Source organism: Vicinamibacterales bacterium (assembly GCA_036496585.1).
GTDB lineage: Bacteria > Acidobacteriota > Vicinamibacteria > Vicinamibacterales > 2-12-FULL-66-21 > JAICSD01.
Genome location: DASXLB010000006.1, coordinates 1 through 57,671, shown reverse-complemented (window position 1 = coordinate 57,671; position 57,671 = coordinate 1). Strand labels below are relative to the sequence as shown.

The 57,671-nt window shown below is 68.2% G+C and carries 47 protein-coding genes (1 of these 47 running past the window's edge); 28 read left to right on the top strand and 19 right to left on the bottom strand.

What is annotated here, in order from left to right; translation table 11 throughout:
• Nucleotides 1-2,591, bottom strand: partial view of a DNA mismatch repair protein MutS gene (gene mutS / locus VGI12_02300; GenBank protein ID HEY2431475.1) — the 5' portion only. Its footprint begins 73 nt before the window's first position; the window shows 2,591 of its 2,664 coding nt (coding positions 1-2,591); the start codon lies at nt 2,589-2,591; the stop codon falls past the left edge of the window.
• Nucleotides 2,592-2,624: 33 nt separating this feature from the next.
• On the opposite strand from mutS, the gene tsaB reads away from it, so the two are divergent.
• From tsaB to pssA, 5 genes are all read left to right on the top strand, one after another.
• Entirely contained in the window at nt 2,625-3,323 is a 699-nt protein-coding gene (tsaB, locus tag VGI12_02295) for a tRNA (adenosine(37)-N6)-threonylcarbamoyltransferase complex dimerization subunit type 1 TsaB (GenBank protein ID HEY2431474.1), read from the top strand.
• Nucleotides 3,295-3,780, top strand: coding sequence for a ribosomal protein S18-alanine N-acetyltransferase (rimI, locus tag VGI12_02290; protein HEY2431473.1), 486 nt, complete (start codon nt 3,295-3,297; stop codon nt 3,778-3,780). The genes tsaB and rimI overlap by 29 nt, the downstream gene beginning before the upstream one ends.
• Before the next feature lie 48 nt (nt 3,781-3,828).
• The gene (locus VGI12_02285; GenBank protein ID HEY2431472.1) at nt 3,829-4,077 is read left to right on the top strand and encodes a YdcH family protein; all 249 of its coding nucleotides are present in this window, start codon (nt 3,829-3,831) and stop codon (nt 4,075-4,077) included.
• A 62-nt stretch (nt 4,078-4,139) separates the two neighbouring features.
• Nucleotides 4,140-4,781: a phosphatidylserine decarboxylase gene (locus tag VGI12_02280; GenBank protein HEY2431471.1), complete on the top strand. Its 642-nt coding sequence runs from the start codon at nt 4,140-4,142 to the stop codon at nt 4,779-4,781.
• Nucleotides 4,781-5,572, top strand: coding sequence for a CDP-diacylglycerol--serine O-phosphatidyltransferase (gene pssA, locus VGI12_02275; GenBank protein ID HEY2431470.1), 792 nt, complete (start codon nt 4,781-4,783; stop codon nt 5,570-5,572). Before VGI12_02280 ends, pssA begins: the two co-directional genes overlap by 1 nt.
• 12 nt (nt 5,573-5,584) lie before the next feature.
• Here pssA and VGI12_02270 read toward each other — a convergent pair whose 3' ends face one another.
• The gene (locus VGI12_02270; protein HEY2431469.1) at nt 5,585-9,580 is read right to left on the bottom strand and encodes an ATP-binding protein; all 3,996 of its coding nucleotides are present in this window, start codon (nt 9,578-9,580) and stop codon (nt 5,585-5,587) included.
• 24 nt (nt 9,581-9,604) lie between these two features.
• Between VGI12_02270 and VGI12_02265 the strand changes: the two genes are divergently transcribed.
• Both VGI12_02265 and VGI12_02260 read left to right on the top strand, forming a co-directional pair.
• Nucleotides 9,605-10,582, top strand: a complete 978-nt coding sequence (locus tag VGI12_02265; protein HEY2431468.1) for a hypothetical protein — start codon at nt 9,605-9,607, stop codon at nt 10,580-10,582.
• A 19-nt stretch (nt 10,583-10,601) separates the two neighbouring features.
• On the top strand, nt 10,602-11,861 hold the full coding sequence (locus VGI12_02260) for a PLP-dependent aminotransferase family protein (GenBank protein HEY2431467.1): 1,260 nt from the start codon (nt 10,602-10,604) through the stop codon (nt 11,859-11,861).
• Here the strand turns inward: VGI12_02260 and VGI12_02255 are convergent.
• Nucleotides 11,779-13,131 carry a PQQ-binding-like beta-propeller repeat protein gene (locus tag VGI12_02255; protein HEY2431466.1) on the bottom strand — a complete coding sequence of 451 codons (1,353 nt, stop codon included), beginning with the start codon at nt 13,129-13,131 and terminating at the stop codon, nt 11,779-11,781. The genes VGI12_02260 and VGI12_02255 overlap by 83 nt on opposite strands.
• Before the next feature lie 112 nt (nt 13,132-13,243).
• Here VGI12_02255 and guaA point away from each other — a divergent pair, with 112 nt between their 5' ends.
• The 15 genes from guaA to VGI12_02180 all read left to right on the top strand — a co-directional run bounded on the left by guaA (nt 13,244) and on the right by VGI12_02180 (nt 32,167).
• The gene (gene guaA, locus VGI12_02250; protein ID HEY2431465.1) at nt 13,244-14,791 is read left to right on the top strand and encodes a glutamine-hydrolyzing GMP synthase; all 1,548 of its coding nucleotides are present in this window, start codon (nt 13,244-13,246) and stop codon (nt 14,789-14,791) included.
• A gap of 22 nt (nt 14,792-14,813) precedes the next feature.
• On the top strand, nt 14,814-18,386 hold the full coding sequence (dnaE, locus tag VGI12_02245; GenBank protein HEY2431464.1) for a DNA polymerase III subunit alpha: 3,573 nt from the start codon (nt 14,814-14,816) through the stop codon (nt 18,384-18,386).
• 135 nt (nt 18,387-18,521) lie between these two features.
• Entirely contained in the window at nt 18,522-19,526 is a 1,005-nt protein-coding gene (locus VGI12_02240; GenBank protein ID HEY2431463.1) for an acetyl-CoA carboxylase carboxyltransferase subunit alpha, read from the top strand.
• Nucleotides 19,523-21,247, top strand: coding sequence for a single-stranded-DNA-specific exonuclease RecJ (gene recJ, locus VGI12_02235; GenBank protein HEY2431462.1), 1,725 nt, complete (start codon nt 19,523-19,525; stop codon nt 21,245-21,247). Before VGI12_02240 ends, recJ begins: the two co-directional genes overlap by 4 nt.
• 44 nt (nt 21,248-21,291) lie before the next feature.
• Nucleotides 21,292-23,517 carry a hypothetical protein gene (locus VGI12_02230; GenBank protein ID HEY2431461.1) on the top strand — a complete coding sequence of 742 codons (2,226 nt, stop codon included), beginning with the start codon at nt 21,292-21,294 and terminating at the stop codon, nt 23,515-23,517.
• Between the two features lie 24 nt (nt 23,518-23,541).
• Complete coding sequence (lptB, locus tag VGI12_02225) at nt 23,542-24,267, top strand: LPS export ABC transporter ATP-binding protein (GenBank protein ID HEY2431460.1); 726 nt, start codon at nt 23,542-23,544, stop codon at nt 24,265-24,267.
• A 37-nt stretch (nt 24,268-24,304) separates the two neighbouring features.
• Nucleotides 24,305-25,765 (top strand): RNA polymerase factor sigma-54, encoded by a 1,461-nt coding sequence (gene rpoN / locus VGI12_02220; GenBank protein ID HEY2431459.1) that lies wholly within the window; start codon nt 24,305-24,307, stop codon nt 25,763-25,765.
• A gap of 26 nt (nt 25,766-25,791) precedes the next feature.
• On the top strand, nt 25,792-26,322 hold the full coding sequence (locus VGI12_02215) for an HPF/RaiA family ribosome-associated protein (GenBank protein ID HEY2431458.1): 531 nt from the start codon (nt 25,792-25,794) through the stop codon (nt 26,320-26,322).
• Between the two features lie 42 nt (nt 26,323-26,364).
• A complete protein-coding gene (hprK, locus tag VGI12_02210) occupies nt 26,365-27,339 on the top strand; it encodes an HPr(Ser) kinase/phosphatase (GenBank protein HEY2431457.1) in 975 nt (324 codons plus the stop codon).
• Nucleotides 27,340-27,355: 16 nt separating this feature from the next.
• Complete coding sequence (gene rapZ, locus VGI12_02205; protein HEY2431456.1) at nt 27,356-28,270, top strand: RNase adapter RapZ; 915 nt, start codon at nt 27,356-27,358, stop codon at nt 28,268-28,270.
• 426 nt (nt 28,271-28,696) lie between these two features.
• Nucleotides 28,697-29,128 (top strand): PTS sugar transporter subunit IIA, encoded by a 432-nt coding sequence (locus VGI12_02200; GenBank protein ID HEY2431455.1) that lies wholly within the window; start codon nt 28,697-28,699, stop codon nt 29,126-29,128.
• The gene (locus VGI12_02195; protein HEY2431454.1) at nt 29,128-29,424 is read left to right on the top strand and encodes an HPr family phosphocarrier protein; all 297 of its coding nucleotides are present in this window, start codon (nt 29,128-29,130) and stop codon (nt 29,422-29,424) included. The genes VGI12_02200 and VGI12_02195 overlap by 1 nt, the downstream gene beginning before the upstream one ends.
• A complete protein-coding gene (gene ptsP, locus VGI12_02190) occupies nt 29,421-31,148 on the top strand; it encodes a phosphoenolpyruvate--protein phosphotransferase (GenBank protein ID HEY2431453.1) in 1,728 nt (575 codons plus the stop codon). The genes VGI12_02195 and ptsP overlap by 4 nt, the downstream gene beginning before the upstream one ends.
• Nucleotides 31,149-31,255: 107 nt before the next feature.
• The gene (locus VGI12_02185; GenBank protein ID HEY2431452.1) at nt 31,256-31,639 is read left to right on the top strand and encodes a hypothetical protein; all 384 of its coding nucleotides are present in this window, start codon (nt 31,256-31,258) and stop codon (nt 31,637-31,639) included.
• Nucleotides 31,640-31,699: 60 nt separating this feature from the next.
• The gene (locus VGI12_02180; protein ID HEY2431451.1) at nt 31,700-32,167 is read left to right on the top strand and encodes a single-stranded DNA-binding protein; all 468 of its coding nucleotides are present in this window, start codon (nt 31,700-31,702) and stop codon (nt 32,165-32,167) included.
• Between the two features lie 99 nt (nt 32,168-32,266).
• Here the strand turns inward: VGI12_02180 and VGI12_02175 are convergent, their stop codons facing one another.
• From VGI12_02175 to VGI12_02150, 6 genes are all read right to left on the bottom strand, one after another.
• Nucleotides 32,267-33,121 (bottom strand): tetratricopeptide repeat protein, encoded by an 855-nt coding sequence (locus tag VGI12_02175; GenBank protein ID HEY2431450.1) that lies wholly within the window; start codon nt 33,119-33,121, stop codon nt 32,267-32,269.
• A gap of 2 nt (nt 33,122-33,123) precedes the next feature.
• Nucleotides 33,124-33,702, bottom strand: a complete 579-nt coding sequence (pal, locus tag VGI12_02170) for a peptidoglycan-associated lipoprotein Pal (GenBank protein HEY2431449.1) — start codon at nt 33,700-33,702, stop codon at nt 33,124-33,126.
• A 98-nt stretch (nt 33,703-33,800) separates the two neighbouring features.
• A complete protein-coding gene (locus VGI12_02165; protein ID HEY2431448.1) occupies nt 33,801-35,180 on the bottom strand; it encodes a DPP IV N-terminal domain-containing protein in 1,380 nt (459 codons plus the stop codon).
• A gap of 18 nt (nt 35,181-35,198) precedes the next feature.
• Complete coding sequence (locus tag VGI12_02160) at nt 35,199-35,984, bottom strand: TonB C-terminal domain-containing protein (GenBank protein HEY2431447.1); 786 nt, start codon at nt 35,982-35,984, stop codon at nt 35,199-35,201.
• 63 nt (nt 35,985-36,047) lie between these two features.
• Nucleotides 36,048-36,527, bottom strand: coding sequence for an ExbD/TolR family protein (locus VGI12_02155; GenBank protein HEY2431446.1), 480 nt, complete (start codon nt 36,525-36,527; stop codon nt 36,048-36,050).
• A 33-nt stretch (nt 36,528-36,560) separates the two neighbouring features.
• Entirely contained in the window at nt 36,561-37,325 is a 765-nt protein-coding gene (locus VGI12_02150; GenBank protein HEY2431445.1) for a MotA/TolQ/ExbB proton channel family protein, read from the bottom strand.
• A 135-nt stretch (nt 37,326-37,460) separates the two neighbouring features.
• On the opposite strand from VGI12_02150, the gene recN reads away from it, so the two are divergent.
• The 6 genes from recN (at nt 37,461) to VGI12_02120 (ending at nt 45,893) form a co-directional block, all read left to right on the top strand.
• Nucleotides 37,461-39,131, top strand: coding sequence for a DNA repair protein RecN (gene recN / locus VGI12_02145; protein HEY2431444.1), 1,671 nt, complete (start codon nt 37,461-37,463; stop codon nt 39,129-39,131).
• Nucleotides 39,128-40,504, top strand: coding sequence for a tRNA (N6-isopentenyl adenosine(37)-C2)-methylthiotransferase MiaB (gene miaB / locus VGI12_02140; protein ID HEY2431443.1), 1,377 nt, complete (start codon nt 39,128-39,130; stop codon nt 40,502-40,504). Before recN ends, miaB begins: the two co-directional genes overlap by 4 nt.
• Before the next feature lies 1 nt (nt 40,505).
• The gene (locus tag VGI12_02135; protein ID HEY2431442.1) at nt 40,506-40,979 is read left to right on the top strand and encodes a bifunctional nuclease family protein; all 474 of its coding nucleotides are present in this window, start codon (nt 40,506-40,508) and stop codon (nt 40,977-40,979) included.
• A 469-nt stretch (nt 40,980-41,448) separates the two neighbouring features.
• Nucleotides 41,449-42,234, top strand: coding sequence for a ParA family protein (locus VGI12_02130; protein HEY2431441.1), 786 nt, complete (start codon nt 41,449-41,451; stop codon nt 42,232-42,234).
• A gap of 18 nt (nt 42,235-42,252) precedes the next feature.
• Nucleotides 42,253-43,080, top strand: coding sequence for a ParB/RepB/Spo0J family partition protein (locus VGI12_02125; GenBank protein HEY2431440.1), 828 nt, complete (start codon nt 42,253-42,255; stop codon nt 43,078-43,080).
• A 419-nt stretch (nt 43,081-43,499) separates the two neighbouring features.
• Nucleotides 43,500-45,893 (top strand): LptF/LptG family permease, encoded by a 2,394-nt coding sequence (locus VGI12_02120; protein HEY2431439.1) that lies wholly within the window; start codon nt 43,500-43,502, stop codon nt 45,891-45,893.
• Here the strand turns inward: VGI12_02120 and VGI12_02115 are convergent.
• The 10 genes from VGI12_02115 to VGI12_02070 form a co-directional block, all read right to left on the bottom strand.
• A complete protein-coding gene (locus VGI12_02115; protein HEY2431438.1) occupies nt 45,866-46,285 on the bottom strand; it encodes a GntR family transcriptional regulator in 420 nt (139 codons plus the stop codon). The genes VGI12_02120 and VGI12_02115 overlap by 28 nt on opposite strands.
• 57 nt (nt 46,286-46,342) lie before the next feature.
• Nucleotides 46,343-47,983, bottom strand: coding sequence for a hypothetical protein (locus VGI12_02110; protein HEY2431437.1), 1,641 nt, complete (start codon nt 47,981-47,983; stop codon nt 46,343-46,345).
• Between the two features lie 78 nt (nt 47,984-48,061).
• Nucleotides 48,062-49,210 carry a methionine adenosyltransferase gene (metK, locus tag VGI12_02105; protein ID HEY2431436.1) on the bottom strand — a complete coding sequence of 383 codons (1,149 nt, stop codon included), beginning with the start codon at nt 49,208-49,210 and terminating at the stop codon, nt 48,062-48,064.
• Between the two features lie 89 nt (nt 49,211-49,299).
• Entirely contained in the window at nt 49,300-50,178 is an 879-nt protein-coding gene (gene xerD, locus VGI12_02100; protein ID HEY2431435.1) for a site-specific tyrosine recombinase XerD, read from the bottom strand.
• Nucleotides 50,175-51,854, bottom strand: a complete 1,680-nt coding sequence (locus VGI12_02095; protein ID HEY2431434.1) for a hypothetical protein — start codon at nt 51,852-51,854, stop codon at nt 50,175-50,177. Before VGI12_02095 ends, xerD begins: the two co-directional genes overlap by 4 nt.
• Nucleotides 51,851-53,878: a hypothetical protein gene (locus tag VGI12_02090; GenBank protein ID HEY2431433.1), complete on the bottom strand. Its 2,028-nt coding sequence runs from the start codon at nt 53,876-53,878 to the stop codon at nt 51,851-51,853. The genes VGI12_02095 and VGI12_02090 overlap by 4 nt, the downstream gene beginning before the upstream one ends.
• Nucleotides 53,862-55,085, bottom strand: a complete 1,224-nt coding sequence (locus tag VGI12_02085; protein HEY2431432.1) for a BatA domain-containing protein — start codon at nt 55,083-55,085, stop codon at nt 53,862-53,864. The genes VGI12_02090 and VGI12_02085 overlap by 17 nt, the downstream gene beginning before the upstream one ends.
• On the bottom strand, nt 55,082-55,972 hold the full coding sequence (locus VGI12_02080; protein HEY2431431.1) for a DUF58 domain-containing protein: 891 nt from the start codon (nt 55,970-55,972) through the stop codon (nt 55,082-55,084). Before VGI12_02080 ends, VGI12_02085 begins: the two co-directional genes overlap by 4 nt.
• 18 nt (nt 55,973-55,990) lie before the next feature.
• Entirely contained in the window at nt 55,991-57,016 is a 1,026-nt protein-coding gene (locus VGI12_02075) for a MoxR family ATPase (GenBank protein HEY2431430.1), read from the bottom strand.
• Between the two features lie 66 nt (nt 57,017-57,082).
• Nucleotides 57,083-57,640 carry a tetratricopeptide repeat protein gene (locus VGI12_02070; GenBank protein ID HEY2431429.1) on the bottom strand — a complete coding sequence of 186 codons (558 nt, stop codon included), beginning with the start codon at nt 57,638-57,640 and terminating at the stop codon, nt 57,083-57,085.
• Between the last annotated feature and the right edge of the window lie 31 nt (nt 57,641-57,671).

Here is a 57,671-nt window from a genome sequence, read left to right as displayed (position 1 = left end):
ACATCGAGGTCGCGCAGACGACGGCGGATCGGATCGTCGGCGCCGCCGGGCGCGGCGAAGAGTCCGAGCTGCCGCTGCGAGACGGTCGGCGAGCCGCTGAGCGACGGCCGGCCGCCGCGCGACAGCTCGTCGCGTTCGAGGCCGGCGAGAATCTCGCGCGCCCGCGCCACCACGGGCGGCGGCAGACCGGCGAGCCGCGCCACCTGGATCCCGTAGCTGCGGTCGGCGCGGCCGGGCACGACTTTTCGCAGCAGCACGAGGTCGTCCTTCCACTCCCGCACCACGACGTGGAAATTGACGACCGACGGCAGCGCGTCGGCGAGATCGGTCAGCTCGTGGTAGTGCGTGGCGAAGATGGTCTTCGGCCGCGCGCGCGGATTCGTGGCGAGATGCTCAGCCACCGCCCAGGCGAGGCTCAGGCCGTCGAAGGTCGCGGTGCCGCGGCCGATCTCGTCGAGGATGACCAGGCTGCGCGAGGTCGCCGAGTGCAGGATGTTGGCCGTCTCCTGCATTTCGACCATGAACGTCGACTGGCCGCGCGCCAGGTTGTCGGAGGCGCCGACGCGGGCGAACAGGCGGTCGACGATCGGCAGCTTGGCGGTGCGCGCCGGCACGAACGAGCCCGCCTGCGCCATGAGACAGAGCAACGCGCACTGCCGCAGGTAAGTCGACTTACCGCCCATGTTGGGACCGGTGAGCACGACGAGCTGCTGCGAGACGCCGTCGAGCGCGACGTCGTTGGGGACGAACGCGTCGGCGACGTGCCGTTCGACCACCGGATGACGCGCGTCCGCGGCGATGAGCTCGTCGCCGGCGTGCATCAGCGGCTTGGTGTAGTTGTGGAGCGACGCCGTCTCGGCCAGCGCCGCGAGCACGTCGAGCGCGGCGAGCCCGCGCGCCGTGTCCTGGACGCGCGGCGCCTCGGCGGCGACGCGCCCGCGCAGCGCCTCGAAGATCTCGACCTCGCGCTCGGCGATCCGCTCGTCGGCGCCGAGCACCTTCTCTTCGTATTCCTTCAGCGCCGGCGTGATGAAGCGCTCACCGCCGGCGATGGTCTGCTTGCGATGGTAATCGGCCGGTACGCTGCCGAGGTTCGATTTCGAGATCTCGATGTAATAGCCGAAGACGCGGTTGAACCGGATCTTGAGCGATGCGATGCCGGTGCGCGCGCGCTCGGCCGCCTCCATCTCGGCGATCCGCTGCTTGCCGCCGCGGCTGATGCCGCGCAGTTCGTCGAGCTCCGGGTCGACGGCGTCGCGGATCACGCCGCCGTCGCGCGCCACCGCCGGCGGCTCGTCGACGAGGGCGTGCTCGATCGCGTCGCGCACGTCGGTGAGATCGTCGAGTCCGGCGACCAGGCTCCTGACGAGCGGCGCCTGGAACTCGACCAACTGCAGGCGGGCGCGGGGCAGCGCCGCGATCGACTGTTTCAGCGACACCAGGTCGCGCGGCCCGGCGGTGCCGAGCGCGGCGCGCGCGACCAGGCGCTCGAGGTCATGGATCCCCTTCAGCGTCTCGCGCAGCTTGGCGCGCGCGGTGGCGCGAAAGGCAAAGTCCTCTACGGCGTCGAGCCGATCCTGGATCCGCTCGAGCGCGACCAGCGGCCGGATCAGCCAGGCGCGCAGCAGCCGCCCGCCCATCGGCGTGATCGTGCGATCGATGCCGTGCAGCAGCGATCCCGTCCGCCCGCCGTCGGCCGACTCGATCACCTCGAGGTTGCGGAGCGTGATCGGATCGATGAGCAGACAGTCGGCGCCGGTGCGGTAACTGACATCGCGGACGTGCGCCAGATCCGCCTTCTGCGTCTCGCGGAGGTACTGCACCAGCCCGCCGGCCGCCGAGACCGCTGAGGGGCGATCGTCGAGGCCGTAGCCCTGCAGCGACTGCGCGCCGAGCTGTGCCAGCAGCGTCCGCCGCGCCGTCGCGTACTCGAACGTCCACGGCTCGGCCGTCGTCACCCGCGCCTCGATCTGCGCATCCGCCAGCAGCGCCGCCGCGGCGTCGAAGCCGACCGGCACCAGCACCTCGCGCGGACGCAGCACCGCCAGCTCGTCACGCAGCGCCGACCGCCCCTCGTCCCCGGCGTACTCCGCGGTGCTGAACTCGCCGGTCGAGAGATCGAGCAGCGCCGCGCCGAACCCGGGGCCCGGATGCGCGGGCACGAGCGCCAGCAGGAAGGCGGGCTCACGCGCGTCGAGATAGCCGTCGTCGGTGAACGTGCCGGGTGAGACGACCCGCACGACCTCGCGGCGGACGAGGCCCTTTGCCTTCTTCGGATCCTCGACCTGTTCGACGACCGCAACGCGAAAGCCCTTGCGCACCAGCCGCGCGATGTAACCGTCGGCGGCGTGGAACGGCACGCCGCACATCGGGATCGCGCCGCCGCTCGCGTCCTTCGATCGCGACGTCAGCGTCAACTCGAGCGCGCGGGACGCGGTCAGCGCGTCCTCGTAGAACATCTCGTAGAAGTCGCCCATCCGGAAGAAGACGAGCGCATCACTGTACTGACGCTTGGCGTCGAAGTACTGCCGCATCGCCGGCGTTGCGCCGACCGGTTCGCTGGACGTACTGGAAGGGGTCGGAGAGGACATCGGCGGGACTGCGGCGAGTATAACATTGCGGAATTGACGATCCTCTCGCTCGACACATCGTCAGCATCGGGCAGCGCGGCGATCCTGCGCGACGGCGCGATCCTGGTCGAACGCCGCGGCGACGCCGCGCGCACGCACGGCGAACGCCTGCCGCGCGAGCTGATGGATCTGCTCGACGCCGCCGGCCTTCGGCTCGACGAGATCGATCGGTTCGCGGTCGCGATCGGACCAGGATCGTTCACCGGGCTCCGCATCGGCATCGCCACCGTGCAGGGGCTCGCCCTCGCGGCCGGCAAGCTCGTCACGCCGGTCTCGACCTTCGATGCGCTGCGGATCTCGGCCGGCCTTTCCGACACCGCGATCGCCGTGTGGATCGATGCGCATCGCGGCGAGGTGTTCGCGATGCTGTACGGCGCGGACGGCCGCGTCCAGCACGAGCCGACCTCGCTGCCGCCCGACGCCACCCTCGATGCGTGGGCGCTGGCGCTGGCGCCGCTCTCCTCCGTGCGCTTCGCGGGGGACGGCGCCGTGAAATACCGCGACGCGATCGAGCGCCGGATCGGCGGCGCTGCCACGATCGCGCCGGCGGTCCCGCCGCTGGCGGCCGTGATCGCGTCGATCGCCGACGCCGCACCCGACCGTGGCGTGCGCCCCCACGCCGTGGCGCCCCTCTATGTCCGCCGCTCGGATGCCGAGCTGGCACGTGACCGGCGCCGCCGGGGCGGCGCTTGAGATGCGGCTCGATCGTCTCCGGGCGCCCGCTGCCGACGCCGACCTCGACGCCGTCGTCGCGCTCGAGCAGGAGTCGTTCACGAATCCCTGGTCGCGAGAGACCCTCGTCTGGGAATTGACCCATTCGGACGTCACACGCGTCTATCTTCTTAGGGACGCACAAGATCGGGCGATTGCCTTTTGCATCGCCTGGGTCATCTTCGATGAACTGCACCTCAACACGCTGGCTGTCAGCCCGGCCCACCGGCGGCGCGGCCTGGGGACCTTCATGCTCCGCGCGGTCATGGCGGAGGCCGCGGGGGAGGGGGCCCGCCGCGCCACACTCGAGGTGCGCGAGTCCAACGTCGCCGCGCTCCAACTCTACGGACGGCTGGGATTTTCGGTGTCGGCTCGCCGACGCGGGTACTACGCGAATCCGCCCGAAGACGCCTTGATTCTGTGGCTGGAGGAGTGGTAGGGTGCGGTTATGAATGCCCTCGCGTAGTTCATTTTCCAGGAGGCGGAAATGACGACAGAGTTCGACGAGATGAAGAAACAGTTGCTGGACAGCAACGACGAGTTCCGCCAACTCGCCTCACAGCACCACGACCTGGACGAACAGATTCACAATCTCGCCACCCGCCAGTACCTCTCAGAGCCCGAACAACTCGAAGAAGTCACCCTCAAGAAGCGCAAGCTCCAGCTGAAGGATCAGATGGAAAGCATGCTGCGCCATCTCCGGCTGCCTGAGCCGATGCACGCATCGCCGCGCTAAGCCATATACAATCGAGCCAGCACAGGCCGGTCTATCGGAGGCCGGCCTTTTCTTTTGAACAGATGAAAATCGACAAGGCTGCCGCTCCCTTCGTAGCCGGTGCGCTGGTGCCGGCCGCCGTCCTCGCCGGCTCGAAACGCTACGGGTGGGCCGCCGGGTTCGCCGCGCTCGGCGCGTTCTTCGCGTATTTCTTCCGCGATCCCGAACGCGTGGTGCCGCAAGACGAAGGGCTGGTTGTCTCGCCGGCGGACGGCAAGGTCATGATCGCCGGACCGTCGGACGGCCGCTGGAGTCCGCCCGGCGAGTGGCAGCAGATCACGATCTTCCTGTCGCCGATGGACGTCCACATCAACCGCACCCCGGTCGACGGCGTCGTCTCGAGCGTTGCCTACCGGCCCGGCACGTTCCTGCCGGCGTACAAGGAAGACGCCAGCGGCAACGAGCTCAACGAGATCTGGCTCGATCATCACGGCGAGCCGGTCGTCGTGCGGCAGATCGTCGGCGTCCTGGCCCGCCGTATCGTGTGCCGGGTCGCCGAGGGGCAGCGGCTGCAGCGCGGTGAGCGCATCGGGCTGATGAAGTTCGGCTCCCGCATGGACGTGTTCCTGCCGTCGCGCGCGGAACTCGTCGTGCAAGTCGGACAGCAGGTCGTTGCCGGCGAATCCGTGCTCGCACGCCTCCACCCGCAGGGCGAAGGCTGGTGATGAACCCGCTCACGCGGCGGCGAGAGGATCGCCCGGAGCGGTTCCGCCGGGGCGTCTACCTGCTGCCGTCGATGATGACGGTGTCGAACCTGTTGTGCGGGTACGCCTCCCTCGTGTATTCCACGCGCGGGGATTTCGATACCGCCGCGGTGCTGATCGGCGTGGCGATGGTCGTCGACACGCTCGACGGCTATTTCGCGCGGTTGACGCATTCGCAATCGGCGTTCGGCGCCGAACTCGACTCGTTGGCCGACGTGGTGTCGTTCGGTGTGGCGCCGGCGATCCTGGCGTTCACCTGGGGACTCTGGCCGCTCGGCCGTTTCGGCTGGGCCGCCGGCTTCGTCTATGTCACGGCGGCCGCCGTGCGGCTGGCGCGGTTCAACATCCAGGGCATGACGGCCAGCGACAAGCGCTATTTCGCGGGCCTGCCGAGCCCGGCCGCCGCGTCGGTGACCGCCTCGACGGTGTTTCTCTATCCCTGGGGAGTGCAGGACCCGCGGATCGCGGCGCTGGCCCTACCGATGCTGCTGCTGCCAGGGTTTCTCATGGTCAGCACAATCCGGTTCCGCAGCGTCAAGGCGATCGACCTCGGCTGGCGCCGTTCGCCGGTCTGGCTGCTCGCAGGCTCGGTCGTCATCGCCGCGATCGTGATCCACCCTCGCATCGCGCTGGTGGTGCTCTCGTACACCTATGTGCTGGCGGCGCTGGTCATTTTTATCTACGGCCGGCTGCGGCGGCGGCCGCCAGCCACGGCGGCTGCGCCGGCAGGGCCGCCTCCGGCCGACGTGTGATGATCCCGCGCCTCAGGCGCGACCGGCGTCCGGACCCGCGGTAATCGGCAGCCGGATCGTCACAGTGGTGCCGGCCCCCTTCAGGCTGCGGACGGCGATCGTTCCGCCGCTCAGCTCGACATTCCGTTTGGCGATCGGCAGACCCAGGCCGGTGCCGGTCGACTTGGTGGAGAAATAGGGCTCGAAGACGCGCGCCAGCGCCTCCGCGTCCATGCCGACGCCGGAGTCCTCGACGTCGATCACCACCCAGCCGCCGTCGACGTGCGCGGTGAGCCGCAGGCGTCCATCGCCCGGCATGGCGTGGAGCGCGTTTTCGACGACGTTGGCGAGCGCGCGCGCGGCGAGCGTGCGATCGATCAGCACCATCGGCAGCGGCGCGGCGACCTCGTTCTGCAACAGGATGCGCCCGGCGAGCGGCACTCGGTACGGCTCGACCACGTCACGGACGATCACCACCGGATCGACCGGCTGCCGGCGCGCGGTCGGCGACGAGGCGAAGCTCGAGAACTCCGCAGCGATCTGCCGCAGCAGCCGCACCTGCCCGAGAATCGAGTCGACGCAGCCTTCGAGCACCGGCCCCATCGGTTCGCCGCGGTCGGCGTGCACGCGGCGCAGGTGCTCGGCCGAGAGCTGGATCGGCGTCAGCGGGTTCTTGATCTCATGCGCGACCTGGCGCGCCATCTCGGCCCATGCCTCGAGACGGTGCGTCTTTTCGAGCTGGCCGCGCTGCGCCTTCAGCTCCGCCGCCATGCCGTTGAAGGCATCGACCAGCCGTCGCAGCTCGTCGGACGAGCGCACCGCGATGCGCGCGTCGAAGTCGCCGCGGGCGATGCGTCGCGTCGCCCGCGTCAGCTGGCGGATGGGATCGGCGATGCGCTCCGCCATCGACAGGCCGATCGCCGCGCCGAGCAGGATGAAGAACAGCGCCGCCAGATGGATCCCGCGATCGAGGTCGTCGATCTCGCGCTCCACCTCGTGCTGGCGCAGCGCCAGCGGGACCGTCAGCACCGCGTTACGCGTGCCGGATCGGATCGGCGCCGCCGCCAGCATGTAGGACACGTCGCCGATGCGGTCTTCGGCGACGATGCTCGGCAGCCGCTGCAGCACGATCGCGCGGTAGATCGGCTCAGGAGTCCGGGTCGGCAGCAGCCCCGAGGCGAACAGATCGCGCTCGCTCGTCGCCGCGAGGCCCGCGCCGTAGAACACGTTGACGTCCTGGTTGATCAGCTGACTGATCCACACCATCAGGTCGTCGCCGAACGCGATCACCCCTTCGCTGCGCGCCAGCTGCTCGGAGTCCTCGATGACCCGCTGCGCGACCGCGGCCGTGCGCGCGGCCTCTCCCTGGATGTCGGTCATCAGCAGGCCGGCGAAGTAGGTGCGGACCACCAGCGCCAGGGTGAGGACCGGGACGATCGACGCGAGCACGAACGCGAGAAACAGCTTGCGGTAGAAGCTGGCCCGGATTTCCCGCAGCAGCGACCGCCCGGTCTGCGGGCGGGCGCGCGCCAGGCGGGCGAAGAGCGCGGCCGCCATCAGCAGCGCCACGTAGAGCACCGCCGCCAGCGTGGTCAGTTCCGCGAGCCGGACGAAGTGATCGAAGACCGTCGGGAGGGGATAGCCAAGCGCGTAGATGAACTGGCGATCGTTGGCGAAGTAGACGTGGTACGACCGGCCGCCTTTCGACGCCACCGTCCAGAACGGCTCGCGCGATCGATAGACGCGCGCGAACGTCGCCGGGTCGAGCTCCCACGATTCCCGTCCCGAGCTGTAGATCGTCGTCAGCCCCCAGCCGTAGGCGACGAACTCGACTTCGCCCTCCGGTAGCCCCTCCGGCGGCACGCCCGCGCCAACCAGCACGTCGAGATACGCCGACTGTGAACTGATGAACGGCAGCGTGCGGTAGTCGAAGACGACATGGGCGACGAGCGTGGCGATCGGACGCCCGTCGACGCAGACGCTGCGCTGCGCGTGCAGGGTGTTGCGCTCCTGCGCGCCGCCGAACGACTGCGCCTCGCCGACGACTTCCCAGCGGCAGTCGACGGGCCCGCTCGGCACCTGTTCGAGCGCCGACTCCGGGAAATTGAGGGCGAAGCGGCTGAGCAGTGCGCCCTGCGTGTCGTAGAGCTCGACGTCGCTGGTGAGCCGGAGGCGCGCCAGCACGGTCTGGTTCCAGATCTCGAAGGCGACCTCGGTCTTGGCGCCCTCCGGCGGAAGCCGCGCCTGCCCGGCCGCTCGGGCGATCAATGCGGCGAGGGGCAACCGGTCGATCTGCGCATCCGCTTCTTCGAGGTGCGCCTGGAGCACCTGCGGATGCGACATCGCCTGGACGGCGTAGCCGCGCTCGGGCGCGGCGATGAGCTGCTGCAGCGCGCGATCCGCATAGAAGTGCACCGTCGGATAGACGAGCAGCGCCGGCAGCAGGAAGGCCATGAAAAGCGCGAGGAGCCTCGACGCCACCGTCGCGCGGCGGTACCAGCCGGCCAGCCGCGGCGTCACCAGCGCGGCGAATGCGCAGACGATCGCGCCGAGCAGCACCGCCGCCGGCGGGATCCCCCAGCCGCGCCGCGCCGCCGCGATCGCGACGGCGGCGGTCGGCATCACCCAACAGGCGGCGGCCCACGCGTGCCACGACGACGCGCGCCGCGGCAGGCGCCAGCGGACGGCCGCCGCGACACAGGCGATCGCACCCAGCCACAGCACGGCCGCGTGACCGAGCACGATCGCGGCGAGGATGGCGATTCGGGCCGGCGCCCACGGATGCAGCGAGAAATGCGTGAGATCGACGCCGGCCGGATCCATGCTGCGGCCGAGGATTCGCTCGAATTCGACGAGCAGCGCCGCCAGCAGCACGCCAGCGGCCAGCTGCGCCACGACGAACCCGATCACCCTGCCGGACGGCGATCGGCGCCACGTCCGCAGCGAGAGCCGCATCCGCACGAGCGCCGACGCCAGCGTCGCGGCCAGCGCCGCGGCGGTCCCCGACGCAAGACACAGCCGCGCCGCGCTGCGCGCGACGCCGCCGCGCGCCCACGGCGCAATCGCAACCGCGGCCCAGAAGACGGCGCCGGCGCCCAGGATCACCAGCACGAGCGCGGCGGTAAACCGGAGCTCGCCGGCCGTGTCGCGCGCGGCGCCGCGCCGGTCGAGCAGCGGTCCGGCGAGGAGCAGGATCGTGACGGCGAACGCGATGAGCGCGGCCGACGCGGCCGTCCGACGCAGGTTCCGGCGCGCCTCGCTCAGGTCGGCGAGGCCCGCTGATGCGTCGAACAGCGGCGAACTATCCGCCGCCCGCACCTGGAACGACACGATCTGCGGATCGGGCGTGGAAGACGAGGGCTGCGGCAGCCGCAGCGCGACCGGCGCCGGCGTCGAATCGAGTGTGTAGACCGCGACGCCGAGCCCCGCCGCGGTCGGGGCCGGCGCCACGGCGTCTTCGACCGCCACGGCGCCCAGGCGCTGCCCCTTGCCCGCCTCGGCAATCGGCTCGACGTAGACGAGGCGCAGGCCGAGCGGTGTGGAGCTGACGAACACCGCCGCGGCGCCTCGCGTCCGCTCCGGCGGCAGGTCGGAGGCGCGGCCGGCCCACGCACGCGGCACGCCGGCGTTGTCGTAGATGGTGAGCGCCACGACCGACTCGTCGCTGCTCGACGCCTGACGTACCCGCTGCGCCGCGTCGAACAGCGCGCGCGCGTGCGCGTCCGAGTCCGGACTCGCCGCCATCGCATCGCGCACGATCGGATCGCCGCTGATCGCCTGCGCCGCTCTGGTGACGTCCGCCGTCATGTCGGCGACGGAGGCCTGCACGCCCGCTGCGAGCCTGGCCGCCGCGGCGCTGTCGTCGACGCCGAACCGGTACAGTTCGAGACCGAAGCCGGCCAGCACGACGATCGCCGCGAGCCCGCAGCCGCCGGCGAACAGCCGGGCCGCGCTGACGCGCGCCGTCCCCGCGATGCGCGTCACGGCGGACGAGACAGGCGTCGGCGGATCGGTACGCGTGTCGGCCACGTGTTTCGAGGATACACTGAGTGTTTGACTGTGCCGGAGACGCCAGGACTGAAAGCGGCGCTGAAGCGGGGTGCCCTGATCGCCGCCGCCAACTGGCCGCTGGTGATCGTGCAGTTCGTGGCCGAGTCGAGCCTGAAGCTGATGCTCGCCGTGCCGATCGTCGGCGGCGCGTTCCTCGTGGCGCTGCTGCTCGACACGAGCCTGAGCGAACTGCTGCGCGGAGACGCGAAGGAGATCGTCATGGCGATCGTCGGCGCGCTGACGCAGAGCCCCGCCGCGCTGGCCGCCTTTCTGGCGGCCGGGCTCCTCGTCCTGGTGGGCGGATCGATCGTCACCTTCGTCGTCAAGGCGGGCACGATCGCGCTGCTCGCGCAGGCGGAGCGCGGCGCCGGCGCGATCGAGCGGCCGCCGCTCCGGCTGGAGGCGCTCCGCCGCGCCGCGGTGGTCGCGATCGAGCCGTTCGTCGACGGCTGCCGACGCCTCTGGCGCCGCTACGTGCGCATCGGGCTCGGCCTGCTGTTCGTCTACGCCATCACCGGCGCCGCCTACCTTGCGCTGGTGCTCGGCGGCTACGCGCTCGCCGGCAACTCAGCGATCCTGCTCGGCTGGACGGCGGCCGCAGCCGCGGCCTCGAGCGTGCTCATCGTCTGGATCACGCTGGTCAATTTCTTCTATCTGATGACCCAGATGGTGGTGGCGGTCGAGGACGTCAGCGTCAGGGAGGGCGTGCGGCTGGCGCTGGTGTTCGTCTGGGGGCACCTGCGCGAAGTCGCCGCGGTGTTCGGCGTCGTGCTGCTCACCGTGCTGGTAGCGACGGCGGCCTCGATTCTCGCGACGGCTGGACTGGGGCTCATCGCCTTCGTGCCGCTCGTCGGGCTCGCGGTGCTGCCGCTGCAGTTGGCGGCGTGGCTGCTGCGCGGCATGGTGTTCGAGTACCTGGCGCTCGCGGCGCTTGGCGCGTACTTGTCGCACTACCGCTGGTATCACACCGCCCGCGCCTAGCGTTCGGAGTGTCGGTCTGATGAACTACGATTCGTTGCTGTCGCGCGCCGCCGGCCGCATGACGCACTCCGCCATCCGCAAGATGGGCACGCTGCTCACGCCCGGGCGCGACATCGTGTCGTTCGCCCCTGGGTACCCGGCACCCGAGACCTTCGCCTGGGACGAGTTCCGGTCGATTGCCACCGAGCTGCTGGCGAGCCGCGATGCCAGCATCCTGCAGTACGGTCCGACACGCGGCTACCGGCCGCTGCTCGAAGTGATTGCCGGCATCCAGCGGAGCCGCGGCATCGAGACCGCCATCGAAGACCTGCTGGTCACGACCGGATCGCAGCAGGGGCTCGACCTCGTCGCGCGCGTGCTTGTCGATCCCGGTGACGTCATCATCGTCGAGCTTCCCACCTACGTCGGCGCGATCACCGCCTTCCGCAACGCGCAGGCCTCGCTCGTCGGCGTCCCGCAGGGGCCCGACGGCATCGACCTCGAGGCGCTCGACACAACGTGCGCGCGGCTCCTCGCCGAGGGGCGCCGCGTGAAATTCCTCTACGTCGTCCCGAACTTCCAGAACCCGACCGGGCTGCTCGTCGGCCTCGACAAGCGGCGCCGGCTGCTCGAATGGTCGGAGCGCCGCAACGTGCTCGTCGTCGAAGACGATCCGTATCGTGATCTCTACTTCGAAGACTCGGCCTCCGAGCAGGACGTCCGGCCGATCAAGGCCGAGGACGGCGGCGGACGGGTCATCTACTTGAGCAGCTTCTCGAAGACGCTCGCGCCCGGCTACCGCGTCGCCTGGATGGCGGCGGCGCCGCCGCTCGCCGCGAAGCTCGAGATGGCCAAGCAGTCCGAGGATCTGATGGCCGGCTCGCTCGACCAGCGCGTGGTCTACGAGGCGTGCCGGCGCGGCGTCCTCGATCGGCAGATCCCGATGCTGCGCCGTCACTACGCGGCCAAGCGCGACGTCATGCAGCAGGCGCTGACGCGCCACCTCGGTGATCTGGCGCGGTGGCCGAAACCACGCGGCGGCTTCTTCCTGTGGTTGACCCTGCCGGCCTCGATCGACGCCGATCGCATGCTGGCTCGCGCGATCGAGGAAGGGGTGATCTACGTGGTGGGTGAGGCCTTCTACGTCGACGGCCAGGGACAGAACACGGCGCGGCTCTCGTTTTCGGCGCCGACGCCCGAACGGATCGAGATCGGCGTCAGCCGCCTGGCCCGCGTGCTGCGCGGCGAACTGGCAGCACCGGCGACAGGGCCCGCAGCTGTAGACCCGGGAGGGTCGTGAGCGGCACGAGCAGCGGATCCTTCAGCACCACCGGCCACTCGATGGCGTCGAACGGCTGCGCCGGCGGATCGCCGATCAGCTGCAGCCGCAGCAGGATCTTCGCGGTTGGCTGCAGCTCCGGATCGGTCAGAAAGGGAGGCCCCGGCAGCGCGGTGAGATCCGCGAGCGGCACCAGCGCAGCTTCGCCGGCCGGCGCGAATTTCGTCAGGTTCCACTCGTTGGTCAGCCCGCCCGTCACCACGAACACCGCCGGCCCCTCGACCGAGTCGACGATCGCCGGCGGCAGGTGCGGCGCCATTTCCCCCGGCAGTGGCAGCGCGCCGGCCTTGTCGCCGTTGCGATCCCAGAGCATCTGCAGCTGGTTGGCGCCGGTCGGCACGAAGACGATGTGGCCGGACACGAACACACCCAACGAACTCCGCTGACTCAGGCCGGCGTGCCACCGCTGGTTACCGTTGTCGCGGTCGAGCGCGCGGACGACGTTGTCGAGCGATGCGACGTAGACGCGGTCGTCGTCGACGGCCACCTGGCCGACGGCGAGCGCGCCGAGGCGAAAGGGCGGCCGCTCGTCTCCTTTCCGCCCGTCGAGCGAACGGAACCACTTGTCTCCGGTGCCGACGTAGACGCGTCCGCCGTACGCGGCAATCGCGGTGATGCCGCCGTCGAAAAAGCGGTCCCACACCTCGGAGCCGTCGGCCATCGACAAAGCGAGGACGCGTCCGTCGGTTGCGCCGGTGTAGACGCGTCCAGCGTCGAGCGAGGCGGAGAGCGTGATCCCCCCCGCATCGTGTCGCCAGGCGACCTCGCCGGTGGCCGCGTGGATCGCGATGACCTCGGTGTCGGTGATCGCGAGCAGCCAGCCGGTCCGCGCGAGCAGGGGAGCCGACGTTTTCGTCCGCGGCAGAAGCCAGGCGCTTCGCCCGGTGTCCGCATGAAGCGCCTCGATCGCGTCGCCGCCCGCCAGGATGAGGAGATCTCCCTCGACTGTCATCGGCAGGGAGACGTCTTTGTTCTGGCGCCAGAGTTCGCGGCCGTCCCGCGCGTCGCGGGCCTGGAGCACACCGGCGGCGTAGGCGAGGTAAATGCGCGTGCCGTCGCTGACCGGTCCGGCGCTGACGGGGCCGTCGAGCGGCACCGACCACCACTGCGCAAGCGGCAACCTCGGAGGCGGCGGACGGTCGGCGGCCGCGACGCGGCCGGCGACGATCGCGATCAGCAGTGCGGCGAGCGCAAATGCCCTACAAGATATGGTGGTGGCGGCGCGCCGCACACCTTATAATAGCGCTTCAGGCATCGGGTGATCTCGTGATCGGGTGATTGAATGATCTCGGCAGATCACTTGATCACCCGATGACCTGATCGCCCGATCACCCGATCTTCCTGTGGCACATCAAACCATCGTCGTTCTCGACTTCGGATCGCAGTTCACGCAGTTGATCGCGCGCCGCTTGCGGGAGCTGTCGGTCTACTCGGAAATCCTTCCGTACAACACGCCGATCGCCGACATTCGCGTCAGGAACCCGGTCGGCATCGTGCTGTCGGGCGGTCCGCGGAGCGTGCGCGAGCCGTCGGCGCCGCGGTGCGAGCCCGGGGTGTTCGAGGCGGGCGTGCCGGTGCTCGGCATCTGCTACGGCATGCAACTCATGACCGACGCGCTCGGCGGAGAGGTCGCGCCGGCGCCGCAGCGCGAATACGGGCACGCGATCGTCCGCGTCGAGGCGCGGGCGCCGATGCTGGCGTCGATCGCGCCGGAGCTGCGCGTGTGGGCGAGCCATGGCGACTTCGTAAAAACGGTGCCGGCCGGGTTCACCGTCACCGCGACGAGCGCCAACGCGCCCGTCGCCGCGATGGCCGACGAAGCGCGGCGGTACTACGCGCTGCTGTTTCACCCCGAGGTCGCGCATACCGATCGGGGGACGGAGATTCTGCGCAACTTCGCCTTCGACATCTGCGGCTGTACCGGCGACTGGACGATGGCGTCCTTCGTGCAGGACACGGTGGAATCGGTCCGGCGGCAGGTCGGCGACGGGCGCGTCGTGTGCGGACTGAGCGGCGGCGTCGACTCCACTGTGGCGGCGCTGCTCATCCACCGGGCGATCGGCGATCGGTTGACCTGCATCTTCGTGGACAACGGCGTGATGCGCCTCGACGAGGCGGCGCAGATTCGCACGCGCTACGAGAAACTGCGCCTGCCGCTGGTGTTTGCCGACGCGACGGATTTGTTCCTCGGCCGTCTGGCTGGTCTCACCGATCCGGAACAGAAGCGGAAAATCATCGGCGCCGCGTTCATCGAAGTGTTCGAAGCCGAAGCCAAGAAGCTGGAGGCGCAGCAGGGCGGGTTCGATTTTCTCGCGCAGGGAACGCTGTATCCGGACGTGATCGAGAGCGTCTCGGTGATCGGGCCGTCGCACGTGATCAAGAGTCATCACAACGTCGGCGGATTGCCGGAGCACATGCGCTTCACGCTCGTCGAGCCGTTGCGCCAGCTCTTCAAGGACGAAGTCCGAGCCGTCGGCCAGGAGATGGGGCTCGAGGACGAGTTCGTATGGCGTCAGCCGTTTCCCGGACCAGGGCTGGCGGTCCGGATCCTCGGCGAGATCACGCCGTCGCGGCTGGACCTGCTCCGTCACGCCGACGCGATAGTGTCGGAAGAAGTGAAGCACGCCGGCTGGTACCGGCGGCTCTGGCAGTCGTTCGCGGTGCTGTTGCCGGTGCAGAGCGTCGGGGTGATGGGGGACGCGCGCACCTATGAGTACACGGCCGCGATCCGCGCCGTCGACAGCAAGGACGGCATGACCGCCGACTGGGCGCGGCTGCCGCATGAGCTCCTCGCGTCGATCTCCTCGCGCATCGTCAACGAGGTGAAGGGCATCAACCGCGTGGTCTACGACATCAGCAGCAAACCGCCTTCGACGATCGAGTGGGAATGACCTTCGTCCTTCGAGATTGACGATGGCGGCCGAATTCGTTCACCTCCATCTGCACTCCGAGTACTCGCTGCTCGACGGCGCCTGCCGGATCGAGGAACTGCTCGACAAGGCGGTCGAGCTCAAGATGCCGGCGATGGCGATCACCGAGCACGGGAACATGTTCTCGTCGGTGGTCTTCCACGACCAGGCGCGCAAGCGCGGCATCAACCCGATCCTCGGGTGCGAAGTCTACGTCGCGCCGGGCGACCGCCGCACCAAGAGCGGGTCGCCGGGCGAGACCGCCAACCATCTGGTGCTCCTGGCCGAGACCAACGAGGGGTATCACAACCTGATCAAGCTGGTCTCGTCGGGCTACACGGAGGGCTTCTACTACAAGCCGCGCATCGACAAGGCGCTGCTGGCGCAGCACGCGAAGGGGCTGATCGGCCTGAGCAGCTGCCTCAAGGGGGAGGTCGCGACCGGCATCCGCACCGAGCAGCAGCACAAGGCGATCGCCGCCGCGGCCGCCTATCGCGACATTCTGGGGCGCGACAACTTCTTCCTGGAGATGCAGTATCAGGGCATCGACGAGCAGCAGATCGTCAACACCGGCCTGCAGCCGATCGCGCGCGACCTCGGCATCGATCTGGTCGTCACCAACGATGTCCACTATCTCAAGAACTCCGACTACAAGCCGCACGACATCCTGCTCTGCATCGGCACCGGCAAGACGGTCAACGACACCGACCGCCTGAAGTATCACGGCGACCAGTTCTTCCTGAAGACCGCCGAGGAAATGGCGCGCGTCTTCCCGGACCATCTCGACGCGATGCGGCGGACGGTGGAGATCGCCGCGCGCTGCCACGTCGATCTCTCGTTCAAGGAGAACTACCTTCCGAACTTCGAGGTCCCGGACGGTTTCACGCTCGACGAGTACTTCGAGCACATCGTCCGGCAGGGGTTCGAGATGCGGCTGGCGCGGCTCAGGGACCTGGCGACGCAGGGACGGCTGACCCACACCATCGACGAGTACGAGCGGCGGCTCTCGTACGAGATCGAGATGATCAAGAAGATGAAGTACCCCGGATACTTCTGTATCGTCTGGGACTTCATCCGCTATGCGCGCGAGCAGGGGATCCCGGTTGGCCCCGGCCGCGGCTCCGCAGCCGGCAGCTTCGTCGCCTACTGCCTGCGCATCACCGACGTCGACCCGATCGAGTACGACCTGATCTTCGAGCGCTTCCTCAACCCGGAGCGCGTCTCGCTGCCCGACATCGACATCGACTTCTGCGAGCGGCGGCGCGGCGAGGTCATCGAGTACGTGACGCGCAAGTACGGGCGCGAACAGGTCGCGCAGATCATCACGTTCGGGACGATGAAGGCGCGCGCGGTCGTCCGCGACGTGGCGCGCGTCATGGACATCCCCTACGCCGACGCCGACAAGGTGGCGAAGGCGGTCCCGCCGGCGCTCGACATGACGCTGGCCAAGGCCCTCGAAGAGAGCCCGCCGCTCAAGGAGATGGTCGAGAAGGACGAGCGGGTCAAGGAGCTGATCAGCGTCGCGCAGCGCCTCGAGGGGATGACCCGCCACGCTTCGGTGCACGCCGCCGGCGTCGTCATCGCGCCGCGGCCGCTGACCGAGTTCGTTCCCCTCTACAAATCGCAGAAGGACGAAATCGTCACGCAGTGGGCGATGAAGGAGGTCGAGCGCGTCGGCCTCCTCAAGATGGACTTTCTCGGCCTCAGCACGCTGACGCTGATCCAGGACTGCCTGGCGGAGATCAAGCGGACCGAAGGCGTCGATCTCGACATCGACGCGATCCCGCTCAGCGACGGCAAGACCTACAAGCTCTTCTCGGACGGGCAGACCTACGGCGTGTTCCAGTTCGAAAGCTCGGGCATGCGCGAGCTGCTGCGCAAGGCGAAGCCGGAGCGCCTCGACGATCTGATCGCGCTCAACGCGCTCTATCGTCCAGGCCCGCTCAAGTCGGGGATGGTCGACGACTTCATCTCGCGCAAGCAGGGAAAGACCGAGGTCAAGTACGAGCTGAAGCAGCTCGAGCCGATTCTCTCCGACACCTACGGCGTCATCGCCTACCAGGAGCAGGTCATGCGCATCGCCGCGGTGCTGGCCGGCTTCACGATGGGACAGTCGGACGTGCTGCGCAAGGCCATGGGCAAGAAGGATCCCAAGGTCATGGCCAAGCAGCGCGAGGCCTTCATGGAAGGGGCGCTGAAGAACGGCGTCAACGAGAAGAAGGCCAGGAAGATTTTCGACCTGATGGAGTTCTTCGCCGGCTACGGCTTCAACAAGTCGCACTCGACGACCTACGCGTGGGTCGCCTACCAGACCGCCTACCTGAAGGCGAACTACCCGTCGCATTTCATGTCGGCGCTGCTCACCATCGAAGCGGCCAACACCGACAAGCTGGCGATGTATCTCGGCGAGTGCCGCGACCTGGGTATCCCGATCCTGCCGCCCGACATCAACACCAGCCAGCTCGCGTTCACCGTCGAGCGAGGACAGGCCGGCGTGATGACCGGCACTGCAGGAAGCGACGCCACGGCCTCCGTCGGGCAGGGCGTGAGCGCCTCGGCACAGGGCGGGAGCCCGTTCTCGGCGAACCCGCCCGTCCGCTTCGGCCTGTGCGCCGTCAAGAACGTCGGCGAGGGCGCGATCCTCTCGATGCTGGCGGTGCGCGCGGAGAAGGGCAGAATCGAGTCCCTGTTCACACTGTGCGAACAGGTCGACCAGCGGCTCGTCAACAAGCGGCCGCTCGAGAGCCTGGTCAAGGCCGGCGCCTTCGACGATCTCGCCGCCGGATCGATCGCCCAGCGCCGGGCGCGGCTCTTCGCCGCGGTCGACAAGGCCGTCGAGCACGGCAGCCGCCGCCAGCGCGATCGTCAGGACGGCCACGTCTCGCTCTTCGGCGGCGACGAGGAGGGGGGCGACGCGGCGATTCCGCTGCCCGAGGCGGCGGCGTGGAACGACGCGCAGCAGCTGGCGTTCGAGAAAGAGGCGCTCGGCCTCTACATGTCCGGCCATCCGCTCGAGCGCTTCAGCGACGAGCTGAAGACGTTCGGCGCCCAGCGCCTCGGTGATCTGACGCAGTCGCTCGCCGACGTCTGGATCGCCGGCATCGTCAGCGGCCTGCGTCCGCTCAAGACCAAGAAGGGCGATCGCATGGCGGTATTCATGGCCGACGACATCGCCGGCGGCGTCGAAGTGGTGGTCTTTCCCGAGGCCTTCGGCAAGCACGGCCACCTGGTGGTCGCTGACGCCATGCTCCTGGTGCGCGGCAAGTACGAGCGCGACGACGAATCCGCCCGCCTCGTCGCCAGCGAACTGCAGCCCATCTCGATGCTGAAGGAGCGGACGACGCGGGAGGTGGTCATCCACCTGCGGGCGCCGTCCCGGGGGGTGCTCGAAGCGCTGGCCGAGCTGCTGTCGCGCCACCGCGGGGATCGCCGCGTCTGCCTCGAGCTCGACACCAAGCGGAATGGCCACCCGGCGCTGCGCGTCCACGCCGACGTCGCGCAACGGGTGAGGCCTTCGGAAAAGCTGGTCGAGGAAGTCGAACGGCTATGCGGCGCGGGCACGATAGAGTTGCGTTGACGCCAGGTCCGAAGCGCCGGGCGGCGGTCGTGCGGGTCGGGCACTCGGCGTCGACGGGATTACGCGGTGGCCGGGCCTGCAGGTCCGGCATGGAAGCGGACAGCCCGGACCTTCGGGTTCGGCGGGGTAGGACGAATGCCTGAACTGCTGGAATTCGAAGAGCCGGTGGGAGTGCTGCTGAAGGAGATCGAAGCGCTCAGCATGCTTCCCAAGACGGCGGAGCGTGAGAAATCGATCGACTCGCTGCGGCGGCGCGCGGACGAGATCCGGGGCGAGCTGTTCAGGAATCTGACGCCGTGGCAGCGCGTCCTGGTGGCGCGGCATCCCAACCGGCCCAATACGCTCGACTACATCGAGCGGCTGTTCACCAACTTCGACGAACTGCACGGCGATCGCCGCTTCGCCGACGATCATGCGATCGTCGCCGGGCTTGCCGAGCACCGCGGGCGGCCGGTCGCGGTCGTCGGCCACCAGAAAGGGCGCGACACCAAGCAGAAGATCTTCCGCAACTTCGGCTACGCGCGGCCGGAGGGCTACCGCAAGGCGCTGCGCGTGATGCGCCTCGCCGAGAAGTTCTCGCGGCCGATCGTGGTGTTCATCGACACGCCGGCCGCCTACCCGGGCATCGAGTCCGAGGAGCGCGGCGTGGCCGAAGCCATCGCCGTCAACCTGCGCGAGATGATGCTGATCGAGGTGCCGATCGTCGTGATCGTCTGCGGCGAGGGCGGCAGCGGCGGCGCACTCGGGATCGCCGTCGGCGATCGCCTGCTGATGCAGGAATTCTCGGTCTACAGCGTCATCCCGCCCGAGGGCTGCGCCGCCATCCTGTGGCGCGACGCCAACCGGAAGGTCGAGGCCGCGACCGCGCTGAAGATCACCGCGCCGGATCTCGTGGCGCTCGGGCTCGTCGACGCGATCATCCCGGAGCCGCAGGGGGGGGCCCACAACGACTACGACGCGGCAACCGCGCTCGTCGATCAGGCGCTGGCGGCCTCGCTCGACGAGCTGTCGGAGCTCGGCGTGCCCGAGCGTCTCGAGGCCCGCTACCAGAAGTTCCGCCGCATGGGAGACGTCGGGCTGGAGGATCCAGCCGCGTCCGCCGCCGGGACGCCTGGGCCGTCGCAGCCGACCGCTGAATGAAATCGATCCTGTGGGACCACCTGCCGTGCGATGACGCCGCCACCGAACGGCTCGCCGCGGCGCTGAACCTCCACCCGACGGTGGCGCGGCTGCTGTGCCTGCGCGGCCTCGGCGATCCCGACGCCGCCGGCCGCTTTCTGTCTCCGACCCTCGATCACCTGCACGATCCCTTTCTGCTCGCCGACATGCTGAAGGCCGTCGAGCGCATCGAACGGGCGCTGGCGAACAAGGAACGCATCGCCATCCACGGCGACTACGACGTCGACGGCATCACCTCCACCGTCATCCTGCGCCGCGCGCTCGAGATGCTCGGCGGGGAAGTCGTCCACTTCATCCCCGAGCGGCTGCGCGACGGCTATGGCCTGCAGCCGGCCGCCATCGATCGCCTCCACGCCGAGGGGGTCCAACTGGTGATCTCCGTCGATTGCGGCATCCGCGCCACCGAGGCGACGGCGCGCGCCCGCGAGCTCGGCGTGGATCTGATCATCACCGATCATCACGAGCCGGAAGGCACGCTGCCGCCGGCGCTGGCCGTGATCAATCCCAAGCGCGCCGACTGCCGCTATCCGGACAAGAACCTCGCCGGCGTCGGGGTCGCGCTGAAGCTCGTCCAGGCGCTGTGCGGCCGCGCCGATCGGGCGAAGTGGCTGCCGGCGTTCGTCAAGATCGCCGCGATCGGCACGCTGGCCGACGTCGTCCCGCTGGTCGGCGAGAACCGCGTCATCGCCAAGCTCGGGCTCGGATCGCTCAGCACCGGGCGTCACACGGTTGGCCTGCGCGCGCTGCTCGAGGCGTCAGGGCTGACGGGCAAGCGCATCGACAGTTATCAGGTCGGCTTCATCCTGGCGCCGCGGGTCAACGCGGCGGGCCGGATGAGCACGCCCGACATCGCCACCCGCCTCCTCCTCGCCAACGACGAATCGATGATCGAGGAAGCGCGCGCGCTCGCGCAACAGCTCAACGACGAGAACCTGCGGCGGCAGACCGAGGAAGCGGAGCTCGTCACGCAGGCCAAGAAGGCGATCGAGACCGATCCGGCCATCGGCGCGCACAACGTGCTGGTCGTCGGCGGCGACGGCTGGCATCGCGGCGTCATCGGCATCGCCGCGTCGAAGCTCGTCGATCAGTACCACAAGCCGGCGATCGTCCTGTCGGTCGAGGGCGGCGTCGCGCACGGCTCCTGCCGCAGCATTCCCGCGTTCGACATGCTCGACGCGCTCGAGCGGTGCGCCGATCTCTTTCACCGCTTCGGCGGTCACCGCCAGGCCGCGGGTCTGACGATGGATGCGGCGCGGGTACCCGAGTTCCGCGCGCGGATCAACGCCCACGCCGACCATGTCCTCGAGCCGGATCACCTGCGGCCGCGGCTGCGCATCGACGGCACGCTCAACCTCAGACACATCACGCCCGCGCTGGTCGACGGGCTGAACGCGATGGCGCCGTTCGGCCTCGCCAACCCGCGTCCGGTCTTCCATGCGATGCCGGTCGAGATCGTCGACGGCCCGCGGCCGATCAAGGATCGCCATCTCAAGATGACGTTCCGGCAGGACGGCCGCAGCTTCCGCGCGATCGCGTGGCGCGCCGCCGAACGCGCCGCGTTCCTCACCGAGCACCGCGCCGGCGTCAACCTGGCGTTCTCGCTCGAGCAGAACGAGTATCAGGGCGAGACCTATCTCGAGCTGTCGGTCGCCGATTTCAAGCGACTGGACGACGTACAATAGAGGCACTTCCGGAGCGCTCGGCGCCGACCCGAGCGACGTAGACCATGCGCTGGCAGAAGATCCTGCGGTGGGCGATAGCCGCGTTCGTGCTGGCCTACGCCGGATGGCTTGTCGTGTCGCTGCGGCGCCCGCATCAGCGGGCCGCGGGGCCGGCCCCGATCAAGACGCTCGATCCGAAGGCGGCCGTGCAGACCACCGGCAAGGGGGAATTCACCACGATCCGCAACGGCAAGCCGGATTTCTCCATTCAGTTCGGCAACCAGGTCTATTACGAGGACGGCCGATCGCGATTCGGCGGCGGCATCCGGGTCAGCATCCCCGATCGCAACGGCCGCTCGGTGCTCATCGAGGCGCAGGAAGCCGACGTCGTGCAGCCGCCTGGCCAGCCGCTCAAGACGGGGATCTTCAAAGGCGGCACGAAGATGACGACCAGCGACGGCGTCACCGTGCAGGCGGCGACCGCCAGCTACGACGGCGCCACCCACACCACGACCATCCCCGGGCCGCTCACCTTCAGCAAGGAGCGGATGACCGGCAGCGGCGTCGGCGGCAGCTACGATCAGGACCGCGCCGTGCTGTGGATTCTCAAGGACGCGAAAATCGACGTCGCGCCAGACGAGAAAGGGAGCGGCGCGATGCACGTGACCTCGACGCAGGCCGGCATGGCGCGCCAGGAACACTACATGAAGTTCATCGGCAGCGCGCACCTCGACGGCGAAGGACACCTGATGGACGCCGACGAGGCGACCACCTACCTGACCCAAGACGACAAGCGCGCGACGCGCATGGAGCTTCGCAGCAACTCGCGCATCACGAGCAAGCCCGGTACGAGCGGCCCGCAGGAGATGCGCGCCAAGGACATCGACATCGCCTACGCCGCCGACGGCCGCACGCTGCAGTCGGCACATCTGGTCGAGAACGCCGCCGTGCGGCTGCCCGGCGATCCGGGCAAGCCGGGCAAGCAGATTGCCGCCAAGAACATCGACGTCGGGCTGGCACCCGACGGGGAGACGGTGACCAATCTCAACGCGACCGAGAACGTCGTCGTCGATCTGCCGGCCGACGGCGAGACTCCAGCGCGCAAGATCCGATCGACGATCCTGATCGCCACCGGCGCGCCGCCGGCCGGCGGGCAGCCGGGGGGGATCCGCAACGCGACCTTCGGCGGCGGCGTTGATTTCCGCGAGCATCGCGACGCCAAAGGCAAGCTGACGGCGATCGAACGCACCGCGAAATCGGACAAGCTCGAGATCCAGACCAAGCCGGGCTTCGGCGATCTCGAGCGCGCCGACTTCCATACCAACGTGCGCTTCACCGACGGCGCCACTACGACGGCCGACGCGCCAACCGCCGTCTACGACATCGCGCGGGACCGTCTCGACCTGAGCCCGGGCACTGGCGATGGCGGCAAAGGGCCGCACGTGACCGACGGCCGCATGTCGACGGATGCGGCCCACATCCAGATGGCCTTGTCGGCGCAGAAGATCAAGGCTGACACCAACGTACGCAGCGTGGTGATCCAGCAGCAGGGCAAATCGAACGACGACACCGTGAAGGTGCCGTCGATGCTCAAGCCGGACCGTCCGGTCTACGTGAAGTCGAACCGCCTCGATTACGACAGCGCCTCCTCGCTCGCCACCTACGAGGGCGGCGGACGTCTCTGGCAGGACGGGGACGACGGCTCGACGATCCTCGCCGACACCATCGTCCTCGACGACAGGACCGGCAACCTGCACGCCATCGGCAGCGTCGTGACCACCACGTTCATGAAATCAGCCGGCCAGCCCGATGCGAAGCCGTCGAGCAAGGACGACAAGCAGACGCCGACCATCACCAAGGCCGAAGAGATGGTCTATGTCGACGACAAGCACCTGGCCACCTACACCCGCGGCGTCCACATGAACGGTCCCGACCGCGATCTCACGTCCGAGAAGCTGGACCTGTATTTCGCCGAGGAGGGGGGCGACCTCGAACGGGCCGAGGCCGAGGGCACCGTGGTGTTGAAGCAGATCAACCGGCGCTCGTTCGGGCGCCACCTGTCCTATGCGGCGAAGGACGAGCTGTATACGATGATCGGCGTGCCGGCGTTGGTCTACGACGACGCGGCGCCCAACTGCAAGCTCACCAAGGCGCCGACCGTGCAGTTCCGCGGGGACCAGTCGACCGGCAGCGCCACGGGCAACGGCACGTTCGGCCAGAAGAGCGAGAAAGTGGCATGCGGCACCGGGCCGGACAAACCGCCGAACAATCCTGACCTGAATGACGAATGACGCAGGCACAATGATGAATCCTGAATGCCGACGCTGCACACGCGTGAACTGACGAAGTCCTACGGCGGCCGGACGGTCGTCCGCGGCGTCAACATCGAGATCGAGTCCGGCGAGGTCGTCGGGCTGCTTGGCGCCAACGGCGCCGGCAAGACGACCACGTTCTCGATGGTCGTCGGCCTGACGGCGCCGGACACCGGCCGCGTGCTGCTCGACGGCGCCGACGTCACCGACGACCCGATGTATATCCGGGCCCGCAAGGGCATCGGCTACCTGCCGCAGGAGGCGTCGATCTTCCGGGGGCTGACGGTCGAGCAGAACATCATGGCCATCCTGGAAACGCTCAGGCTCAGCGGCTCGGAGCGCCGGGCCCGACTGAGGGAGCTGCTGGCGGAGCTGGGGCTGACGCCGCTCGCCAAGTCGCCGGCCTACACACTCTCGGGTGGCGAGCGCCGGCGGGCCGAAATCACCCGGGCCCTCGTCATGTCTCCCAAGTTCATGCTGCTGGACGAGCCGTTCGCCGGCATCGACCCGATCGCGGTCACCGACATCCAGAAGATCATCGCGCACCTGCGGGACCGGGGAATCGGGGTCCTCATCACCGACCATAACGTGCGCGAAACGCTGAAGATCACCGATCGGGCCTACATCGTCCACGACGGGGTGATTTTCAAGAGCGGAACGCCGCAAAGCCTTGCCGACGACGAAGATGTGAAGCGCATTTACCTCGGAGCCGACTTCCGGTTGGACTAGAATCAAGTAGGCCGGACTGTCAGTCCGGCAAACGCAAATGGCGATCTCGCAGAAGCTTCATACCAAACTCGTCCAGAAGCTCATCCTTACGCCGTCGCTCCAGCAGGCGATCAAGCTGCTGCCGATGTCGACGCTGGAGCTGGCCGACCTGCTCAACCAGGAAATGGTCGAGAACCCTCTCCTCGAAGAAGTACCGACCGAGGAGTTGCAGCCGGCCGAGCAGCAGGCGCAGAACGAGAAAGCCGACGCCGAGAAGCCCTCGGCGGAGAAGACCGACCAGTGGGACGACGCCGACTACGAGTACTTCTTCGGCGACTATCTCGACGACGGCTACCGGTCGCGGACCCCTTCCGAGGTCAAAGAACTCCCGCCCATCGAGAACACGCTGTCGTCGACCGGTTCGCTGTCGGATCACCTGATGTGGCAGCTGTCGATGGAAGCGGAGAACGACAAGCTGAACGACCTTGGCGATCGGGTGCGCGACATCGGCACGGCGATCATCGGCAACCTCGATGACGACGGCTACCTGGTCGCGTCGGTCGAGGAGATCGCCGCGATGGGGGACTGGGCGGTCTCGGATGTCGAGCGCGTGCTGCAGCATGTGCAGGGCTTCGACCCGCACGGGGTGGCGGCGCGCGACCTGCAGGAGTGCCTCTGGCTGCAGCTGAAGTTCCTCGGCCTCGAGGGGACGGCGACCGAAAAGATCGTCACCGAGCACCTGAAGCTGCTGCAGAACCACCAGGTGCCGGAGATCGCGCGGCGCATGGCGCTGCAGATCGAAGATCTCAAAGAGCACATCGAGATCATCCGCAACCTCGATCCGAAGCCGGGCAGCCGCTACAACCCCCAGCAGTCGCAGTACGTCATCCCCGACGTCTACGTGGTCAAGCTGGAGGACCAGTACGTCGCGATGCTCAACGAGGAAGGGCTGCCGCAGCTGCGCATCAGCCCGACCTACCGGCGGCTGCTCGACAAGAACGGCGGCAGCGCCCAGGCGAACGATGAGACGCGCGCCTACGTCAAGGACAAGTTCCGCTCGGCGCTGTGGCTGATCAAGTCGGTCGACCAGCGGCAGAAGACGATCCAGAAGGTCGCCAACAGCATCATCAACTTCCAGCGCGAGTTCCTCGATCACGGCATCGAATACCTGCGGCCGCTGGTGCTGCGCGACGTGGCCAACGACATCGGCATGCACGAGTCGACCGTCAGCCGCGTCGTCAACAACAAGTACATGCACACGCCGCAGGGCGTGTTCGAACTGAAGTACTTCTTCCACAGCGGCATCAGCAGCTCGTACGGCGACAGCGTGTCGTCGGTGACGATCAAGCAGCGGATCCGCAAGATCATCGAGAACGAAGACCCGCGCAAGCCGCTCAGCGACTCGAAGATCGTCAGCATCCTGCAGAAGGAAGGGCTGATGCTGGCCCGCCGCACCATCGCCAAGTACCGCGAAGAGCTCAAGATCCCCACCTCCAACCAGCGTAAGGTGCTGTACTAGCCGGACGCTGGCGACTGGCCGCCCTCATGCGCGTAGACAACATCACCGGGCGACATGTCGAGGTCACGCCGCCGCTGCGGCGGCTCGTCGATCAGGCGCTCGCCAAGCTGGAACGGATCCTCAACGATCGCGCGGTGTCGGCCACCGTCACCCTGACCAAAGAGAAGTACCGCCACATCGTGGAGATCCTCCTGCACGCGCGCGGCGATCACCGGCTGACCGGCGTCGGGCGGGGCAACACCTGGCCGCTCGCCGTCCGGCAGGCGCAGCAGAAGGTCGAACAGCAGGCGAAGAAGCTCAAGTCGAAGTGGACCGACGGCCGTCACCGCAGCGCCCGCGCCGAGCGGAGCGATGCACCGGCCCGCGCCGACGCCGTCGCAGGTCCTCGAATCGTTCGCGGACGCTACCCGATCAAGCCGATGTCGATCGACGACGCCGTCCTGCGCCTCGACAGCGGCAGCGAGGCGTTCGTGGTGTTCCGCGACGCCGACAGCGACCGCGTCACCATCCTTTACCGCCGCAAGGATGGGAATTTCGCGCTCATCGACCCAGAGTGAGTCGAGCGTCGTGAACCGGCACTCCGCAGTCGGCAATCGGGCATGATCGGCGTTTCTGTCGCCACCGTCCTCCGCGACCTTGCCGAAACGAGCGGCGCCGGCCTGGAGCTGGTGGCCGGCGGCAGCGGCGCCGACCGCCGCATCACCAATCCTCATCCCCAGAAGACCGGTCTCGCCCTCTCGGGGTTCGATCAGTACCTGCGCGAGGGACGCGTGCTCGTCCTTGGCGAGAGCGAGATCCGCTTCCTCGAGTCGCTCTCGTCTGCGGAGCGCATGGACGTCGTCGGCCGTGTGTTCGCGCACGACATTCCCTGCCTGGTCGTCACCGCGGGGTTCGCGCCGCCGCCGGAGCTCGCCGCCGAGGCGGACCGCGTCGGACTGCCGCTGTTGCGCTCGCGCGGGGCCACGCCGATCGTCATGGCGCGGCTGTCGGCCGCGCTCGATGCGTATCTGGCAGCGCGCGCCGTCGTGCACGGCGTGCTGATGGACATCCTCGGCCTCGGCGCGCTGATCGTGGGGGAGAGCGGCATCGGCAAGAGCGAGTGCGCGCTCGATCTCGTCGTCCGCGGCCATCGCCTCGTCGCCGACGACGCCGTCGAGCTGCGGGCGCGGGCGGAATCCTTCCTGATCGGCAGCTGCCCGGAGCTGACGCGCCATCACATGGAAATCCGCGGCCTCGGGCTGATCAACGTGCAGGACCTGTTCGGCGTCGCCTCGACGCGGAGCTCGAAGCGCATCGAACTGGTCGTCCAGCTCGAACGCTGGGATCCGGCCCGCGAATACGATCGGCTCGGGCTCGACGAGGCGCACTACGAGACGCTCGGCATCCGCGTCCCGATGATCCGGATGCCCGTCGCGCCCGGGCGGAATCTCGCGATCCTGGTGGAAGTGGCGGCGCGGAACCAGTTGCTGCGCAACGGCGGGTTGAACTCGGCGCGGCGGCTGACCGACAGGCTCGACGCAGAGCTGGCGCGCGCCCGCGAACACGTCGACATCGATTTCGGAGAGGACATCTAGTGCGACGGTGGTGCAGGTGAAGGAACGGAGACACGCGGCGCGCCGCGCCGCCCGCACGGCAGTTGCTTCGCGGTTCGTGGTCCTGACCGGGCTGTCCGGGTCGGGCAAGTCGCAGGCGATCCGCGCACTCGAGGATCTCGGCTACTTCTGCGTCGACAACCTGCCAGTCGGGCTGCTGCCGATGCTCGCCGAGCTGACGCTGCGCGCTGGCAGCGACATCGGACGCGCCGCCGTGGTTGTCGATGCGCGGGAGGGGAAGATGCTCGACGAACTGCCGAAAGTGCTGCGGCGGCTCCGCGGCATGCGCCTCCTGAATCCGGTGCTCATTTTTCTCGACGCCCAGGACGCAGTGCTGGTGCGCCGGTTCAGCGAGACGCGCCGGCCGCACCCGCTGGCCCCCGATCGGTCGGCGATCGAAGGGATCCGCGAGGAACGGGAGCGGATGAAGCCGCTGCGCCGTCTCGCCGATCACGTGGTCGACACCTCCGCGATGACGGTGCACGAGCTGCGGCACGCGTTCCGCAACGTCGAGACCGGCCGCTCGCCAGGCGCGCAACTGGTCGTGACGGTGCTCAGCTTTGGGTTCAAGCACGGCATTCCGGTCGATTCGGATCTGCTCTTCGACGTCCGCTTCCTGCCCAACCCGCATTTCGTCCCCGCGCTGCGCCCGCACACCGGACGCGACCGGGAGGTCCGGCTGTTTCTCGACAAGTCGTCGGCGACGCACGAGTTCCTCGAGCACACGCTGAACCTGTTGCGGTTCCTGATCCCGCAGTACGTCGCGGAAGGAAAGTCGTATCTGACGGTCGGGATCGGCTGCACGGGCGGACGCCACAGGTCGGTGATGGTGGCGGAGGCGATCAAGAAGGGGCTGAGCGGGCTCAAGGGAGTTCAGAGCAGGGTCAGGCATAGGGATATTGCGATCGAATAGAGGCTCCGCTGTCGGTGCCAAGGGTGCTAAGGGTGCCAAAGGTGCTAAGGGTGCTGGTGCGAAAGGTGCTCAGGGTGCGAAGGGTGCTGGTGCGAAGGGTGCGAAGGGTGCTGGTGCGAAGGGTGCTGCTGCAGAGGGTGCGAAGAGTGCTGGTGCAGAGGGTGCGAAGCGGGCGGACGGCGCAGGAGAGAGCGTGCTGATCGGATCGAGCGCGCCTCGGCGCAGAGTCCAGCTCGCGGGCGAGGCAGTGTTGACACCGCCGGCGACGTCGGCTGCCTTGACGTCAGAAGGCTCCTTCTCTGTGTTCGCACCCTTGGCACCAGCACCCTTGGCACCCCTGGCACCCTTCGCACCGGCACCTTTTGCACCTTTGGCGCCGTTAGCACCTTTGGCACCGACAGGAACTCCCCCCGCTTGACTCCGACCATGCGCGTCGGAGTCGTCGTCGTCACCCACGGCCAGCTCGCGGCGGAGCTGCTGAACGCGGCGGAGATGATCGTCGGCGATCTGCCGCACTTCGCCGCCGTATCGATCGGCTGGCACGACGACGTCGACCAGGCGCGCAACGAGATCGGCAAGGCGATCGAGCGCGTGCGTGAGAAGGCGTCGGCCGCCGGCGGCCCGGCCGGCGTTCTCGTACTCACCGACATGTTCGGCGGCACGCCCGCGAATCTCGGCGTCACCTTCCTCGACACCGACAAGGTCGAAGTGATTACCGGCCTGAACCTGGCGATGCTGATGAAGCTGGCGCGGCCGCTGAAGGACACGGATCTGCTGACCCTCGCCCGCGACATCCGCGAGCAGGGGCGCAACGCCATCTGGGTTGCGTCGGACCTGATTCGCGGCGAGAAGACGTAATGCAGACGTGCCAGCTGTCGATCTCGAACGCGCTCGGATTGCACGCGAGGGCCGCGGCGAAGTTCGTGCACACCGCGGGCGGCTTCGCCTCGCACATCCGGGTCGCGCGCGGCGACCGCGAGGTCGACGGCAAGAGCATCATGGGGCTGCTGCTGCTGGCCGCGGCGCAGGGGAGCGCCATCCGCATCTCGGCGGACGGCCCGGACGAGGCCGACGCGATCGCCGCGCTCTGCGCGCTCGTCGAGCGCGGATTCGACGACGTGCCCTTGGACGGGGCGCAGGGCGGGCCGGCGTGAAGCTGACCGGCCTCGGCGTGTCTCCGGGAATCGGCATCGGCCGCGCGCTCGTGGTCAGCCGCGCGATTCCGACCCTGCGCTTCCGCGTCGCCGAACGGCGGGTCGGCAGCGAACTGGCGCGGCTCGACGCGGCGCGCGCGCAGTCGCGGATCCAGATCCAGCAGATCCAGAACAGGATCGCCACCGCCGCAGGCAGCGAGCACGCCTACCTCTTCGACGCGCAGCTGCTCATGCTCGACGATCCGATGCTGGTCGATCGCGCCGCCGCGATCGTGCGGCAGGATCGGCTCAATGCCGAATCCGCCCTGCAGCGCGCCCTCGAAGAAGTGTCGGCGCTCTTCGACCGCATCGACGATCCCTATCTGCGCGAACGCAAGGGGGACGTGGCCGACGTGGTCGGGCGGCTGGTCATGAACCTGACCTCGAACGGCAGCGCACTCGAGCTGTTCCGCGACGTCGAGGGGCCGCTGGTCCTGATCGCCGACGAGTTGAGCCCGTCGCTCATCGCCCAGCTCGATCTCGATCGGCTCGCCGCGCTCGTCACCGACGCGGGCAGCTGGACCTATCACGCCGCAATCCTGGCGCGATCGATCCACGTGCCGGCGGTGGCCGGCCTGCGCCACGCGAGCGGCGTGGTGCCGCCTGGAGCGATCGTCGCAGTCGACGGATCGTCGGGCGTCGTGCTCGTCGATCCCCCGGCGGACGTGCTCGCCGATCTCGAGGCGCGCTCCCGCAAGCGCCGCGCCGACGAGCGATCGCTCGACGAGTACGCGGCGCTGCCGGCGGTCACCGCCGACGGCACCGTCATCCGCATCGAGGCGAACGTCGAGCTCCCCGAAGAGGCGACCCGCGCGCGCGAGCGCGGCGCCGAAGGCATCGGGCTCTACCGCTCCGAGTTCCTGCTCGCCGGGGCGCTCGCCGCCGGCCTCGACGAGGACGCGCAATACCGGGTCTATCGCCGGCTGATTGAGGCGATGGCCGGCGGCCGGGTCACCGTCCGCACCTTCGACGTGAGCGAATCGCAGCTCGGGCTGTCGGCGGCCGGCGAGACGGCGCGCGCGCCGCTGGGACTGCGCGGCCTGCGGCTGAGCCTCGCGTTTGACGACGTGTTCCAGACACAGCTGCGCGCGCTGCTGCGTGCCGCCGCGCACGGTCCGCTGCGCGTGATGTTCCCGTTCGTGACCGGCGTCGAGGAACTGCGCGCCGCGCGCGCCGCGGTCGTGCAGGCGGCCGAGACGCTGCGGTCGCGCGGCACGAGCGTGCCGCACCTACCCCTGGGCGTCATGATCGAGGTGCCCTCGGCGGCGCTGACGATCGATCTGCTGGCTGCCGAAGCCGACTTCGTCAGCATCGGCACCAACGATCTGATCCAGTACACGCTGGCCGTCGACCGCACCGACGACCGCGTGTCGCGGATGTACGAGCCGCTGCATCCGGCGATCCTGCGCGTGCTGCGCCAGGTGGCCAAGGGCGCCGCCCGGCGGGGCGTCCCCGTCTCGGTCTGCGGCGAGATGGCGGCCGACCCGGCGCTGCTGCCGCTCCTCATCGGGCTCGGCCTGCGCGAATTCAGCATGACGGCGGCAGCGATTCCGATGGCCAAGCAGGTCGTCCGCGGCCTCCGCGTGGCCGACACCGTCCGGCTGGCCGGCCGCGCGCTCAAGGCCGCCACGGCCGCCGACGTCGAAGCGGTGCTTGCCGAGTCGATGGCCACGGTGAAGAGGTAGACGCCGGGATTTTCCCGGCGAGGTTGCGCGCGAGCAGGCGTGCAGGAGAACCCGAGGGCGACGCCCTCGGATTAAACTGACCTGGTCTGTCACGCGGAGGAGCGAGAGTGAACGAAGTGACGAAAGTGGAGAAGCCGTGGGGCTACGAGCTGCACTGGGCCAAGACCGGCCGCTACGTCGGCAAGCTCATTCACGTCAGTGCCGGCCACGCGCTAAGCCTGCAGTATCACAACGAGAAGGACGAAACGATCTTCCTCTCGTCGGGCCGTATGCTGTTCGAGATCGCGGCGCGGCCGCTCGCCGACGGCGAGGCGTGGACGCCCGCGCACGCGCTCACCAGGCGCGAGATGGCGCCAGGGGAGGCGGTCCACGTGACGCCCAAGACGGTTCACCGGATGACGGCGATCACCGACTGCGATATCTTCGAGGTGTCCACGCCGGAGCTGCACGACGTCGTGCGGTTGGAAGACCGCTACGGACGCAAGACCTAGCCGGCCGCGCCGATTGGCGCGCTGACGCGCGGTGCACACCAGAGGCAGAGAGGACGAAGCATGGGAAGCGTGAATAAAGTGATCCTGGTCGGCAATCTCGGGCGCGACGCGGAGCTGCGGTACACGCCCGGCGGCGCGCCGGTTGCGACCCTGAACCTGGCGACCACCGAAGTCTGGAACGACAAGACGTCGGGCCAGAAGCAGGAAAAAACCGAGTGGCATCGGATCGTCCTGTGGGGAAAGTCCGCCGAATCGCTGTCCGAGTACCTGACCAAGGGCAAGCAGATCTTCGTCGAAGGACGGCTGCAGACCCGCAAGTGGCAGGACAAAGACGGCCACGAAAAATACACGACCGAAATCCGAGCCGACCGGATCACGCTCCTCGGCGGGGGCGGTGGGGGCGCCGGAGCCGGAGCCGGGGCCGGAGGCGCCCGCCAGCCGCAGCGTGCATCGGGTGCGCCCGGTGGCGATCACGAGCCGATGGGCGAGCCGATCGCCGACCTGTCCGACGACGACATCCCGTTCTAGTCGCCACGGCAAAATATATCGACTCCGAGCGCCGGGCCTTCCTGATGGGGAGGCCCGGCGAGTGCCGTTCGTCGGGATGCCGAGCCGGGGACTCGGGCCCTACTTCCGGTTCAGCCGGAGCAGCGCCTGGTTTGCCTGCGCTGCCTGGAAGCTGGTCGGAAACTTCTGGGCGACTGTCTCGTACGCCTTCTTGGCCAGGTCGGGCTGCTTCAACTGTTCGTAGGTCTGCCCGAGCTTGAAATAGGCCTGCGCGTTGGTCTCGGCATCCTGCGGGTACTTCTGCGTCACCTGCGTGAAGGCGTCGCGTGCTTCGTTCCACTTCCCCTGGTTGTAGTACGACGCGCCGATGTTGAACTGCGCGATCGCGGCCTGCGGCAGCGTCGGGAACGTCTGGATGAACAGCTGGAATCCCTGGATCGCGGTGTCGTAGCGGCCCGACGAGAAATCGTCGAACGCCGAATCGAAGGCGCGCTGCGGTGAAATCCCGATCGGCACCGGCGTGGCGGCCACGGCTGATGGCATCGACGCGCCGGTCGTGTCGCCGGCGCCGGGAGCTGTTCCTGACAGCGGCAGCTGGGTCGAGGAGGCACCCTGCGGCGGTTGCGAGGCGAGCGCCTGGCGCAGCGCCTGGATTTCCTGCGACACCGTCGAGATCCGGACGTTGGTGTCGTCGGCCTTCTCGCGCAGCACGCGCACCGTATCGCCCATGTTGGTAATGGCCAGCGTCTGATCGGCCGTCGCCTTGCGGTTCGACGAGACCTGATCATCCAGCTTGGCCGAGACCGCCTTGAGCGCATCCTGCAGCGATCCGAAGAGCTGCTGCATCTGCGCATTCTGCTCCTCGAGCATGCGCATTTCCGCAAGCAGCTGCAGGTATTCCTTGCTCGGGCCGGCCGACGCGGGGCGCGGCATCAGCATCACGCCGGCCAATAGCAGCAGGGTGGTCTTCTTCATGGCTACTTGCTCGTCACAACGAAGTGGGCGCGGCGGTTCTTCAACCAGGCGTTCTCGTCATGTCCAGGGTCGAAGGGGAATTCCTTGCCGTAGCTGACTGTCCGCAGGCGATCCGCCGGAATGCCCAGCGACACCAGATAGGTCTTGGCCGACAAGGCCCGCTTCTCGCCGAGCGCCAGATTGTACTCGGCTGTGCCGCGCTCGTCGCAGTGGCCTTCGATCGTGATGACCCAGCTGGGGTACTTCTTCAGGATCGTCGCGTTGGCGGTGAGCGCCTGCTGGCCGGCGGCATCGACGTCGTAGCTGTCGAGCAGGTAGAACACCGGCTGGAACGGCGAGTTCTTGTTGATCGTGTCGAGATCGGCGCCGCCGATGGGATCCTCCGAGATCGGCGGCTCCTTGGGAACTGGCGTGGTGTCGGCGGTCGGCCGCGGCGGTTCTGGCTGCGCCGGCGGCGCCGCCGTCGAGCCCGATGTCGAGGGCGGCAGCGGCCGCGCCACCGGAGGCTTGGGGTTGTGGCAGGCGCCGGCAAACACGGCCAGCGCCAGCACGACGATGGCGGCAGTGCGCTTGTTGGTCATCGGTCTCTGTCTACTCCGTCTGCTGTGCGAACCGCGAACTTCCGAGTACGGTCGCGAGACCGCCCCGGCGGACGTCGATGTCGGATGCCACCTGTCGGCTACCGGCTCCAGTTCGGGAACTTGTTGTTGCCCTCGCGCGTGATCTGCCTCAGGTTCTCGCCCGTACGATCGATCGTGTAGATCTGGATCTTACCGTTTCGCGTCGACGTGAACGCGATGTGCCGTCCGTTGGGGGAGAACGCCGGGCTCTCGTTGCTACCGATGCCGTCGGTCAGCTTCTTCGTCTCGCCGGTCGCGACGTTGTAGACCTTGACGTCGTAGCCGGGCCCGGTCCGCGCCGCGTAGGCGATCTCGTTGAACTGTCCCGACGACCAGGTCGGCCGGTCGCAATACTCGCTGATCAGCTGACGCACGCCGGTGCCGTCCGCGTTCATGACGTAGATGTGCGGCGCGCCGGTGCGATCTGACACCCACGCCAGCTGATCGCCGCTCGGCGACCAGGTCGGCGTCACGTCGATGGCGGGATTATTGGTCATCCGGCGCAGGTTGCTGCCGTCGCGGTTCATCACGTAGATTTCGGGGTTGCCGTCGCGGTTGGTCGTGAACGCGATCCGCGATCCGTCGGGCGAATAAATCGGCAGGTAGTTCTGGCGCTGCGGGCTGCCGGCGGCCGGCGTTGCCCGCTCGCCGGTCTGGATGTAGGAGACGATGATGTCCTGATAGGTCCCGAATTCTCCCGACGGGCGATAGCTGGTGTAGGCGATCGCCTGGCTGTCTGGCGACCAGACCGGCGTGATGTTCAGGGTCGTCGTGTTCGTCACCCGGCGGGGATTGGCGCCGTCGTAGTCGGCGATGTAGATCTCCTGCACGTCGCGGTTGGCGACGCCAGACTTCGCACGCTCCTTGTCGCGGTCGGACGAAAAGGTGAGTCGCGTCCGCGCGACGCCGTCGATGCCGACCTGCTGCTTGTGCAGCTCGTCGGAAATCGTGTGTGCGTAGCGGCGCGGGTTGGCGATGGGGCCGCTGTACTCCTTGCCGAAGAGCATCCGCCCCGTCGAGACCTGGATCAGCTTCACCTGGACGACGGCGCCGGTGCCGTCCTTGCGGACGCTGCCGACCACGAGGCCGTCCGGCGTGAGCTCCTTCCACGGCGCGAGATTGACGTTGTCGATCGACGTCACCGGTCCGGCCGTGGCGACCATGTCCTTCTTGATCAGATAGAACTCGCGCTCGTAGTCGATGTCGTCGAAGAGCACGTCGCCGATCGTCTTCGCGGCGGCGACGGTTTCGGCGTCCTGCGACATCGCCACGAACGGGGCGATTGCCAGTTTCGGCGGACCGCCCCCTTCGACGCCGAGGCGGACGGTCTGGTTCGGCTCCTGTGCGCCAGGCGGCGGGACCGCCGGCGCCTGCTGAACGGGCGCCGCCAGGCTCGCCAGCGAGGCGAACGCGGCGCACGTGATGAAAGTCTTGGTCATGCCTCTCCCGTCGCTGAGTTATCGATACGTGAAGTCGAGGATCACCGTCAACCGATCGCCGCGATACGGCGCCGGCAGCGGCGGCAGCCGCCGCGTCTGTTCGAGCGCGCGCTGCGAGGCCAGATCAAGGAACGCGCCGGCGCTCTGATCGGCCTTGATATCGGTGATCGTACCGTCGCGCTGCACGACGAATCGAAAGGAATTCTTGCCGGGCGTGCCCTGGTTCGGCCGCCAGTTCGCATACACCAGGCGCTGCATCGTGGTCAGGTAGTCGGGGCAGCAGAAGTCGGAGGTGTCGGTGCGCACGCCGCCGACGCCGTTGCCCCCGGTGGCCAGTCCGCCAAACGGGATCGGCGTCGTCTGACCGGTCTCGGTCCGGGCCGTCCCCTGACGGACCTCCGGCCCCTGCGTCGGCGTGCGGCTATGCAGTTGCGGCGTCTCTTTCCGCGGTTCCGGCGTGGTCACCGACTTGGGCTCGGGGCGTTTCGCCGGAACGGGTTCGACCATCTCGGGCCGGGTGAGCATGGGCGGCGCCTGTTCCTTCGGCTTGGCCGTGTCCGGCGCGGCCTGCTGCACCGGTTTGGCGGACGCGGGATTGTGCCCCTGAATCGGCCCTTCGCCGCCGGCGAGCGAGATCGTCATCACGTGCTCGTCCCTCGCCGGACCCGAGTCGGGCCAGAGACGGCCCGACACCGCGACCGCGCCGAGGAGCAGCGCGTGCGCAAGCAGCGACACGACAACCAGCTGCGACAGGCGATCGGCCTGGTGCGAACGATCGATCAGGATTTCCGTGACGGCATCCACGGCGGACTCGCGAACGGTGAACGGCTGACTGACAACTGGTACCTGCTCATGTCTGGCACACGCCTACTGCTTACTCCCCGCGCTCCGCGTGGCAATCGCGACCTTCTCAACGCCGGCGTCCTTGAGCTTGTCGGTGACGCTCATGAACTGCTGCATGGTCACCCCCTGGTCGGCGCGAATGAACACCGACTTGTCGTCGCGGGTGAGGAGCGCCTGGCGCATCCGCTCGGCCAGGACGTCGGCGCTGAACGGCGCCTCGTCGGCGATCTGCACTTTGTTGTTCCGGCCGAAGTCGGCGGGAATCGTGACGTAGAGCGGCTTCTGGATCGTCGGGTTGCTCGCCTTGCGCGCCTGCGGCAGGTTGACCTGCATGCCCTGCGTCATCATCGGCGCCGCCACCATGAAGATGATGAGCAGCACGAGCATCACGTCGACCAGCGGCACGACGTTGATCTCGGCGAGCGCCGTCGACACGCGGACGCTCCGCCCGCGACGACCGCGTCCGGCTGACGGCGCATTGGGAATCGACTGTACTTTCGGCACGTTCCTTCGTGTCCTTCGAATTCCTTCGTGTGCTTACGTGAAATTGCGCTCCGAGATATTCAAGAACTCCAGCGCGAAGTCATCCATCTGCGACGCAAAATCCTTCACCCGACCGGTGAACGCGTTGTAGAAGTACACCGCCGGCACCGCCGCGAACAGCCCCGCCGCCGTCGCGATCAGCGCCGACGCGATGCCCGGCGCGACGACCGCGAGACTCGTCGATCCCTCGGCGCCGATCCGCGAGAACGCGACCATGATGCCGATGACCGTGCCGAACAGTCCGATGAACGGGGTGATGCTTGCCGTCGTCGCCAGAAACGGTACGCGCTTCTCGAGCTTGGCGACCTCGACGGTCGTTGCGCGCAGCAATGCCCGGTCGACGCTCTCGAGGCTCTTCAAGGTTGGACGCGGCGCGGCGCCCGGCGGTCTGACTTCTCCCTCGCGCGGCGGCGTCTCGCGGCGCAGCTGCAGATTCAGTTCGGCATAGCCCGCCTGGAAGATGCCGACCAGCGGACTGGCCGGCACGCTCGGACAGATCGACTGCACCTCGGAGAACTTGGTGCTCTTGCGGAAGACCTGCAGGAACGTCTCGGACTGGCGCGCCGCGCGGTTGAACTGCTGCGTCTTTGCCAGCACGATCGCCCAGGAGACAGCGGAGAACAGAAGCAGGAGCAGGAGGACGCTCTTCGCCAGCCAGTCGGCGTCGACGATGAGGCGGACGAAATCGATTCCGCCGGTCCCAGAACCCGGCTGCCCCTGCGCCTGGAGCGCAAGGGCGACGTAGCCAAACGTGAGCAAACGGATCCTCCGCCCGAACCTTTCAAAGCACGGGCCACTCGGCGCCGCTGGGACAGCGCTGACGCCGAGGAGAGTAGCACGCCGCGAAAAGCGGCGTCAACCATTTGATATCATGGAACTTCCGCGCAGTCGAAAATGATCCGATACCTGAGCGTCGCCAATCTCGCGGTAATCGACCGGCTGGAGCTGGAGTTCGCGCCAGGCCTCAACGTGCTCACCGGCGAGACAGGCGCCGGTAAATCCATCCTGGTCGGAGCGGTTGGGCTTCTGGTCGGCGGGCGAGCCAGCGCCGATCTCGTGCGCACCGGCGAAGACACCGCCGCCGTCCAGGCCGTCTTCGAGACGCCGGACGGACGAGAGGTCATCGTCCGCCGCGAAGTGTCGGCGCAGGGCCGCAGCCGGGCATTCGTGGACGGCGCGCTCGTCACCAGCACGGCGCTGCGTGATGCCGCGGGATCGCTCGTCGATCTGCACGGTCAGCACGAGCACCAGGTGCTGCTCGACCCGGCTGCGCATCTCGATCTGCTCGACGAGTTCGCCGCGCTGACGACGGATCGCGACGGCGTCGCGCAGGCCTTCCGATCCTGGCAGCAGATCCGCGACGAACGTGCGCGGCACGCCGCCACCGAGCAGCAGAGAGCGGCGCGCGTCGAATTCGTCTCGTTCCAGCTCGCGGAAATCGACAAGGCGAAGCCGCAGCCGGGAGAGGACCAGGAACTGGCGGCGACGCGGACGGTGCTCGCCAACGCCGACCGGCTGCAGCGACTCTGCGCCGAAGCCTTCACGGCGCTCTACGACGGCGACGCCGCGGCGCTGCCCGCGCTCGGCACGGTCTGGAAGAAGGTCGGCGAGCTCGCCGCCCTCGACTCGCGGTTCACGCCGTATCTCGACGCGCGCGAGATCGTGAAGCTGCAGCTCGAGGACCTGGCGTTCTTCCTGCGCACATACTCGCAGGACATCGACGCCTCGCCGGCGCGGCTGCAGGAGATCGAGGATCGCCTCGCCGTGCTGGAGCGTCTGAAGAAGAAGCACGGCCCGTCACTGGCGCAGGTCCTCGAGAAGGCAGACGTCCTGCGGCGCGAGCTGCACGACGTCGAGCACGCCAGCGAGCGCGCCGCCGAACTCGACCAGCGGCTGCTGGCGGCGGCGTCGGCCTATCGGGGCGTCGCCGGCGCGCTCTCGGAACGCCGGAGGGCCGAGGCCCGCGCCTTCGGGCGGGCTCTTGAATCGGCGCTGGCCGATCTGGCGATGGCGAAAACCCGGTGCGAGGTACGCTTCGCCGAGGGCCTGGGAGAGGACGGCTGGAGCGAGCGCGGCATGGACACAGCGGAGTTCTACATTTCGCCGAACCCCGGAGAGGAGCTGCGCGCGCTGGCCCGGGTCGCCTCGGGAGGCGAGCTCTCGCGCATCATGCTGGCGTTGAAGACGCTGGCATCGACCGACGCGCCTGGCAAGACCCTGATCTTCGACGAAGTCGACGCCGGCATCGGCGGCGCCGTCGCCGACGTCGTGGGAGCCCGTCTCCGCCTGCTTGCCGCGCGCGTCCAGGTACTCTGCATCACGCACCTGCCTCAGATCGCCGCCTATGGCGGCACGCATTTCCGCATCGCCAAGACCGTCAAGGCAGGCCGCACCACGACCTCTGTCGTGCGGCTCGAGGGAGCGCAGCGGGAAGAGGAGATCGGACGGATGATGGGAGGCGCCGACGTCTCCGCCGCCGTCCTGGCGGGCGCGCGCGAGATGCTCGAGTCGAAAGCGAACAAAAAGCAAAAGTCGCCGCGACGCGCGATGGACAGGCAGGAATGAAGTACCTCATCGAGACATTCGGCTGTCAGATGAACCACCATGATTCCGAGCGGATGGCCGGCCTGCTCGAACAGGCGGGCTACGATCGGACAGACGACGACCGAGACGCCGATCTGATCGTCATCAACACCTGCAGCGTCAGGGAAAAGGCGGAGGAGAAGCTCTACACGCGGCTCGGCGAGATTCGCGTTCAGGGAGAGGAAACCGGCGTGCGGCCGGTGGTAGCGGTGGCGGGTTGTGTCGCGCAGCAGGAAGGGGAGCGGCTCCTCCGCAAGACGAATGGCGGCGTGATCGACGTGCTCGTCGGCACCCAGTCGCTGAAAATGCTTCCGGTGCTGGTGCAGGACGCGAGATCCGCGTCCTCCGGCCCCGGTTCGCCCGCGGCGGCGCGCGTCGATCTCGATCCGCACGACGACGTGTCGTTTCCCTTGGGGATCGCGAGACGAACGGAGCCGCACAAGGCCTACGTCACGATCATCGAGGGCTGCAACGAGTTCTGCGCGTTCTGCGTCGTCCCGTACACGCGCGGCCACGAACGGATGCGCTCGGTCCGCGACATCGTGGCGGAAGTCCGGCAGGCCGCCGACACCGGCGCCAAGGAGGTGCAGCTCCTCGGGCAGATCGTCAATCACTACCAGGCGCCCGACGAGGCGTGCGACTTCGCCGAACTGCTCGCGCGCGTACACGACGTCGCAGGCATCGAGCGGATCCGCTTCGCCAGTCCGCATCCGCGGCACGTCACGACCCGGATGGTGGAGGCGATGCGGGATCTCCCGAAGGTATGCCGGCACCTGCACCTGCCCGTTCAGAGCGGCTCGACCCGCGTCCTGGCGACGATGCGGCGGCGGTATACCCGCCAGGAGTATCTCGATCTGGTCATCAGCCTGCGAGCCGCCATCCCGGATCTTGCGCTGTCGACCGATATGATCGTCGGCTTCCCTGGCGAGACGGATGCCGATTTCGAGGACACGCTGACGCTGACTGCGGCGGTGCGGTATCACAGCATGTTCTCGTTCAAGTATTCTCCGCGGCCCAATACGCTTGCGCTGAAGCGGATGCCCGACGAAGTGACGGAGGAGGAGAAGACGCGGCGGATCGTCGCGTTGCAGTCGCTGCAGAAGCAAATCCAGGGGGCGCTGTTCGAGGCGTCGGTCGGCAGGGTGGAACCGGTCCTCGTCGACGCGAAGAGCCGGCGGCGCGACTGGGAATTGTCGGGCCGGACCCCGGGCAACACGGTGGTGAATTTCCCTGGTGAACCATCCTGGGTGGGCCGCATCGTGCCGGTCCGGATCACCGGCGCCAATCCGAACAGTCTCAAGGGGAACCCGGAAGCCATGAGTGCGAGCCTCGGAGCGGGGCGTTATGCAAATTGAAATGACGATCAAAGGGCTGATGGTCGATCCGATTACGAACATGCCGATCATCATCCTGCGCGACAAGGATGGACAGCGCGTCCTGCCGATCTGGGTGGGGGTGTTCGAGGCGAATGCGATCGCGCTGCAGATTGAGAACGTGACGACGCAGCGGCCGATGACTCACGACCTGCTGAGAAATGTCATCCACGACCTGCGCGGGCGCATCGACAAGATCGTGGTCTCGGACCTCAAGGAGAACACCTTCTATGCGCTCATCTACCTGACGGTGGGCGGCGAGGTGATGGCGCTCGACGCCCGCCCGAGCGACGCGATCGCGCTCGCCCTCCGCGCCCGGGCACCGATCTTCGTCGAGGAGACTGTCATCGACTCCGCCAAGACCGCCGACCTCGTACCCGACAAGGGGGAGACCGAGCGCCTGCAGAAATGGTTGGAGTCCCTCGATCCGGACGACATGGGTAAGTACAAGATGTAGCACGGAGGGCACGAAGGAGGACGAAGGAGGGAAGGAGGGAAGGAGCGGCGCGAAGGACGGCGAAGGGGCGAAGGAAGGCGAAGGGGCGCCGCGAAGGAGCGAAGACCGCGAAGGGCGAAGGGGCGGCGCGCGGCAAGACGGAGACGGGAGCGGGCGGCTCAGGGAGCAGGGGAGACCAAAGTCATTTGGGGTCGGGTGCAGGCCAATCAAACTCAGCGTTTCTCCAGCGAGTTTCTGCGCATCTTCGTCCGACCTTACATCTTCATCCTCGCTCGCTTTATCGCCCTCGCATCATCGTCCGCCCTCGCATCTTCGTCGTCTCTCACGTCTTCGTCGCCTCGCCCCCTCGTCCTCGCTCTTCAGCCCCTCCGTTGTTGTCCTTCGCCTCTTCGAATTCCTTCGTTCCTTCGGTTCCTTCGCTCCTTCGCCTCTTCGACTTCCTTCGCTCCTTCGAGTCCTCGAATCCTTCATGTTAATATCGGCCCCAGCGCCCCAGATGATCGTCGCCATCGCGAATCAGAAAGGCGGCGTGGGTAAGACCACGACCGCCATCAATCTCGCCGCCGCCCTGTCGCTCCGCGGCAAGCCGACACTCCTCGTCGACCTCGATCCCCAGGCCAACAGCACGATGTCGTATCTGGACGTGAGCCAGGTCCAGCGCAGCGTCTATGACGCGATCGCGGAGCAGGGGGTCACGTTCGACGACGTGATTGTGCCGTCTTCGCAGCAGCCGAATCTCTGGGTGGCCCCGTCGCGGATTGCCCTCGCGAAGCTCGAAGCCAAGCTGGTCGGCGAGATCGACTCGCACTACCGGTTGAAGGATCGCCTGCAGCCGATCGCGGAGCGGTTTCCTCATATCGTGATCGATTGTCCGCCGACGCTGGGGCTGCTGACGGTCAACGCGCTGGTGGCGGCGACGCATCTTTTGATCCCCATCCAGTCCTCGTATTTCGCGCTCGAGGGCACGGACGATCTCCTCGAAACGATCGAGAAGGTCCGGGCGCGGGCGAACCCCGGGCTGCAGATTCTCGGTGTCGTCATCACGATGCACGACAAGCGGACCTCGCTGGCGCGGGACATCCGGGCCCAGATCGACAAGGTATTCGGCAACAAGGTGTTCAAGACCGTCATCACCAAGAGCGTCCGGCTGGAAGAGAGTCCTGCCTACAAGGAGTCGATCTTCACGTTCGCCCCCGATTCGACAGGCGCCGCGGAGTATTACCGGCTCTGCGAAGAAGTCATGGATCGCGCATGAGGGTCGAAAAGGAGAGTCATGACCGCTAAACGAGGATTGCCGTCGACGGTGCGCATGCGGCACGACGAGCACTATGTGGATGCGCTGACGAGCTCGGCCGGTGCCCCGATCGGCCGCCTCATCGCGATCGACGAGCTCGACCCCAATCCCAACCAGCCGCGCCAGGTCATGGGAGACCTGTCGGAGCTGATGGCGTCGATTGCCGAAAAAGGCATTATTGAACCGATCATCGTTCGGCCTCGCGGGACCCGATTCCAGATCGTCGCCGGCGAACGACGTTACCAGGCGGCGGTGCAGGTGGGTCTGCGCGAGATCCCGATCGTCATCCGCGATGTCGACGAGGCCGAGATTATCGAGATTGCGCTCATCGAGAATCTCCAGCGCAAAGACCTGACGGCCTTCGAAGAAGCGGAAGCCATGCAATCGCTGGCCAGCCGCTGCAGCTATACCCACGAAGACATGGCGCGCAAGCTGGGGAAGTCGCGCACGTCCATTACCGAGTCGCTCTCCCTCAACAACATGCCCGACGAGGTGAAAAACCTTTGTCGGCTGGCCGACATTTCTTCCAAATCATTGCTTCTAGAGGTAGTTAGACAGGGTGATTTCCAGAAGATGGTCACCCTGGTCGAGCGCATCGCCCGGGACGGCGGCGCCACGCGTGAAGAGGTCCGCCGCGACAAGGACGTCCCGAAGCCGAAAGCCGGACGCCCGAAACACTACGTGTTCAAGTACCGGCCGCCTACCAAAGCCTTCAACCTGCAGCTGCGATTCACGAAGTCCAAGGTCGACCGCGACGAAGTGATCGAAGCGCTGCAGGCCATCATCCGCGACCTCCGTCAGCAGTAACCGCGACCGCCGCCGACTCGGTGCCGGTGCGGCGAATCTCCAGGGGCGGTCTAGCACGAGTTGCTGTCGTTCGGCTCACCGGAGACTCGGTTCCACACGGCTGGGTTCGAACCCCGGAGCCGATCGACCTCGGCGAAATCGTCCGAGCAAATTGCATAGGCGCCGATCCTGAGCTCCGAGTAGGGCCAGAAAGCGCGTGGAGTCCCGCTAGCGGGTAACCGGCAGCGGCCACCACATACGCAGGGGAATGTATAAGTATTCAGCCTTTGGTTAACATAACATGCATTATCAGAACCTGCGGAAATAGCCAGAAAACAGTGCCTGTGCAAACTCCGCGCACCCAAAACGCGGTCGTCCGACCGAACTCGCACCCTCCGCTGTCGGTGGAACGAATCCCTGCGGTATCCTGAAGACCGCCCGTGAAAACGCTCGACCGCTACCTGATTCGTGAAACCCTGCCGCCGCTGTTCCTGTCGCTGCTCATTTTCACGTTCATCCTGACGATTCCGCCGCTGATGGAACAGCTCGAGGCGCTGGTCGCCAAGGGCGTTCCGTGGGGCGTCGCCGGACGGATGATGCTGACGCTCGTCCCGCAGTCGCTCGGCCTGACCATCCCGATGGCGCTCCTCGTCGGACTCCTCATCGCCCTCGGGAGGCTCTCGGGCGACCGCGAGGCCGTGGCGCTCCTCGCCTGCGGCGTCAGCCCCTACCGGCTGCTCCGGCCTGTGCTCCTGCTGGCGGCCGTCGCCGGCCTCGTCCACCTCTACGTGATGATCTGGGCGATTCCCGACGCCAACCAGACCTTCCGCCAGCTGTCCTACGACGTCATCTCGAAAAAGGTCGAGAACGACGTGCGGCCGCAGGTCTTTTTCCAGGAATTCCCGAACCTCGTGCTCTATGCGCGCGACATCCCGGTACAAGGCCCGGGCGGCTGGAAAGACGTCCTCGTCGCCGACACCCGAAAGGCCGGGGCGCTCGACCTCTACATGGCGCGCAACGGGCGGCTCAATCTCAACCGCGAGAAGCAGACGGTCGACCTGGTCCTCGAGAACGGCACCCGCTATTCCAGCCAAGGGCCCGACGGCCGGCAGATCGATACCTATCGCTTCAGCGAACAGCTCGTGGTGAAGCTCGACCCGAAGAGCGTGTTCCCTCACACCGACCTGATGCGCGGCAACAACGAGTTGCCGATCAGCGATCTCTGGAAACAGGCCGAGGACAAGCTCCAGCACGGCCTGCCGGCGCACCAGGAGATGGAGTCCATCCAGCAGCGGTTCTCGTTCCCGGCGGCGTCACTGGTGTTTGCGGTGATCGGCGTGGCGCTCGGACTCAGCGTCGCGCGGGACGGCAAGGTGGCGGGCTTCGTCGTCGGAATCGCGGTGATTTTCGCCTATTACATCCTGCTGTACCTGGCGCAAGCGGTCACCCGCGGCTACTACGTCGGGCCCCATTCCGATCTCAAACCGCTCCTGATCGCCCAGATGTCGCGGTGGATTCCGAATCTCGTTCTGCTGCCCTTCGGCGTCGTCGCCCTGATCTGGCGGGCCCGCTGGGCCGAGGGCCGCCTGCCGTTCCGGAGCATCGTCAGGCTGACCGGCGCCCTTAAGGGTTGGCTCGATCGCCGCATCGCCTCCGGCAAGGCCGGCAACCCGATCGGCGCGTCATCGACGGCCACGCCGTCGTCTCAGCGCCACGGCGTCGTCGTCGTCATCCGGATTCCAAGCCTCTCCTGGCTGCTCCCCAACATCCTCGACCGCTACATCTCGACCATCTACCTGCGGGCCACGGCCATTTCGTTCGCGGCGCTTCTCGGCATCTTCTACATCTCGACGTTCATCGACAAGACCGACAAGGTCCTCAAGGGCCAGGGCACGAGCCAGATGCTCCTGATGCTGCTCGGCTACATGACGCCGCAGTTCATCTACTACGTGATTCCCCTCTCGGCGCTTCTCGCCGTGCTGGTCACCTTCGGCCTGCTGAGCCGATCCAGCGAGCTGTCGGTCATGAAGGCCTGCGGCATCAGCCTGTACCGGATCAGTGCGCCGCTGCTCCTGCTGTCTCTGGGCTGGAGCGGCATCCTCTACGGGCTCGAGCAGCAGGTCATGGCGAAGGCCAACGAGAAGGCCGACGCGATCGACTCGAAGATGCGCAACAAGCTGCCGCGCACCCTCAACCCGCTCGATCGACAGTGGATCGTCGCGCACGACGGCACCATCTATCACTACGATGCGTTCGACGTGGTCTCCAAGGCGCTCCTCAACCTGACGATCTACGCCCCCGCCGCCAAGGGATGGTCGCTCGACAGTCAGCTCTTTACCGCCAAGGCGGAGTACGAGCGCGGCGAGTGGATCGGGCGGAAGGGCTGGGAGCAGAAATTCACCGTCCAGAAAGGGGGCTACGCCGCCTTCTCGGAACGGCGGCTCCCCCTCGAGCCCCCGAGTTATTTCGAGACCGAAGCCCCGGTGGCCGACATGATGACGGTGCCCGAGTTGAAGCGGTACATCAACCAGCTCAAGGCCAGCGGATTCAACGTGGTACCGTTTACGATCGACCTCCAGAAGAAGCTGGCCTTTCCATTCGTCACGGTGGTGATGACCCTGCTGGCGATTCCGTTCGGCCTGACCACGGGCAAGCGCGGCACGTTGTACGGAGTCGGCATCGGCATCGTGCTGGCGCTGGGCTATTGGATCGTCATGGGCGTGTTCGCGGCGATCGGCAAGGCGGGCGTGCTCAATCCGGTCATGGCGGGATGGGCCCCCAACATCCTCGCCGCCGGGTCTGCCGTCTACCTCTTGTTGACCGCCAGGACCTGAGCCTCGTCTGGCGTGACTGCCGGGGAGGTCGGCGCGATCTCTTTGAGCGCGGCCATCAGATCGCTGGCCAGCAACCCGTGGCGGAAGGCTTCGCGGAGCGCCCGTTCGGCGAGCTGACGCGCAATGGCCTGCGACGACCGCCGCGACTCGCGCGGCCTGGCCGCGACGAACGCGCCCAGTCCCCGCCGCATCTCGACGATCCCCTCCTGCGCCAACGTGCGGTAGGCGTGTTGGACCGTGTTGGGGTTCAGTTTCAACTCCGCGGCCACCTGCCGGGTCGCCGGCAGCGGCTCGCCTGGTTTCAGCACGCCAACCGAAACGGCGCGTTGAATTTCATCCGCGATTTGGCGATAGACCGGCCGCGGGTCGTCGGCTCGCACCTCGACAAACATCGCGGCAGCATAGCGCACTAGTTGGGGCGTTTACTAGTTATCTAGACAACTAGTGCACTATTTTACTAGTGCACTAGACTCAATCGTGAATCGTCCCGATTGCCCCGGCGCGGCGTTCGTCAAATCGACGACCAGGAGGATCGATGTCACGGCAGCCGGGTCCGGCGACCGGCCATCCGGGTCGCCGAACTCGCGCATCTCGGCAAGCGCGGCGTGGATGAGGTGGACCCGCTCGTCCACGAAAAACGAGGTACCCCACCGGTGGCCGTCGGCCGTCCGAACCTGGACCGCAATCCGCGACGGGCGCCTTGCGGTCAGCGCGAGCTCGACGGCGCGGAACCGCTGACCGGAGACGTCGCTCGCAAGCGCCGCGTACTGGCTGGCGCGATCACCCTCCGCAAGGCGGTAGTCGAACTCCGCGGAATGGGCGCCGGCCCGAAGACTCGCCTGAGACACGGGGTCTTTCTCGATCCGCCACGGGAAAGGCGCGATCTCAGCCGGTAGCGTGTCTCGGTCGGTCCGGTTGGACGTCTCGGATGGCGATGCCCCGCCCGCGAGCGTCCCGATCACGATTGGGTTGCTGACCAGCCATGGCACCGGCGGCTGACCGGGCGCTCCCGCCACACGTCCTTCGACTCGGTACGCACCCGCAGCCTCTGCCGGCACTTCGCGGCGGATTTCTCCGGACCCTCGCGTCAGCTCGCCCGCCGGCCCGATGAGCACGAGCTCGCCGCCGCGCGGCAGCGTGGCGCGGGCGACCAGCGTCACGGTGGCGCCGGAAGGACTCGCATGGAAATCGAGCAGCGCCGGCGTCGCCAGACTGTCGATCGTCGTGAACACGCTCCCCTTTCGAATCGCCTCGAATACGAGCCGGGCGTCGAGGCCGGCGTCGGTGGACAGGGGGCGTTCCAGGATCACGCGCAGGCTCAGCTCGCGAAAGCTCGCCTCGTAGCTCGGGATGCCGATCGTGCTGAACAGCGTGCGGTTCGCGTCTTCGATCCGCGAGCCGGGGCCGCCGTGCGCGTCGGAGGCGCCAAGCGCGATGACTCTCCTGTTCCGCAGGAGCGCGTCCCAGCGGTCGAGGGTCGCGGGCCGATCGAGGAGCGACGCGAGCGCGCCAGCCGGACGCAGAAAGTACGCGAGTCCGGCCCGGGCGAGCGTGACGCCTGTCTCGTCGCGCCATTCGCTGTCGGCGTTGATCCACTCGAGGCCGTCAATTGGCGACGTCGCGTCGGTCCAGCGCAAGGCCGGTTTCGGGGAATCGGGATGCGCGGCGATGCCGAGGCCGCCGAGCCGGGCGACGTCCTCGACAACCGCCGCCCCTGCTCCGCCGAGCGGATACGGCGCGGGCCGCATGTCGAGCGCTACGTAGTGTCCCGCGTCGGCGCTGATCTCGACGGCATCGAGCATCAGCACGCCGTCCATGTATTCGGGAGAATCGGCCGGGCGGGTGCCGTCGCCGTGATCGGTGAGGATGACGAACGTGAGCCCCGCGCGCGCCGCCGCCGCGGCGATCGTCCGCTTGTCTCCGTGGCCGTCCGATCGCGTCGAGTGGACGTGGTAGGCGCCCTGGACCGTGCGCGCGGCCAGATCGTGCCAACCCGACGTGTCGACTGACGCGGGGGATGCGGGCAGGATCGCAAACAGAAAGACGCTGACCGCGGTCATCGCGATCAGCGTCCAGATCAGTCTGCGCACAGGGGCCAGACCGGGGTCAAACCGGGGTCAGACGGGGGTCAGACCGGGTCAGACCACCTTCGCCCGGGCTTTGCCCTGTTACGTGGCGTCCGCGCGGAGCGCGTTGGCCTTGTCGGTGCGCTCCCAGGTGAACTCCGGCTCGGTCCGGCCGAAATGGCCGAACGCCGCGGTCTTCTTGTAAATAGGCCGCCGCAGATCCAGCGACTCGATGATGCCGCGCGGCGTCAGCTTGAAGTGCGCGCGTACCAGCTCGCTGATCTTCTCGTCGCCGATCGTGCCGGTACCAAAGGTGTCGATCAGCACCGATACCGGCTCAGCCACGCCGATCGCATAGGCCAGCTGCACCATGCAGCGCTCCGCCAGTCCGGAGGCGACGACGTTCTTCGCGACGTAGCGGGCCATGTAGCACGCCGAGCGATCGACCTTCGTCGGATCCTTGCCCGAGAACGCGCCGCCGCCGTGCGGTGCCGCGCCGCCGTAGGTGTCGACGATGATCTTGCGGCCGGTGACGCCGGCGTCGCCGTGCGGACCGCCGACCACGAACCGCCCCGTCGGGTTGATGAGCACGCGTGTCTTCGCGTCCATCATCTCCTTCGGAATCACCTTGTTGACGATGTTCTCGGTGATGTCTTCTCTGAGCGTCTCGTTGCTGACGGTGGGGCTGTGCTGCGTCGACACGACGACGGTGTCGACGCGGACCGGCTTGCTGCCGTCGTATTCGACGGACACCTGCGACTTGCCGTCCGGCCGGAGATAGTCCATCGAGTGGTCGCGCCGGCGCTCCGACAGGCCGCGCACCAGCTTGTGCGCCAGCATGATCGGCAGCGGCATCAGTTCGGGCGTCTCGGTGCAGGCATACCCGAACATCAGGCCCTGGTCGCCGGCGCCGCCGGGATCCACGCCTTGCGCGATATCTGGCGACTGTCCGTGAATCGACGAGAGCACGGCGCACGTCTCGGAGTCGAAGCCGAACTTGCCGCGCGTGTAGCCCACTTCCTTGATCGTCTCGCGGACGATGCTGGGAAAGTCGACGTAGCAGCTGGTGGTGATTTCGCCGGCGACGATGGCGAGACCGGTGGTGACGAGCGTCTCGCAGGCGACGCGCCCGACCGGGTCCTGCGCGAGAATCGCATCGAGAATCGAGTCGGAGATCTGGTCGGCGATCTTGTCCGGGTGGCCTTCGGTCACCGACTCCGACGTGAAATGATAACGACCGTTACGGCTCATGTGCGAATCGAGCTCCTTCGGCTAGCGCAAATTTCGAGCAGGTAGAACCTTCGAACTGTACCACATCAACGAGCCCTCCGTCCGCGATTTCACTTCCGCGGGTGAAAGCGATCGTAGACGGTGCGCAGACGCGCCTCGAGCACGTGCGTGTAGATCTGCGTCGTCGAGAGGTCGGCGTGGCCGAGCATCATCTGGATGGAGCGCAGATCGGCGCCGCGCTCGAGCAGATGCGTGGCGAAGGAATGACGGAGGACGTGCGGGCTGAGGCCGCGCTGCACGCCGGCGGCGATGCCGTACGCTCTCAGCACTTTCCAGAAGCCGACCCGCGACAGCCGGTTGCCTCCCCTGGCGTTGACGAACAGCCACGCCGACTTGCGCGTCTTGAGGAGCGCCGGGCGGGCGTCGGCGAGATAACGGCGGACCCAGTCGGCGGCGGTCCGACCGAGCGGCACGATGCGCTGCTTGTCCCCCTTGCCCACGCACTTGAGATAGCCGGCATCGAGCGCGATGTCGCCCGGTTTGAGCGACAGCAGCTCGGTCACCCGCAGTCCCGTCGCGTAGAGGAGTTCGATCAGCGCCTTGTCGCGCATACCGCGAGGCGTGGCTGTGTCGGGTTGCGCGAGCAGACGGTCGACCTCGTCGAGCCCGAGATATTTCGGGAGCGCCGGCCACGCGCGCGGCGCCCGGAGATCCTCGGCAGGGTTGCCGGAGATCCGCTTCTCGACGAGCAGGAACTTGTAGAAACCACGAACGCAGGCGACGGCGCGGGCAACCGATCGCGGCGACAGGCCGCCGCTCATCAACTCCCGTACGAAGGCTTCGAGATCGACGCGACCGAGCTGATCGACGGTTCGGCCCTGGCGCTCGGCAAACCCGGTCAGCACCGCCAGATCGCGCGCGTAGCTCTCGACGGTGTTGGGCGACACTCGGCGCACGTCGCGCAGGTATCCGAGGTACGTCTCGATCACCGCAGGCCCCGCCGGCGGCGAATCGCCCACTCCGCCGTCAGGCAGATCGCGAAAGCCGCCGCCCACCACGGCGAGCGCGTCGCCGGCACCGACCGCGTCACCGTCATGAGCGGCAGGCGTTCGGCCATCGCGCCGACGAGCGCCCGATCATCGGTGAAGACACCGCCTCCGGACGCCTGCGCCGCGATCCGAAGAGACGCGGCGTTTGATGGCGGCCCAGCCGCCGCGGGGTCGGAGTAGACCAACGTCTCGCCGCGCGCGTCACCGACTGACGCGCTGACGACATACCGGCCTCCCCGAGCCGGGCGCCAATCGCCTTCGTAGAGACCCGGCTCACCGGACGGCCACAGGCGCACCGCCGTATCGCCGCCGATCGTCGCGTCGGCGGCGTGCGCGCGTGCCGGCCCGAGCCCGACGCGCTCCCCCGCCGTCAGTTCGCGATCGGCCAGTCGCACGCGAACGCGCACGGCGTCGCCTGGACGAACCACTGAGGGGCGCGCCGCCACCTCGAGACGCCTGGGCACTGTCGCCGCCTGCGCGAGCAGCGTCGCGGCCCAGAAGCGGCTGAACGCGCCGTCGCCGCGGTCGCGATAGCGCCACGCATCCAGCGCACCCGATACCACGATCGCGCCGGCGCCGCGGCGGATCGCCATCACGACCGGCCTGGCTGCGCCGTCGAGCGCCAGCGGCGTGGACGCCCCACCGGCCAGCCGCGGCATCGCGAACTCCGACGCGCTCAATCCCTCGCCTCCTGCGCGAAGCGGGACGGCAGTCTCGAGCTGCTTCGCCTCGAACGTCAGGCCCGGTACCAACTGGGCTGCGCGAGCGCCGGGAAGACGATCGGGTACGAACACGAGGATGCCTCCTCGCGTCTCGACGAACCAGCGCACCGCCTCGAACTCGGCCGGCGACAACCCCTCGAGGCTGCCGCACACGACGAGGTCGTAGGGCGCAAGCGCTTCCGCGCGCAACGCCGCCGGAGGAGCGCCGGCCAGTGTCGCGGCGGCCTTCGTTGCGTGCTGCACGCTCGCGACCCGAAAGCCCGGCTGCTGTTCGAGCGCCCGGCGCACGAACACCGCTGGCCAGGTGACGTCGGACTCGTAGACGAGCGTCGGGATGGGATCGCGTATCGGCGACGCGAGCACGTCCGCTGTAACCGGATCATCTGAGCTGCCGGGCGAAGACAACACGCGCACGCGCAGCACCGAGGCGCCGGAGGTGGCCGGCAAGTAGTCGAACGTCGCAGTCCACGTCTCGTCCTCGCCTTTCCAAGTATGGAGACTCGAGGCAACCGGCAGCCCTGTGTCTTCGAGCTGGATGGTCGTCGACTGCCCGGCGCGCCCGCGCGCGCGCAGCATCGCCGACACGGTGACGGACTGTCCAGCCGCACGCGTCGCCGACGCGGAGATCCCTACAATCGTCACGCCGCCACCCGGCGACAGGAGGTAGACCGGGCGCTGCGGCGACGGCGGGTCGACGCCGGGCGCGACGATCGTCGCGGCTTCACCGCTCGACACGATCGGAAATGCGGCCGCACGGAGCCGCTCCGCGAGGGGCGCGGTCATCGCGGCGGCGTCCACACGGACGCCAGGCCGCTCACGACGCGGCAACGGAATGCGCGGATCGGCGACCGCAACGAGGGCGAGAACGACGGCGATCCAGCGCAGCGCGCTCACCGGCCGCCACCCTGCAACGCCGCGGCGCCGGCAAGACGTGCGGTCTCGGCATCGATCGGAGCCGCGTCGAGGCGTCCCCGCTGCGCGCGGGTCGCGAGCGGCGGCGCCGCCGCGCGCAGCGCCTCTCGGGCGCGCGCGAGGTCGGCGCGGGCCAGCGCCGCGCGCGCGCCCGTCAACTGTCGCGACGCCTGCTGCACATCGGCGGCGCCGGGCTCGATCGCGATCACCCGCTCGGCCAGACGGCCCAGCCGATCGGATGCTCCCGCGTCCAAGCTCGCCGCGATGTCCGCGAGGTCGGCCAGCGCGGCACGCGCGGTGTCGGTCCGCGCGTCGCCAGCCGGCGGCGCGAGTTCGCGCTGCCAGCCACGCACGCCCGCGATATCGCCCGACAGCCTGCGGGCCGGGTCGATCCGAATCCGCGCCGGCAGCGCGCGCAGCAGATAACGGGCGTGGCCGAACGCGCGTTGCAGCGCGCGAACGGCCTCCTGGGCCGGCGGCAAGGCGGCGCGCGTATCGACGCCGGCGAGCGCCTGCTCGACAGTGGTCATGAGCTCGGTGGCGGCGACGATGTCGCGGCGCGCCTGGTTGGCGAGCCGTCCTTCCTGAATCTCGTGCGACGCTTCCGCCTCGACGACCTCGTCTTCCACTTCGCCGCCCAGCATGAACACGAAGTTGGCGCGTACGGCGCGCTGCTCCGCGGCGATCGCGGCCGCCGTCTCCCCAACCTGCGCGCGCGGCATCCCGCGCCGCTCCTCGGCGATGAGCCGCTGGATCTTCAGTACGATCATCGCCTGGCTCAACGCGTAGCGCGCGCGCTCGGGCGGCATGTCGATCCCTTCGAGCGGCACGTCGCCGGGGCCTGCAATCTCGACGAAGTAGGTCTCGGACGTGGCTTCTCCCGCTGCACCGGGGCGCGCGTCGGCGGCAACGCCGCGGTAGACCAGGACGTCGCCGGGCCCGAGCTTCAGTGCGGCCAGCGGCAGTGTCGCCTCCGCCGACCAGGCTCGATCCGACGCCTTCGCGATCGAGGCCGGGAGCGTTCCCTCGGTGAACGCGAACTCCTCTCCAGTGCCCGAGACGACCGTGTAGCGCAACGCCAGTTCGCGCAGACCGAAGTCGTCCGTGGCCTCGGCGCGGACGCGAACCTCCTTCATGGACACCGGCACGCGCAGGTCGCGCGCCGGCTCCGAGATGCGCACGGCCGGCGCAGCGTCGGGGACGACGGTGAGGGGGACGAGCGCGTGCAGGCCCACTCCCTCGACGCCGATCGATCCGCTCCCGAGCAGCGTGGCTCGAGCCTCGCCGCTCGCGTCGATCGGGAGCGGCACGCCGTTGAGACGAACCGCCGCCGCGCCCGCACCCGTCACCCGGATGACGGCGGTGCTGCCCGCGATCGCTTCGATAGAGGCCGGATCGCGCAGGTGTCGGAGCGGCCGTGCCGTATAGAGAGGCGACGTCACGTCGATGGTGATCGCCGCCGCGGCCGACGACGGCGGACGGCCCGCTGCCTGCGCTCCATGCGCCGGCTGCGCAGCCCGGAAGATCGGCAGCGTGAACACGACAGCCACGGCCGCGGCCGCGGCGGCAAGGCGCCCTGATCGAAGCGGCACGACACGCGAGATCTCGACACGGGTCATGGCCCGCGCCGCCGACCCGATTACGCGGTCGCGCATGTAAGCAGGCACGCGGCCAGGCTCCGCGATCAGCTCTTCGGCCGTGACCGCGAGGTTGCGCAGGAACGGGTGTGACGCTTCGATGAGCCCGGCCGCGCCGCGCGGCGTACGCCGCAAGGCGCCGCGCCGCCAGATCACGGCCGCGATGGCGGCGCCCCCCAATGACGCGCCCGCGATCAGCCCGCCGTGAGCGCTGATCGCAGGACGCGCGAGCGCCAGGATGACGGCACACCCCAACAGTCCTGCCGTCGCCGCGCGCATCGCGTCCGCCACGGCGATGCGCCTGCCGGCATGACCGACGATCGCGACAACCTGCGCGGCAGGCGACGACCCGTCAGGCGGCGTCTGCATGCGCCTCTCGCATCGCCTCGGCGCCGCGCCGCCTCACGACCGCCTCTCCGACGAGGAGCGCCAGCGCGATCAGCCACAACCAGCGACCGTCGTCCGCCTCGGGAGGCGTCGCGACGCCGTGCGGCACGGAGACGCGCTGCCACGCCGCCAGCGTCACATCGTCGATCGCGGCCAGCTCCTGTTCGCGATCCACGAACACCGGCTGCGCCGCCTCGACGACCGCGCGGACGATCGCCGGACCGACCGGCGATGCCGCGGACATGGCGGTGTGCGCCGTCAGCACGCCGTCGCGCTCGCCGATCGTCAGGCTCGTAGCCTCCCCGATCCAGCGAGGATCACTGGCCAGCCGGGTCGCCGCCGATACGATCCATGGTGTCGAGGGAAGCGCGTCGCGCGCGGAGCCTGCCCCCGCGAACGCGATCTCGACCGGACGCGCGGGATTCGCCGACACGACGCCGGAGGCGCGCGCCGCATCGAGTGCGCGGCGGGCCGCGGCCGCGTCTGCCGGCGCGGCCAGCACCTGTAGCGGGCCGCGACCCGCCGCGCCAGTGCGGGTCCAGGTCACCAGGGTCGCGTTCCCGTCCAGCGTCAGCGACGGGCTCCAGCGGCTGCCTCGCCAGCCATCGACGGCGGGCAGCGGCGCACCGGCTGAAGATGGCCGGCCGGCGCGAAGAAGGCGGATTCCCACGCCGGGCGGCACGACCGACAGATCGCCGGCGTCGATCGCGCCGATCTGGAAGTCCGACACGATGACGATCTCCGGCCGGCCGGCGGACGCGTTCTGCAGCCACGGCACCGCGCGCCTGATCGCGTCGTGCAGGTCGGCCGATTCGAGACGCAGCAGGCTGACGGCGCCGTGCGCCTCTCGATCCGCGATCGGGCGCGCGATTGCCGGCGGCACGCTCGCCGACGTATCGACGATCAGCGCCCGGGTGGTGCGAGAGGCCCAGGCACGCTGGCGCGCGGCGGTGACGAGCACCGGTTGCGCAGCGGCGAGCGCCGCGGCGGCGACGGCGGCGGAACGCAGCAGCATCAACCCGGGATCGGACGGCCGCCGCAGCCGCACCGCTGTTGCGTGAACGGACGGTACGAAGCGCATCGCCGGGAAGATGATCCTGGTCGCGTGCCGGCGCATGAGGAAATGCACGAGGATCGGGCCACCGACGAGCAGCAGCGCGACGAACGCGCCCGGCGCCTGCCAGGTCATGCGCCGGCGCTCCCTACGGCGCGGCGGCGCAGGTAGCCGCGCAACGCGCCGTCGAGCGGCGTGTCGGTCAGCACGCGCACGTACTCCATCCCGTGGCCGGCGGCGCGCGATCGCCATCGCTCGAGGAAGGCGGCGATGGCCTCGCGATAACCCTGGGCGGCGACACCGCCGTTCGACAGCACGCGCGCGTGCGTCTCGGGATCCTCGATCTCGAGGTCGCCGCGGAATGGCAGCTCGACCTCGTCGCGCGTCAGGACCTGGATCAGGATCACCTCGTGTCCGATGTGTACCGCGCGCGTCAAGGCGCGATCCACATCGGCGTCCTCGTCATAGAAATCGGAAATCACCACGAAGATGCCGCGGCGCGGCAGCAAGTCGATCGCGCGCGCCAGCGCCACGGCCGCGTGTGTCGCGCCGCCGGCGGCTTCGCGCGCCAGCGTCAGCAGGACGGCGCGCAGGTGCGCCGGGCCGCCGCGGCTCGGCAGATAGCGGCGTACGCCCTCGGCATAGGTGACAAGACCGACGGCGTCTCCCTGGCGCGAGACCAGATGCGCGATCGCCGCCGCCGTCAGGCGCGCATACTGGAACTTCGTCACGCCCGCCGCGCCGGCGTAGTCCATCGACGCGCTGGCGTCGACCGCGATCTGCATCGCCAGGTTCGTCGTCTCGCGGAACTGCTTCGTGTAGAGACGGTCGGTGCGCGCGAAGAGCTTCCAGTCGACGTACCGGAGATCGTCGCCCTGGCGATAGTGGCGATACTGGCTGAACTCGGCGGAATAGCCGTGAAACGGGCTCCGATGGAGCCCGGCGATGGTGCCGTCGACGACGCGTCTGGAGACGAGTTCGAGATCGCCGATGGCGGCGAGTGTCCGCGGATCGAGGAGCACCGGTGTCCTGTCTCCCGTCTAACCCCCGACCTTCGCGGTGGTCAGCAGCCGCTGCACGATCTCGTCCGCGTCGATGCCGTCGGCCTCACCCTGGAAGTTGACGAGCACACGGTGCCGCAGGACCGGCAGCGCCACCTCGTCGACGTCGCGGACGTCCGCCACCACGCGCCCGTCGAGGAGCGCGCGCGCCTTGGCGCCGAGCAGCAGCGCCTGGCCGGCGCGCGGGCCGGCGCCCCATCGCACCCACTTGCGGACGAATTCCGGCGCCTCGGCTCCGGCGGGCCGCGTCGCGCGGACGAGCGTCGCGGCGCGATCGATCACGTTGTCGGCCGCCGGCACGTCGCGGACCAGCGTGTGCAGGCGCTCGATCTCGGGTCCGCTCGCCACTGCCTCGATGCGCGTGCCGCCGCTGCCGGTCGTCGTCGCGAGGATCCGCCGCTCTTCGTCGCGCGAGGGGTAGTCGATGACGACGTTGAACATGAAGCGGTCGAGCTGCGCCTCGGGCAGCGAATAGGTGCCCTCCTGCTCGATCGGGTTCTGCGTCGCGAGCACGAACAGCGGCCGCTCCAGCGCATGACGCACGCCGCCGACGGTCACCTGGTATTCCTGCATGGCCTCGAGCAGCGCCGCCTGCGTCTTGGGCGGCGTGCGGTTGATCTCGTCGGCCAGGACGATGTTCGCGAAGATCGGCCCGGGCACGAACACCATGCGGCGCCGGCCGGTGTTGGGATCATCCTGGATGATCTCGGTGCCGGTGATGTCACTCGGCATCAGGTCAGGCGTGAACTGGATGCGCGAGAACTTGAGATCCAGCGCCCTGGCGAATGTGTTGATCAGCAGCGTCTTCGCGAGGCCCGGCACGCCGATCACCAGGCTGTTGCCGCCAGTGAGAATCGAGAGCAGGATCAGCTCGACGACGGCGTCCTGGCCGACGATCAGCTTGCGCAGTTCCGCGCGAATCTGGTCGCAGCCCGCCTTGAGGCGATCTGCGTGCGCGATGTCGTCTGAGGTCTCGAGGGCTGGGCTCGTAACAGTCGCTGCCACGTGATTGTCCGGTTGAAGTTTGCCAGGCGGTTTCGGTCTTCGGTCTTCGGTCTTCGGTCCTCGGTCCTACGGCTTCCCGTCAACAATTCTCAGCAACAGCTCCTGCGCTCGCACATAGTTCGGCGCTTCCTCAAGCGAATGCAGCACCGCCTTTCTCGCGTTCAGCACGTCACCCGCGTCGTGGTACGCGAGCGCGAGCTGATAGAATGCCTCCGCCTTGTCCGCCGGCGCGAGCGCGACCACCGCGCGGCGCTCGCGAAGCGCGCCCGTCTTGTTGCCGAGTTCCTGATACAGCGCCGCGAGCCGCTCGTGCACGCCCACGTCGAACGGGTTGATGTAGATCGAGCGGTCCAGCGCGTCCGCGGCTCCGGCCTTGTCGCCGGCGGCGGCACGAAGGCGCGCGAGCTCGATGTGTGCGTCGTAGTCGGTCTCGTTGTGCAGCACGTACTGCCCGAGCGCGGCCGCCGCCTTCGCCGAGTCACCCTTCCCGATGTAGATCTGCGCGAGCCCCGCGTACGGGCTGTCACCGCCGCCGTACTCGGGAAACAGGTCGCGCGCGCGCTCGAGCAGCGGGATCGCGGCGTCAGGCTGGCCCGCCTTTGCGAGCGTCACGGCGGCGAGCATCTGGATGCGATAGCTGCGCGGCGAGGCGTTC

Bases quoted from the DNA above. Each gene is read 5' to 3' on its own strand.
- VGI12_02200 (HEY2431455.1), top strand. From the start codon at position 28,697: ATGCGCGTCGGAGTCGTCGTCGTCACCCACGGCCAGCTCGCGGCGGAG.
- rpoN (HEY2431459.1), top strand. From the start codon at position 24,305: ATGGCGATCTCGCAGAAGCTTCATACCAAACTCGTCCAGAAGCTCATC.
- dnaE (HEY2431464.1), top strand. From the start codon at position 14,814: ATGGCGGCCGAATTCGTTCACCTCCATCTGCACTCCGAGTACTCGCTG.
- VGI12_02135 (HEY2431442.1), top strand. From the start codon at position 40,506: ATGACGATCAAAGGGCTGATGGTCGATCCGATTACGAACATGCCGATC.
- pssA (HEY2431470.1), top strand. From the start codon at position 4,781: ATGAACCCGCTCACGCGGCGGCGAGAGGATCGCCCGGAGCGGTTCCGC.
- VGI12_02085 (HEY2431432.1), bottom strand. From the start codon at position 55,085: ATGACCTGGCAGGCGCCGGGCGCGTTCGTCGCGCTGCTGCTCGTCGGT.
- VGI12_02285 (HEY2431472.1), top strand. From the start codon at position 3,829: ATGACGACAGAGTTCGACGAGATGAAGAAACAGTTGCTGGACAGCAAC.
- metK (HEY2431436.1), bottom strand. From the start codon at position 49,210: ATGAGCCGTAACGGTCGTTATCATTTCACGTCGGAGTCGGTGACCGAA.
- VGI12_02230 (HEY2431461.1), top strand. From the start codon at position 21,292: ATGCGCTGGCAGAAGATCCTGCGGTGGGCGATAGCCGCGTTCGTGCTG.
- VGI12_02180 (HEY2431451.1), top strand. From the start codon at position 31,700: ATGGGAAGCGTGAATAAAGTGATCCTGGTCGGCAATCTCGGGCGCGAC.
- recJ (HEY2431462.1), top strand. From the start codon at position 19,523: ATGAAATCGATCCTGTGGGACCACCTGCCGTGCGATGACGCCGCCACC.
- VGI12_02215 (HEY2431458.1), top strand. From the start codon at position 25,792: ATGCGCGTAGACAACATCACCGGGCGACATGTCGAGGTCACGCCGCCG.
- VGI12_02280 (HEY2431471.1), top strand. From the start codon at position 4,140: ATGAAAATCGACAAGGCTGCCGCTCCCTTCGTAGCCGGTGCGCTGGTG.
- VGI12_02240 (HEY2431463.1), top strand. From the start codon at position 18,522: ATGCCTGAACTGCTGGAATTCGAAGAGCCGGTGGGAGTGCTGCTGAAG.
- miaB (HEY2431443.1), top strand. From the start codon at position 39,128: ATGAAGTACCTCATCGAGACATTCGGCTGTCAGATGAACCACCATGAT.
- pal (HEY2431449.1), bottom strand. From the start codon at position 33,702: ATGACCAACAAGCGCACTGCCGCCATCGTCGTGCTGGCGCTGGCCGTG.
- VGI12_02090 (HEY2431433.1), bottom strand. From the start codon at position 53,878: ATGCAGACGCCGCCTGACGGGTCGTCGCCTGCCGCGCAGGTTGTCGCG.
- VGI12_02125 (HEY2431440.1), top strand. From the start codon at position 42,253: ATGACCGCTAAACGAGGATTGCCGTCGACGGTGCGCATGCGGCACGAC.
- VGI12_02115 (HEY2431438.1), bottom strand. From the start codon at position 46,285: ATGTTTGTCGAGGTGCGAGCCGACGACCCGCGGCCGGTCTATCGCCAA.
- VGI12_02070 (HEY2431429.1), bottom strand. From the start codon at position 57,640: ATGCTCGCCGCCGTGACGCTCGCAAAGGCGGGCCAGCCTGACGCCGCG.
- VGI12_02195 (HEY2431454.1), top strand. From the start codon at position 29,128: ATGCAGACGTGCCAGCTGTCGATCTCGAACGCGCTCGGATTGCACGCG.
- hprK (HEY2431457.1), top strand. From the start codon at position 26,365: ATGATCGGCGTTTCTGTCGCCACCGTCCTCCGCGACCTTGCCGAAACG.
- VGI12_02130 (HEY2431441.1), top strand. From the start codon at position 41,449: ATGTTAATATCGGCCCCAGCGCCCCAGATGATCGTCGCCATCGCGAAT.
- VGI12_02175 (HEY2431450.1), bottom strand. From the start codon at position 33,121: ATGAAGAAGACCACCCTGCTGCTATTGGCCGGCGTGATGCTGATGCCG.
- VGI12_02260 (HEY2431467.1), top strand. From the start codon at position 10,602: ATGAACTACGATTCGTTGCTGTCGCGCGCCGCCGGCCGCATGACGCAC.
- VGI12_02165 (HEY2431448.1), bottom strand. From the start codon at position 35,180: ATGACCAAGACTTTCATCACGTGCGCCGCGTTCGCCTCGCTGGCGAGC.
- recN (HEY2431444.1), top strand. From the start codon at position 37,461: ATGATCCGATACCTGAGCGTCGCCAATCTCGCGGTAATCGACCGGCTG.
- lptB (HEY2431460.1), top strand. From the start codon at position 23,542: ATGCCGACGCTGCACACGCGTGAACTGACGAAGTCCTACGGCGGCCGG.